Below are 55,007 nucleotides of genomic sequence, written 5' to 3'. Positions count from 1 at the left end.
CGGCGGCCCCTCGAGGGGCCGCCCCGGCACTCCCGGCCGCCGCTGCCACGGACGCGGTCCGGTGGGCGGCCGGTAACCGACGCCCAGGGCGTCCAGCCGCCGGTAGTGGGTGGTCATCCGCCGTTCGAAGCCGGCGAAGTCCCGTTCGGCGGGGGCGGGCAGGCGGCTCCAGGCGACCTCGGCGAACGCGGCCAGCCTGGGGAAGGCCTGGTAGTCCACGCGCGCGGAGTCCTCCAGGACCTCCGTCCACACATTGGCCTGGGTGCCCAGCACATGACGGGCCCCGTCCGCATCGAGTTCGGGAGGAATCGGCTCGAACCGGTAGACATCCTCCAGAGTGCGTACATAGCCGATCGGTACGGGTTCGTCCTCGCCGGGAGCCTGGCGGTGGTCCAAGTACACCTGTTCCTGCGGGCACATGACGACGTCGTGGCCGGCCCGCGCGGCGGCGATCCCGCCGGCGTATCCGCGCCAGGACGACACCGCGGCGCCCGGTGCCAGCCCGCCCTCCAGGATCTCGTCCCAGCCGATCAGCCTGCGTCCGCGCGCGGAGAGCCAGGCGTCGAAGTGGCCGATGAACCACGCCTGCAGCTCGTCCTCGTCCGCCAGCCCGAGCTCCTTGATGCGCGCCTGCGCGGTGGGCGAGGCCCGCCACTGCTCCTTGGGGCACTCGTCGCCGCCGATGTGGACGAACTCCGAGAATCCGGAGAACCCGGAGAACCCGGGGGATCGGACCGCGTCCGCGGGGAACAGCTCGAGCACTTCCTCGAGGACGCCCTCGTAGAACCGCAGGGTGGTGTCGGTGGGAGCGAGTACGTTCGGGTTGACTCCCCAGGTGTCCCAGACGGTGAGGGCGGAGGTGTCGACGACATCGGTGTTGCCGAGTTCGGGGTAGGCGGCGATGGCGGCCTGCGAGTGCCCGGGTACGTCGATTTCGGGAATGACGCTGATGTGCCGCTCGGCGGCGTAGGCGACGATCTCCCGGATGTCGTCCTGGGTGTAGTAGCCGCCGTGGGGTTTGTTCTCCCACAGCGGGGACGCGCGATGGCCGATTTTCGTCCGTGCCCGCCAGGAGCCGACCTCCGTCAGCGCCGGGTGGCGCCGGATCTCGATGCGCCAGCCCTGGTCGTCCGTCAAGTGCAGGTGCAGCACGTTGAGTTTGTGCGCGGCCATCAGGTCGAGGTAGCGCAGGACGCCGTCCTTGGGCATGAAGTGCCGGGCCACGTCGAGCAGCAGCCCGCGCCAGCCGAAGCGCGGGGCGTCCTCGATGACCTGGGCCGGGATCGCATGGAGGGCGTCCGGCCGTACGGGGGCACGCCGGAAGGCGTCCGGGCCGAGCAGCTGGCGCAGGGTCTGCGCACCCCAGAAGACCCCGGCCGGAGAGCCGCCGACGATCTCGACGCCCCGGTCGGGGACGGCGCTGAGCCGGTACGCCTCGGGCTCCAGGGCGTCGTCCAGACGCAGCCGTACGGAGTTCCGGGCGTCCTCGGGACCGGCCGGAAAGGGCAGGCCGAAAGCGGCGCCGAGGGTGGCGCGCAGCCAGCGCTCGGTGCCGTCGGTGCCCGGTGCGGCCCACAGGGTGGTCTCCCGGTCGAGCGGGACGGCGCGGCCCGGGATGCCGGCCACGGCGCGCGGCGCCGGAATCACATCGGCCGTGCCCTGGGAACCCTGGGAACTCTGGGAATCCCGGGAGTCCTGGAAAGAGCCATGGGGAGCACCATGGGAAGAAGTCATGTCCCATGGGTAGCGCCGGGGGCAACGCAGCGCAACGAACGTTGCACATGCTGCACGCGGCGCGCACACCACCCGACGGTCCAGACCCCCGGGGCGCGCCTCGGGGGCCTGCGGGTCTCAGCCGAGCGGTGGCCGGTCCAGTGGCCGGTTACTTCTTGTCGTCGCCCTCGCCGCCGCTGCCCATGGAGTCGTAGATCTCCTTGCACAGCGGGCACACGGGGTACTTCTTCGGGTCGCGGCCCGGCACCCACACCTTGCCGCAGAGCGCCACGACGGGCGTGCCGTCGAGGGCGCTCGCCATGATCTTGTCCTTCTGGACGTAGTGGGCGAAGCGCTCGTGGTCACCATCGCCGTGGGACACCTGCGGCGTCGGCTCGACAAGGGTCCCCGTACCGGTGCCGCGCTCGGGCTCGAGAGTGCTCATACAGCACAGGGTACTGAAGCCGCCCCGCATCAGTTGAGCGACGGGTCGTCCGGATATGTGGCGACCATCGCCAGTTCGTTGCGCTGGCGGCGCAGCACCTCGCGCCAGAGCTTCTCGGGGGCCGGGGAGGAGACGTCACCGGGTTCGGACTCGACGACGTACCAGGCCCCTTCCGCCAGCTCGTCCTCCAGCTGGCCGGGTCCCCAGCCGGCGTATCCGGCGAAGATCCGCAGCGAGCCGAGGACGGAGGCCAGCAGCTCGGGGGGCGCCTCCAGGTCGACGAGGCCGATCGCGCCGTGCACCCGGCGCCAGCCCAGCGGGGCGTTCTCGTCGGAGCCGTTGCCGGGGACCACGGCCACGCCGAGTGCGGAGTCCAGCGACACCGGGCCGCCCTGGAACACGACGCCGGGTTCCCCGGCGAGGTCCGCCCAGCCTTCCAGGATGTCGCCCACGTCCACGGGGGTGGGGCGGTTGAGGACGACACCGAGGGAGCCCTCCTCGTCGTGGTCGAGAAGGAGCACCACCGCACGCTCGAAGTTCGGGTCCGCCAGGGCGGGCGTTGCCACGAGCAGCCGCCCTGTGAGCGAGGACACCTCGGTCATGCCAGACATGATCCCGCATCTTCCCTTCGCTTGGGGAGTCAATCCGGCTACGTGAGTGAGAGCAGCCTGAATCACAGGGGGCGGCCTGGTCAGGCCCGGTCCGGGAAGGGTACGGGGGCAGGCGGGCGCACGGGTGCGCGACCGGCGCATCCGCGGTTCCGGTGACCGCGCGTACCCGGCGATCGACGGTTCGTATCGGAGCGGGGCCATGCCCGGGTTGGGGCCGTCGACAGGCTTACGGAAGGGGTACGTACGGCGATTACTCTGTCCTCCGGCCCCCTGACCGAAGTGACCGGCCGGTTCCCTGCCCAACTCACCAGAACGCGAGATACATGACCGTCAACGACGATGTCCTGCTTGTCCATGGCGGAACCCCGCTGGAGGGCGAGATCCGAATCCGCGGTGCGAAGAATCTCGTGCCGAAGGCCATGGTCGCCGCGCTGCTGGGCGATGGACCGAGTCGCCTGCGCAACGTTCCGGACATCCGTGATGTGCGGGTCGTTCGCGGTCTGCTGCAACTGCACGGAGTGACGGTCGGTCCGGGCGACGAGCCGGGTGAGCTGGTGCTCGACCCGACCCGTGTGGAGAGCGCGAACGTGGCCGACATCGATGCCCACGCGGGTTCGTCGCGCATCCCGATCCTGTTCTGCGGTCCGCTGCTGCACCGGCTGGGGCACGCCTTCATCCCGGGGCTGGGCGGCTGCGCCATCGGCGGCCGTCCGATCGACTTCCACTTCGACGTGCTGCGGAAGTTCGGCGCGGTGATCGAGAAGCGGGCCGACGGCCAGTACCTGGAGGCTCCCAAGGGGCTGCGGGGAACGAAGATCCGCCTTCCCTATCCGTCGGTCGGCGCGACCGAGCAGGTGCTGCTGACGGCCGTACTGGCCGAGGGCGTCACGGAGTTGACCAACGCGGCCGTGGAGCCGGAGATCGAGGACCTGATCTGCGTCCTGCAGAAGATGGGCGCGATCATCGCGATGGACACCGACCGCACGATCCGCATCACGGGTGTGGACCGGCTCGGCGGCTACACCCACCGGGCGATCCCGGACCGTCTGGAGGCCGCGTCCTGGGCGTCGGCGGCGCTGGCGACCGAGGGCAACATCTACGTCCGCGGTGCGCAGCAGCGGTCGATGATGACGTTCCTGAACACCTACCGGAAGGTGGGCGGCGCCTTCGAGATCGACGACGAGGGCATCCGCTTCTGGCACCCCGGCGGGCAGTTGAAGTCGATCGCGCTGGAGACGGATGTGCACCCCGGCTTCCAGACCGACTGGCAGCAGCCGCTGGTGGTCGCCCTCACCCAGGCGACCGGCCTGTCGATCATCCACGAGACGGTGTACGAGTCCCGGCTGGGCTTCACCTCCGCGCTGAACCAGATGGGCGCGCACATCCAGCTGTACCGGGAGTGCCTGGGCGGCATGGACTGCCGCTTCGGCCAGCGCAACTTCCTGCACTCCGCGGTGGTCTCCGGCCCGACCCGCCTCCAGGGTGCCGACCTGGTCATCCCGGACCTGCGCGGCGGCTTCTCCTACCTGATCGCCGCCCTGGCCGCCCAGGGCACCTCCCGTGTCCACGGCATCGGCCTGATCAACCGCGGCTACGAGAACTTCATGGAGAAGCTCGTGGACCTCGGCGCCAAGGTCGAGCTGCCCGGCAAGGCGCTCGGCTGACCTCTCGGCCGGGGGAGCGCGGAACTCCCCGGCCGACGCCCCGTACGGGGCGCGGAAGGCCGTTCAAAGGCCGTTCAGCGGCAGTACGACGAAGCCTCCCAGGCCCTCGGGCCCGGGAGGCTTCTCGGCTGTGTGGGGCGACGGCGGAGGCGACGCCGGGACGGCACGGGGCAAGCCGGCACGAGGAAAGCCGGCGCAAGACAGCAAGACAGCAGGACAACGGGCACGAGGACGCCTGACGGCGTCACGACCGGCGCCACGGCAACGGCACAGCGGCGCCAGGACGCCGGTGCGACGACGTCAGGGCCGACGCGGGGCCGACAAGGGCGTGACCGGGCGGGACAGGGCCGACAAGGCCGCAGGACGGCGTGCACGGCGCCTGTACGGCGACGGGGCGGCCCCCTGCGGCAGGCTGCAGCAGGGGGCCGCCCCATTGTCGTTGTTGTGCCCTACGGGGCCTCGTACGCCGTTTCGCGGCGTACGCACGGCAAGGTCACTTGCCCTTGGCGGCTTCCTTGAGCTTGCTGCCCGCGGAGACCTTCACGCTGTAGCCGGCCGGAATCTGGATCGGCTCGCCGGTCTGGGGGTTGCGGGCGGTGCGAGCGGCACGGTGGGTGCGCTCGAAGGTCAGGAAGCCAGGGATGGTGACCTTCTCGTCCCCCTTGGAGACGACATCGCCGACGATGTCGGCGAACGCGGCCAGCACGGCGTCGGCGTCCTTGCGGGTCACCTCGGCGCGGTCGGCCAGCGCGGCCACCAGCTCACTGCGGTTCATGTTGTTACTCCCGTTTTCTTCTTGCCGTTGCGGCGTGCCACGCGGCGAAGCCGCATGATGGGCACAGCGAAGCCGAATGCTGCCAGGGCCCTCGGACATTCCCTGGACCCAGGTCCGTAGCCAGACCCTCGCGCCCAGGGTGGCATCCTGCCTCTACCTGCGGCGTCAATGCCAATCCGGCACCCATAGGAGTCGTGAGAACACCCTGGGGAGTCACACGAAAAGAGGGCCCGATCCCAGGCACGATAAGGCCGCGCCGGTGGCCGGATGTCCCGCGACGCGCCGGTTTCCCGGCACCGTGGCGATCATCACGCCGTCGCCCCGGATCTCTGCGCGGCTTCCCGGACGGCTCCGGCGACCGCGCTCGCGACCCTGTCGTTGAAGACGCTCGGGATGATGTAGTTCGGGTTCAGCTCGTCCTCGGTGACCACATTGGCGAGAGCCTGCGCGGCGGCCAGCATCATCTCCGTGTTGACGCTGTGGGACTGCGCGTCCAGCAGGCCGCGGAAGACACCCGGGAAGACCAGCACGTTGTTGATCTGGTTGGGGAAGTCGGAGCGGCCGGTGGCCACAACTGCCGCCGTCTCACGGGCGATCGCCGGGTCCACCTCGGGGTCGGGGTTCGCAAGCGCGAAGACGATGGCCCCGTCGGCCATGGCGGCCACGTCGTCGCCGTCGATCACGTTGGGCGCCGAGACCCCGATGAAGACGTCCGCACCCCGCACGGCCTGCTTCAGCGTGCCGGTGAAGTTCTCGGGGTTGGTGTTCTCGGCGATCCAGCGCAGCGCCGAGTCCGGAGCGGCGTCGACGAGGTCCTCGCGGTCCGCGTGCACCACGCCGTGGATGTCGGCGACGACGGCGTTCTTCACCCCGGCCGCGAGCAGCAGCCTGAGGATGGCCGTACCGGCCGCACCGGCACCGGACATCACCACGCGCACGCTGTCGATCTCCTTGCCCACCACGCGAAGTGCGTTGGTCAGCGCGGCGAGCACGACGATCGCGGTGCCGTGCTGGTCGTCGTGGAAGACGGGGATGTCCAGGGCCTCGCGCAGCCGGGCCTCGATCTCGAAGCAGCGCGGCGCGGAGATGTCCTCGAGGTTGATGCCGGCGAACCCGGGGGCGATCGCCTTGACGATCCGGACGATCTCGTCGACGTCCTGGGTGTCCAGGCACAGCGGCCAGGCGTCGATGCCGGCGAACCGTTTGAAGAGGGCCGCCTTGCCCTCCATGACCGGCAGCGCGGCCTTGGGGCCGATGTTGCCCAGGCCCAGCACCGCCGAGCCGTCCGTCACCACCGCGACGGAGTTGCGCTTGATGGTCAGGCGGCGGGCGTCCTCGGGGTTCTCCGCGATCGCCATGCAGACACGGGCCACACCCGGGGTGTAGATCATGGACAGGTCGTCGCGGTTGCGGATGGGGTGCTTGGACGCCATCTCGATCTTGCCGCCGAGGTGCATGAGGAACGTACGGTCCGAGACCTTGCCCAGCGTGACGCCCTCGATGCCGCGCAGCTTCTCGATGATCTCCTGGGCGTGCGTCGTCGAGGTGGCCGCGATGGTGACGTCGATGCGCAGCCGCTCATGACCCGACGCGGTGACGTCAAGGCCGGTCACCGAGCCTCCGGAGGACTCCACGGCCGTGGTGAGCTGCGATACGGCGGTCCCGCCCGCCGGCACCTCCAGCCGGATCGTCATCGAGTAGGAGACGCTGGGCGCCGTTGCCATGACCGACTTCCTCTGCTTTCACCTGATGTCGCGTGGTTGTGCTGTCCGATCGTCGCACCTACCCCCGAGTACGTGCCAACCGTCTTCGATTGCGAACTTTTTGTTCGCGGGGGATTGCGTCGTTTTCCGGAAAGTGAGTTTCACCATACGAGGGCCGGTGAGAGCGGGAGAACCGGACGGAGGCGAGGAGCAGGCAAAGACGGAGAAAAACCGGCGGGAACGGAAGAAGGACGCCCCTGCGGCACAAGAGGTCCGCGTCCCCCGCAACAGGTCCGCGTCCAGCACAAGAGGTCCGCGTCACTCCCTGACGCGGACCTCTGGAAGACCTCCGAAGTGATGCTGACGACACCGACCCGCCATGCTCGCCTCGCGGCAAGTGGTCGCTCGAAGCGACAAAGGTTGGGCCCGGGGGCTTGGATCGGGCCGGTGCCACGACCAGGCTAACAAACGCGGACCCCGCGGCCATTCCTGTCGCGCCTGTCGCACCGGCCGGAACAATTGCCTTCCCTCACACCCGCAGCCGACAGCTCGTCCCGCGGCTCACAGCTCACCCCGCGGTTCACTCCCACGGCGGATCACCTCGGTCCCGTCGGTCCCGTCAGTCCCGCAGCAGGTCCGGCACCCCGGCCTCATCCGGTTCGTCCCGCTCGCCCGACACCACCGTCAGCCGCTGGGTGGCCCTGGTCAGGGCGACGTAGAGGACCCGCAGGCCGGCCGGGGACTCATCGGCGATCTCCGCCGGGGACACGACGACCGTCGCGTCGTACTCCAGCCCCTTCGCCTCCATGCTGCCCAGGACCACCACCCTCCCCTGGTTCCGGCTCCGCTCGTCCGGAAAGTCCCCCGTGCCGAGCCCGGTGAGCCAGCGGCGGGCCTCCTCGCGCCGGTTCATGGCGACGATCACACCGATCGTGCCGTCCACCTGGTCCAGCAGCCGCTCGGCCTCCGCCCGTACGGTCTTCTCCATGGAGTCCCGTACGACGGCGAAGCGCGGCTCCACCCCCGTGGCGCGGACCGCCGACGGAGCCGTCGAGCCGGGCATGGCCAGGGTGAGGACCTTCGAGGCCACCTCGGCGATCTCCGCCGGGTTGCGGTAGTTCACCGTGAGCCGGAAACGGCGCCGCGGGCGGGTGCCCAGGGCTTCCTCGCGCGCCTCGGCAGCCTCGTCCGGGTCGGACCAGGAGGACTGGGCGGGGTCACCGACGACCGTCCAGGTGGCGTGCCGGCCGCGGCGGCCGACCATCCGCCACTGCATGGGCGTGAGGTCCTGCGCCTCGTCCACGATGACGTGCGCGTACTCGGTGCGCTCCTGCGCCAGCCGCTCGGCCCGCTCGCGCTGCGACTCCTCCCGTACGGGCATCAGCTCCTCCAGGCCGGTGAGCTGGTCGAGCGGGTCCAGTTCGCGCTTCTTCCTCGGGCGGGCCGGGGTGCCGAGGATCGCCTGGAGCTCGTCGAGCAGGGCGATGTCGTGCACCGAGTACCCGTCCCGCTGCAGCGAGCGGGCGAGCCTGCGCACCTCGCCGGGGTTCAGGATCCGCCGTGCCCAGCGGCCCAGCCGCCGTTCGTCGGCCATGGCGGTGAGCACGTCCCGCGGGGTCAGCTCGGGCCACCAGGCGTCCAGGAAGCCGGTGAAGGAGTCCTCTTCGGTGACGTCCTCGTCGAAGGAGGCACGCAGCTCGGCGGCCGGCTCCGGGTCGGTGTACCGGGCGGCGGCTCCCGACTTCTCCCACAGGGCGTCCAGCAGCAGCCTGCGGGCGCGCGGGCGCAGCAGGTTGACCGGCGCGGTACCGCCCAGGGCGGTGCGCCGGATCCGGTCCAGCTCCTCGCCCTCCAGCTCCAGCCGGCGGCCGAGGACGACGACCCGCAGCCGGTCCGGTGCGCCGCCGCGCTCCAGCGCTCCCCGGGCCGCCTTCCGCAGCACCTTCAGCATCCGGTACGACCCCTTGATCCGCGCCACCGGCGGGGAGTCGTACAGCGTGGCCTCGACGCCCTCGACCAGCGAGCCGATCGCACGGATGGCGACCTGGCCCTCCTCGCCGAGCGAGGGCAGCACGCCCTCGGTGTAGGCGACGAGCAGCGGGGTCGGGGAGACGATCAGGATGCCGCCGGCGTAGCGGCGCCGGTCCTGGTAGAGCAGGTAGGCGGCCCGGTGCAGGGCGACCGCCGTCTTGCCCGTGCCCGGCCCGCCCTCGACGTACGTCACCGAGGCGGCGGGGGCGCGGATGACGCGGTCCTGCTCCGCCTGGATGGAGGCGACGATGTCCCGCATGGTGTGGCCGCGGGCCCGGCCGAGCGCCGCCATCAGCGCGCCGTCGCCGACGGCGGGCAGTTCACGGCCGTCGAGGAAGGCCCGCAGTTCGGGGCGCATCAGATCGTCCTCGACGCCGAGGACGCGCCGTCCCTTGGAGCGGATGACGCGCCGGCGCACGACCCGGCCCGGGTCCAGGGGCGTGGAGCGGTAGAAGGGGGCGGCGGCCGGTGCCCGCCAGTCGATGACCAGCGGGACGTAGTCCTCGTCGAGGACGCCGATACGGCCGATGTGCAGGGTCTCGGCGATGTCGGCCGTGTTGTCCTCGCGCACCGCGCCCTCGGCCGGCTCCACGGCGGTGTAGGCCCCGTCGGGGCCTTTCTTGCCGTCCTTGCCGGCGAGCAGGTCGATGCGGCCGAAGAGGAAGTCCTCGTACTCGTTGTTCAGCCGGCTGAGGTGGAGGCCCGCCTGGAAGACCTGTGCGTCCCGTTCGGCCAGTGCCCCGGGTGTGCCGACCTGGCCGCGCCTGGCCGCGTCCCGCAGCAGGAACTCGGCCTCGTGGATCTTCTCCTCGAGGCGCCGGTACACCCGGTCCAGGTGCTGCTGTTCCCCGCGGATCTCCCGGTCCCGTACGGAGTCGTACGCCTCGCCGTGCACCGAGCCGTGCATCGTGCCGTGATCCGAGCCGTGGACCGATCCGGCCGCGGAATCCTGTTGAACCTGAGCGGCCACCGGGCCCCCTTCTGACGTGCTGGGCAGCCGTCAACCGTACGCGAAAGGGACCCTCTCACGGAAGCCGGGAATGTCCGCCCCCGGGCCCTGACCTCGCCAGAGGCGGCCTCGGCCGCACCGCGCGGCACAGAAAAATAGAGTACGTTCTGTTTTTTGTTGCGGGACGGACGAGACCACGGGGAGGGCCAGTGCCACGGCCCATGCAGGAGCGCGCGGTCCGCACCAGGGAACGGATCCTTCACGCGGCGGCCGAGGTGTTCGACGAGTACGGGTACGCGGGCACGAGCATCACCCGCATCCTCGAACGCGCGGGCTCCACGCACGGCGCCCTGTACTTCCACTTCAAGTCCAAGGAGGACCTGGCGCGGGCCGTCATCGTCGAGCAGGCCCGGGGCCTGGACCTGCCGAAGAAGCCGGCCGGCCTCCAGCAGCTCGTCGACCTCACGCTCCGCCTCGCCTTCGAGCTCCAGCGCAGCGTCCTGCTCCGGGCGGGCGTGCGGCTCGCCGTCGAGCAGGAGGAGTCGGGCCTGCGGGAGTACTCCGTGTACGCGTGCTGGATCGATCGGTTCCGCCGGGAGCTGGACGAGGCCCGGCAGCGCGGGGAGCTGTTGCCGGAGGTCGACGAGACGGAGTTCGCCCGTGTCCTGGTGGCGAGCTTCACCGGCACCCAGGTGATGTCCCAGATCGCCACGCGCCGCGCCGATCTCCCCGAGCGGATCGCCTTGCTGTGGCGCTATCTGCTGCCCGGGGTGGCACCGGCCGAGGTCCGGGAACGGCTGGTCGTGGCCGTGGAGCGGGGACGGACACCGGCATGACGGACCCGGGGGCGCCGACGGGTGCGACCGGTCTCACCGGGCCGGCCGCCCTCGGGGCACCCGCGGCCGTCCGCGGCGCGCCCCTGCTGTGCGCGCACGGGGCCCGCCCGGCCCACTCGGGCACCCCGCACGGCCGGCGGCATGCCGACGGCGGAGCTCGTCCTGCGGGATCCCACCCCGCACGGCGCCCTGTCCGGCCTCGCACCGTCCTGCAGCTCAGCCGCCCGCACACCTTCGAGACGTCAGGGAGAACCATCCGCTCGTTCCTGAGCCGACCGCCACTGAGCTGATCACCACTCCCCCCGCGGTGAGCCGAGAGGGGAGCGGCACGCGCCGCGTACCGAGCGGGGCGGGCCGGCGGACACCGGACCCGCGTCCCAAGCCGACGGCCGCCCCGCCGCCACGAGTGAAGCCCCGTGAGGAAACCGGCGAGGGCGGCCGTGTTCCGTGGCCGAAGCCCCTCAGAGCTTGACCTCGGCGAGTTTCTTGCCCTCGAAGGTCATCACCTCGAAGTGGTCGATCTCGTTCGGGTCCAGGGCGGCGCCGCCGCGGACGTAGAGGGGTTTCTTGCCCTTCTCCGTCGTGGCGTTCGGCAGGCCGTAGCCCCACGTCGGAACCGACCAGGTCGACAGGGTCTGGCGCTCGCCGTTCCTGCCGACGGCGATCAACGAGCACTTCTGCGGACCGGCGACGTTCTTCAGCTCCAGAACGGCGTCCGTGCCCCAGTCCTTCTTCTGCAGGGCGACCGTCGCGGTGACGTGCGACGTCGGGTCCGTCACCGTGACCTTGTCGGGCATCTCCTGGAAGGCCGCCTGTGCGGAGCTCACCGCCACATTGGCCGTGCCGCCGGTGTCCGAACCGCTCACCGCGTACACGCTCAGCGGGCCGCCGATGATCAGCGCTGCCGCCGCCGCGACCAGGTAGAAGGCACGCCGGCGCTTCTGGGCGCGGCGCTCGGCCACCTCGTCGATGAGCTTCTCCACCAGGCGCGGGCTGGGCTTGGCCGACAGGGACTCGCCGATCGCGGGTGTGCCGGAGCCCGGCATGTCCGCGAGCGCGGCCAGGATCGGCTCCATCCCGGCCAGTTCGTCGAGCTGCTGTGCGCACCACTCGCAGCCGGCGAGGTGAGCCTCGAACGCGGTCGCCTCGGCATCGTCGAGAATTCCGAGGGCATAGGCGCCGACGGTTTCGTGCTCGTTCGGAGCCGGATTTCCCTGCATGGAAGCAGAGATACCCGGACCTCCTGATCCGAACCCCCCGTACACGCTCATCACGCCGTCACCCCCCTCTCCTCCAGAGCCAGCTTCAGCGAACGCAGGGCGTAGAACACCCGGGAACGGACGGTGCCGCTGGGTATGCCCAGCGTCTCCGCCGCCTCATTGACGGTACGCCCCTTGAAGTACGTCTCGACGAGCACCTCCCGGTGGGCCGGGGTCAGGTCGGACAGTGCGTCCGACAGCGTCATCAGCCATAGCGCCTTGTCGATCTCGTCCTCCGCGGGGATGACCTCCAGCGGCGACGGGTCGACCTCCTGCGGCCGGGCCTGCCGGCTGCGATGGCCGTCGATGACGATGCGCCGAGCGACCGTCACCAGCCAGGGGCGTACCGAACCGGTCGCTCGATTGAGCTGGCCGGCGTTCTTCCAGGCACGGATGAGCGTCTCCTGCACCACATCCTCAGCACGCTGCCGGTCTCCGGCGACCAGCCGGAGGACATACGCAAGGAGAGGTCCGGCGTGCTCCCGGTACAGGGCACGCATCAACTCCTCATCAGGCTCCGAGGACTGGGACATGCGATGTCGGGCCCTCGCTCCACGTTCTCTGGCCACGGTCGCATCCTTGCGCACGCCAACCTCCGATGTCCGGGGGTCCCCCCAGTGGGTTGCTCGCGGACGGATACGGACGCAGACCGCGTCATGTTCAAGACCGGCCATCAGTTTTCTGCCGGCTGATGTGACTAGAGGGACATGAGCGCACATTCCCACCGCGCGATGTTCACATTTCCGACACACGATCAAGAGCGCGCTCATTGCCCGTCAAGTGCGGGACTCAAACGAAGTGTTGCCGAAATCACTCGGGAAACTACTTCGCACAACCGGCAATTGGGACGCCCGACCGGTCGGCCGCCCTTCCGTCCGACCGGTCGGCCGCCTGCTCGTCCCTCCCGCTCGTCCCTCCCGCTCGCCTCTCCCGCTCGTCCCTCCCGCTCGTCTCCCACGGGTCCCTACGCACGGGCGAGGGCGGCGCGGCGGCGGTGCCGGGCCACCCGCTCGCGGTTCCCGCACACCTCACTGGAGCACCAGCGCCTTCTGCGTCCCCGGGAGGTGTCCAGGTACACGATCGGGCAGTTGTCGCCCTCGCACTGCCGCAGGCGCGCCCGGGCGGCGGGGTCGGTGAGCAGGTCCACGGCGTCCCGGGCCACGACCGCGAGCAGTGCCGCGCATTCGGGCGGACCGGCCACCTCGCGTACGAGGGTGCCGTCCTCGCCCCGTACGGCACGGGGAGCCGGGGGCGCGGCACGGGCGACCTCGTTGACATGGGCGAGCGCGAGGTCGTACGGCCGGGATTCGCCGGCCAGGTATCCGTGCACTAACTGCCGGATGTCCGACCGCAGTTCGTGGAACGCGGCAAGCCAGGAGGCGTGCGCGTGCGTCAGCGCGGTGCCGGCCGGCACCAGGCCCGCCCCCGTGATCCAGGCGCACAACGGCGCCAGGGAGTGCAGCCGTTCGGTGGGATGGCTGGTGGACAGCAGGTCCAGGCAGATCCGCCCGGTGTCGAACCGCAGCCCGTAGGGATCCGTGGCCGTACCCACCGCCATGCGCCTGTCACCACCTGGGCTCACCCCGGCCGGCGGACCTGTCCGGGGTACTCGTCGGAGGCCGGGAAGCAGAAGCCGGAAAACCGTTCCCTCCTACAGTGCCTGCCCCGTACCGCTCCCGGTATCCCTCGCACACCGGGTACGGGCTACACGTCGGCGTATTTCGTCTCGGCCGCCAGGTCCAGGGCCAGGCGGTAGCCGCGTTTGACCACCGTCTGGATCAGCCCGGGGTTGCCCAGGGCGGTGCGCAGGCGGGTCATGGCGGTCTCCACGGCGTGTTCGTCGCGGCCGGCGCCCGGAAGGGCGCGGAGCAGGTCGGCGCGGGTGACCACCCAGCCGGGCCGCCGTGCCAGCGCCCTCAGCAGCGCCATCCCCGCCGGGGGCACGGGTTTGAGGTCCTCGTCCACCAGCACCGTGTGCCCGCGGATCTCCACCCGGTGCCCGGCGACCGGCAACACCCGTGCCCGCCCCGGCAGTTCCCGGCACAGCAGCTGGACCAGCGGCCCCAGCCGGAACCGCTCCGGCTGGACCGTGTCCACCCCGCGTTCCTGCAACGGCAGCGCGGTCACGGGCCCCACGCACGCCGGCAGCACGTCGTGCCGCAGCGTGTCCAGCAGCTCCGGCAGCCGTCCCCGCTCCTCCGCCCGCGCCAGCAGCGACGAGGCGGCGGGCGCGCTGGTGAAGGCGAGCGCGTCGACCCCGCGGGCGACGACCGTGTCCAGCAGCCGGTCCAGCGGCCCCGGGTCCTCCGGCGGCAACCACCGGTACACCGGCACCTGGACGACCTCCGCGCCTCCCGCCCGCAGCGCCTCCACGAACCCGGGCAGCGGCTCCCCGTGCAGCTGCACGGCGACCCGGCGCCCGTCGACCCCCTCCTCCAGCAGCCGGTCCAGCACCTCCGCCATGGACTCGGACGACGGCGACCACTCCTCGGTCAGCCCGGCGGCCCGGATCGCTCCCTTGACCTTCGGCCCGCGCGCCAGCAGCTCCGCCTTCCGCAGCCGGTCGAGCAGCGCCTCGCCGAGCCCCCATCCCTCCGCCGCCTCGACCCAGCCGCGGAAACCGATCGCGGTGGTGGCCACCACGACATCGGGCACCCGGTCGACGATCTCCTCGGTGGCGGCGAGCAGTTCCTTGTCGTCGGCGAGCGGCACGATCCGCAGGGCGGGCGCGTACAGCACACGTGCCCCGCGCCGCTCGAGCAGCGCGCCCAGCTCCTCGGCCCGGCGCGCGGCCGTCACCCCGACGGTGAATCCGGCCAGGGGCCCGTGTTCCGTCCGCTGCTGCACGTCGTCCATCGGCTCTGTCCCGCGTTCGCGTCGTCGTCCCCGTCGCTCGTCTGTCGATCTTGTCAACTGTGCGTGACGGCCCTGGTTCGGCGCGATGTCCCCAGTGTTACGCCGTGGGTCACGTCATGCGTCACGTCACGGCTCGGCACGCCCTCGGCCGGGCGGCGAAGGTACACGGCCCAGGTGACCGCGACGGCCACGCCGTAGAAGGCGAGGAAGGCGACGAACGCGCCGGTCCCGGAGCCGTGGGACAGGAACGACTGCCGGAAGGCCAGGTTGATGCCGACGCCGCCGAGCGTACCGACCGCGCCGATCAGCCCCATGGAGGCCCCGGACAGCCGGCGGCCGTGGGCCGCGGCCTGTGCGCCCCTCAGCCCCCGGGCGAGGGCCTGGGCCTGGAAGATCCCGGGGATCATCCGGTACGTCGACCCGTTCCCGAGCCCGCTGAGCGCGAACAGCACCACGAAGACCGCCACGAACAGCGGCAGCGAGTTTTGCATCCCGGCCACCACGAGCAGGGCGGTCGCGGCGGCCATGGCGACGAAGTTCCACAGAGTGATCCTCGCGCCGCCGTACCGGTCGGCGAGCCAGCCGCCGACCGGCCTGCTCAGGGAGCCCAGCAGCGGCCCGATGAAGGTGAGGCAGGCGGCCTGGAGCGGCGTACGCCCGAACTGGCTGGTGAGCACCTGCCCGAAGGCGAAGCTGTACCCGATGAACGACCCGAAGGTCCCGATGTAGAGGAAGGACATGATCCAGGTGTGGGCGTCCTTCGCGGCCTCCTTCGCGGCGCCGGTGTCGTTCCGCAGGGAGGCGATGTTGTCCATGAACAGCGCGGCGAGCACGGTGGCGACGACGATCAGCGGAATGTAGATCCCCAGCAGGAGCCTCGGCCCGCCGCTCGCCCCGATGACGCCGAGGGCGGCGAGCTGGATGACGGACACGCCGATGTTGCCGCCCCCGGCGTTCAGCCCCAGCGCCCACCCCTTCTTCCGCAGCGGGAAGAAGGCGTTGATGTTGGTCATGGAGGAGGCGAAGTTGCCGCCGCCGATCCCGGCGAGCACCCCGGCCCACAGGAAGGTGGAGAAGGAGGTCCCCGGCTCCATCACGACGAAGGCGGCGACGGTCGGGACGAGCAGCAGCCCCGCGGACAGAACCGTCCAGTTCCGCCCGCCGAAGAGCGCCACGGCGAAGGTGTACGGCACCCGCACGACCGCCCCCACCAGCGTCACCAGGGACGTGAGCAGGAACTTGTCGGCGGGGGTCAGCCCGTACTCGGGCCCCATGAACAGCACGAGCACGGACCACAGCGTCCACACCGAGAACCCGATGTGCTCGCAGAGCACGGAGAGGACGAGGTTCCGGCGGGCGACCCGCTTCCCCGTCCTCTCCCAGAAGTCCTCGTCCTCCGGGTCCCAGTGCTCGATCCAACGACGGCCGCCTGCCATGACGCCTCCATACGTGCGCTGAGTGGCTGGGTCCCGACGTTAGGAACCCCGCGTTTCCGCGCTGTGGCCGCGCGTGACCGGGAGGGAACGTTGCGCTCACCCCGGAGCGGACGGGGGTGAGAGGCCGGCCCGGCCCTACGCCGTCGCGCCTCTCCTCCCCGTCCTCCTCGTCCTCCTCCTCGTCCTCCCAGTCCTCCGCGTCCGCCCCGGCGTGCCGTCCGGCCACAGCCGCGGCCTGCGCTTCGCGGCCAGGTCCTCGATCCAGCCGACGGCGAGCACGGCCAGACCGATCAGGGGCCAGACGAGCACGAACTGCCAGAGGAGCTCCGTCGACGCGAACCACGAGGAGGCGGCGTCGCTCTTCATGAAGGGCAGCTTGTAGACCTGGTCGAGGACCGGCACCGTCGCCATGACGAGCAGGTTGTGCCAGAGGTAGATCGTCACCGCCCGGTTGTTGGAGAGCGTGATCAGCTCGTCCCACCTGGCCAGCCGGCCCGGCAGCTTCCGCCAGGACGGGGAGTACTGCAGCAGGATCGTCACGAAGCCGAACGACCACAGCGCCTGCGCGAGCGGGATCTCGTTCAGGTCCCAGCCCTCCGGGCCGAGGTGCCCGGACGCCCACCACAGGCCGAAGGCCATCAGCAGCAACGCGCCGGACACCACCGCACGGCGCGGGATCCGCTTCAGCATCCCGTCGTGGTGGGCGAAGCCGAGCACCCAGCAGCCGCCGTACACGGCGAAGTCCTCGACCGCGTTGCCCGTCTCACCGGGGAGCGTCACCAGCCCGGTGCCGACCACGGCGGTCAGCGCCAGGGGGAACAGCAGGGTCGGCCACGGCGCCCTGCGGAAGGCCCGCAGCAGCAGCGGGGACGCCAGCACGAACCACAGGTACGCCCGCAGGTACCACAGCGGGCCCGCCGCCTGCTCCGCCCATGTGCTCTCCAGCCAGCCGGACTCGGAACCGATGCTCAGCGGATACGGCGGGGCGCCGACCGGCACCAGGTAGGTGAACACCTTGGCCACGCCCCAGAAGGGGCCGCCGAGGTCCGGGTCCCTGGCCGGGTTCCAGCCCTGGAGGAACAGCAGGGGCAGGACGACGGCGGCGAACGCCCACAGCGGGGGCAGCAGGCGGCGCACCCTGCTCCTGATCACCGAGAGGGCGGGGCGGGTGAGCGAGCGCGCCGTCAGGGAGCCCGCCAGGGCGAACATCACGCCCATGGACGGGAACAGCACCGTCAGCCACGCCCAGCCGAAGAGGTGGTACGCCACCACGCGCACCAGGGCGAGAGAGCGCAGGAGGTCCAGGTAGCGGTCGCGGCCGGGACGGGCCGGTCTCTCCGCCGTACCGGCCGCGTCCGCCGCACCTGTCGCGCGGGCCGTCCCGTCCGTCGTCCCGCCGGCTGTCCCGTCGGCCGTTTCGTCCGTCGCCGTCCGCTGGGCGGGAATCCTCGCCCCGCCCGGCTCCCGGTCCCCGTACGGCCGGGGCGCCGCCCCCGCCGCTTCCGGGCGGGGGCCCGGGGCACCCGCCGGTGCCCCGGGTGTGCCCGGCGACGGTGTGCCGTCCGCCGCCTCGTATGCGCGCCCCGTCATCCGACGGGCCTCCGTTCGCGCTCGCTGTCACTGCTCTCCGTGCTCTGGGTGCGCTGGCGCGGGATCGAGCCCGGCGCCTCCACCGCGCCCGTGCGCCGCAGCTTCTGCCAGCGCAGCCGGCCGCCGGTGAGTGCCGTCATCCAGGAGCGGAGCAGGACGACGTACATCAGCTGCCGGTAGAAGATCTGCTGGAGCGGCAGCGAGAGCAGATGCCTCATCTTCTCGCGGTCCAGCCGGAAGGCGTACGCGGCGCAGACCGCCTGCACCGCCAGCACACCGAGCCAGGCGCCGATCGTCTTCTGCGTGGGGCCGAACACCAGGCCGTACAGCAGGAAGATGTCGATCAGCGGGGCCAGCAGCGGGGCCACCACCATGAACAGGGACACGAACGGCAGGCCGATCCGGCCGAAGCGGCCCGACGGACCCCGCTCCATGATGGCCCGGCGGTGCTTCCAGATCGCCTGCATGGTGCCGTACGACCAGCGGTAGCGCTGGGACCACAGCTGCCGCACGGACTCCGGGGCCTCGGTCCAGGCGCGCGCGTTCTCCGCGTACACCACCCGCCAGCCGTCGCGGTGCAGCGCCATGGTGATGTCGGTGTCCTCGGCGAGCGTGTCGTCGCTCATGCCGCCCACCCGCTCCAGCGCGCTGCGCCGGAAGGCGCCGACGGCTCCGGGGATCGTCGGCATGCAGCCGAGGATGTCGTACATCCGGCGGTCGAGGTTGAAGCCCATCACGTACTCGATGTGCTGCCAGGACCCGATGAGCTTGTTCTTGTTGCCGACCTTGGCGTTGCCGGCGACCGCGCCGACGCGCGGGTCGGCGAAGGGCTGCACCAGCTCGCGGACGGTGGACGGCTCGAAGACGGTGTCGCCGTCCATCATCACGATGATGTCGTGACGGGCGTTGGCCACACCCCGGTTGAGGGCGGCCGGCTTGCCCGCGTTGAGCTGCCGGATGACCCGTACGCCCGGCAGGTTCAGGTCCTCGACGATACGGGCGGTGCCGTCGCTGGAGCCGTCGTCGATGACCAGCACCTCGATGGGGTGGTCGCTCGCGACGAGCGAACGCACCGTTTTCTCGATGCACTTGGCCTCGTTGTACGCCGGGACCAGGACCGTGACCGGTTCGGTGACCGGGGCGTTGGGACCCCAGCGGAAGTTCTTCCGGCGCACCCGGCGAGCGTGCGCGCCGGAGAGCAGCAGCATCAGACCGAAGCGGACGAGGACGAGGGTGCCGACGACCGCGAGGCCGGCCACCAGAACGCCGGTGACCTTGTCCGAGGCCTGGACGAGGAAGACCCAGGCCCGGCCCTTCCACAGCTCGGCCCCCGTGACCGGGGTGTGCGCGCTGGGCGCCCCGAGGGCCTCGGTGAGGTTCTGGAACTTGTAGCCCTTGGCCTGGAGTTCGGGCAGGAAGCGGTCGAGGGCCTCGACGGTCTGCCGCCGGTCGCCGCCCGAGTCGTGCATCAGGACGATGGCGCCCTCGCCGTTCTTCGGGGTGGCCCGGCGGATGATCTCGTCGACGCCGGGCTTCTTCCAGTCCTCGCTGTCGGTGTCGTTCAGGACCGTGAGGTAGCCGCGGGAGCCGACGTACTTGATGGACGGCCAGGAGGCGTTGTCGATCGCGTCGGCGAAGGAGGAGTACGGCGGCCGGAACAGCGAGGTGCGGATACCGGCGGCGCCTCCCAGTGCCATCTGGGTCTGGGACAGCTGCCAGTCGATGCCGCCCCACGACTTGTAGGAGAGGTCGGGGTGGTTGAAGGTGTGCAGCCCGATCTCATGGCCCTCGCGCACCATCCGCCTGACCAGGTCCGGGTACTGCGAGGCCATGGTGCCGGTGATGAAGAACACCGCGTGCGCGTCGTGCCGCTTGAGCGTGTCGAGGACCTTCGGGGTCCACGTGGGGTCGGGCCCGTCGTCGAAGGTGAGGACGAGCCGCTGCCGGGGCACGCTCAGACTGCTGACCCCGCCGTTGCGGGTGTCGATGACCGGGCCGCCCGTGCGGATCTCCTCGGGCACCTGGTCGGCGGCCGCCTCGGGCCGGACCCGGTAGTCGGCGAAGATCTCGCTGTGCACATAGCCGCGCAGCATCAGCATCGCGGTGACGGCGGTCAGCAGCAGCACGGGCAGCACCCAGCGCATGGGCAGACGGTGGCGGCGCGCGTTGACAGGGGCCGAGGCACGGCGGGAGCGCCCGTCGGCTCGGCCGGAACGGCGACGGTTGGAGCGCGGGGCCATCAGAGGACGTTCTCCGGGGACTGGGTGGGTGTGGCGTCGGACGACGGGGCCGACGAGGCCGGGGTCGGCCCGTCGGAGGCGAGCGCGGTCGGGGTGGGGGCCGCGCCGGCGTTGTTGGTGGTGTCACCGCCGCCGCTGCCACCGTTGCCGCCGGAGTCACCGCCGGGTCCGTCGCTCGGGTCCGGGTTCGGGCTCGGGTTGGCCGACGGGTCGGCCGGCTGCGGGGTGACGGCCGGGGGCGAGTCGTTGCCCTTGGGGGCGGTCGGCTTGGTGGTGCGGTCCGGAGTGCCCTTCTTCGTGCTGGACGCGGACGGCTGGGGCTGGGCCGAGGCACCGGGCGTCGTGCCGGGCCGGGGCGATGTCCCCGGTGCGGCGGTGCTGCCCGGGGACGGGGTCGCACCGGCGCTCGGAGCACCCGCACCGGCACCGGCGTCCGTGCCGGTACCGGCGTCGGCACCGGTGCCGGGGGCGCCGTTGCCGGGCAGGCCACCGGAGCCGGCGGACGGACCGGTCGTCTCCGACGGGCGCGGGGACTCCTTGACCTTGCTCGCCGGCGGGTCGCCCACCCCCGGGATCGGGATCGGCACCCAGGGGGCGCCCGCGTTGCCGGACAGCAGGGTGACGACGATGACGCCCGCGTAGGCGGCGCAGACGAGACCGACGGCCATGCCGAAGCGGCGGAGGCGGCGGCTGCGGCGGCCGGAGTCGTCGACGAAGACGGGCTTGTCGGCCGCCTTGCCGGCCGCGAAACCCGCCGATGCGGCGGAACCGGGCGGCTTCATGGTGTCGAGCTGGACGGTGACCTCGTTCGGGTCGTGGGACTCCTGGGCCCCGTCCGTCCCCTCGGTCCGCCAGGGGTCGTCGACGCGCACACGCAGAGGGTCGGACCCGGTGGAACCGTCGGAGTCGGCGGAACCGGCGGAACCGGTGGAGTCGACGGGGTCGGTGGAGCCGAACGGATCCGTATGTGCGCGTGCCGGCTCATCCGACAAGGCCTCGCCCGCCTCACGCGCACCGTCCGGACCGACCGAGCCGGCCGGCTTCGCCGAGCGGGCCGAGCCGGCCGCCTGTTCCGACAGCACCCCCGCCTTGGCCGTCGGCCAGGCAGAACGTCCCTTGTCCGCCCGTCCGGCCTCTGAACTCCCGGCCTTCGGCCACGCTATCCGGCCGTTCGCTCCCGGCTCCGCCCCGGAGCCACCCGGGCCGAACGACTCCCTCGGCTGCATGGCTCCGGCCGTCCCACGGAGACCTCCGGACAGGGATCCGGACCCGCTCGGTCGAGCGTGATTCCGCCATTTGTCGACACGCACGTGCTTCCCCCCCTGGGGCATTACCGGCAGGGAGGCGTACGAACCCGGGCCTACGTACCAACTGTCGTGCCAGGCCCCCTACCCGGCACGAACGCCCCCCTTTATCGCAATGCGCCCGGGGCCCCGAATGTAGCGCATGAGGGAATGTCGTGAGATTTGTTTCAGATATGACTTGACATCACATGCGCATCCATGACCGGAATCCAGCTTCCTTCCGGTCACTGGAGTGACTCTTTCTCGCACTCCATTTCGACATTAGAACGCATGAGTGCATCCAATCCGGGGTGCACCAAATACCGGTGACAGCGGCAGCGCTCGCCCTGCTGCTCTCGCGCGTCCAGGCCGTTCCTACGTTCGAATAACCGGGGTGGCCCGGAGCCCGAGGCTCAGACCTCGCGGGCGGCATATGCAAGGAACTCCGCCCAGGCCCCGGCGGGCACCTCGAAGCGGGGGCTCCGCTCCCCGAACTTCGAGTCACGGACGTGGACAGCACGAGGGGAGACAGCAACTTCGAGGCAGGCGCCTCCCTGGGAGTCGCTGTAGCTGGACCTGAACCATGCCAACGGCTCGTTCACGGCTCCTCCGCCACCTTCCTGGGGAACGCGACCGCACGTCGCCGGGGGCTCAGGCCTCGCGGGCGGCGTACGCGAGGAACTCCGCCCAGGCCTCGGCAGGCACCTCGAAACGAGGACTTCGCTCCCCAAGCTTCGAGTCACGAACGTAGACAGCACAGGGGGAGACAGCGACTTCGAGGCACTCACCGCCACCGCTGCTGCTGTAGCTGGACTTGGACCACGCCAACGGCTCGTTCACGGCTCCCCCGCCACCTCCCTGGTGAACGCGACCGCACGTCGCCGGGGACTCAGGCCTCGCGGACGGCGTACGCGAGGAACTCCGCCCAGGCCTCGGCAGGCACCTCGAAGCGGGGGCTCCGCTCCCCGAACTTCGAGTCACGGACATGAACGGAGCGGGGGCAAAGGGCGACTTCGAGGCACTCACCGCCGCCGGTGCTGCTGTAGCTGGACTTGAACCACATCAGCTCAGTGGACATAGTTCCTCCGCCAACTTCTCGATGAAGCGCGCCGACTCGTCAAGACTGAGCGCCTTCCGAAGGATCATCGCATGACGCTGAACAACAGTACTAACCTTATCCGGGTCGGCATACAGCCTCGCTGTCGCTTGTCCCTCCTCGTAAACCAGGGTGTCGTGTTCAGCTGTCTCAAGCAGCACAAAGGGCCCATCGAGCTCAGGTCCAGCCCCCGCGAACGTCAGCACCTGAACCGTCACGTTACGAGCCTTGCCAACCTCCACCAAACGGTGCAGTTGCTTGCGATGCGCCTCCACTCCACCCACCTGGTTACGCAACGCGAGTTCGCCGATGACGAAGTTGAAGGACCTGGAGCGCTGTTCAAGCAACGACTGTCTTTCCAAGCGTCCAGCAACCCGCTCTTCGAGCAGCTCATCATCCAGCGGAGGAAAGTGCGTGCTGAGATAAGCCCTGATCGTCTCCTCAGTCTGCAGCAGTCCCGGGATCAACAACGGCTGGTAGGAACTCAGCACGACTGCCTCAGCTTCGTACTGCACGTAGTCCTCGGCGTATGACAGATAGCGCTCCGGCTTCAGGAACTCGTACCCTGCCAGCAACTTCCCCCGTGCCCCGCACAGTTGGTCCGCGACCTGCAACAGCCTGAGCGTCGGCCGGCGCCGCCCACACTCCATCGACTTCACGTACTCGTAGTCGTACCCGGCCTCGTCGGCGAGCGCCTGGCGGCTGATCTGCGCCTCCTCGCGCCAGAGCTTGATCTGTCCACCGCAGTACCGCCAGCTCTGCTGCACCTGCTGCGACTTCCCCGACGCCACGCGCCCTCACCCGTCTCCCGCGCCAACGCACCACGTGGACAACACGCTGCGTACCCGCTCCGCTACTCCCGAGGTTAAGCACAGGCGAACAGCCTTATGCCGCCAGATGACGGAGAATCACTCGCAAGGAACCCCGCCCACATGCCGATGCCCCACCCCTCCCCCGCCGCACTCCCCCAGGACATCGAGTTCCGTTTCCCTCGTCACGCCCGCAGTGTGGGCCGCGCCCGCGTGCTCCTGCGCGAACAGGCGACCTCCTGGAAGCTCCCCGACGAGGTGACGGAAACGGCCGTGCTCCTGCTCAGCGAGCTGATGACCAATGCCTACCGCCACGCGAAGGTCCCCCGGGGCAGGGAAATCCGGGCACGCTGTGTGCTGAACGACGACGGCCGCCTCCGTGTCTCGGTCACGGACGCGAACGACACGCTCCCCGCACCCCGCGAGGCATCCCTGGAGGACGAAGCCGGCCGGGGCCTCGCTTTGGTGGCGGCCCTGGCGGACGACTGGGGCACCGCGCCCCGTCCCGGCGGCATCGGCAAAACGGTGTGGTTCGAGCTCAAGCTCACCTCAGAAGCGCAAGCGGAGACGTGAGGTCAGGGCCGGTGCTCTTCCTTGTCCTCCGCAGTGCTTGCCTCCGGCGTTTCCAGTCGGATCCCGTAACGCACGCACCAGACCGCCACCAGCGAACCCAGCAGGGCGGGCAGGAACCACACCAGCATCCACGGCCCGCCGAGCACCACGCCCACCACGGCCGCCCCGTGCACCAGCACGGCCAGGGCGTGGACCACGGCCAACTCCGCCCTCGCCCGCCTCGGCGTATTCCGCCGCCCCGCCTTCACAACCGTGCGCTCCCCATCTCCTGCGCACGTCTGCCACGTCACGCTCTGCGGGCAGCGAGCACAGATCCGGTCGTCCTTGATCCCACCACGCGGTGCGAGGACCCGGAAAGTGAGATCTTCACGCCCCTACAGCCAGCCGTGGCGTTCGGCGATGCGGATGGCGTCGACGAGGGTGCGGGCATGGAGCTTGCCGACGGCGGACGAGAGCCGGTTGCGTACCGTTCCCACACTCAGGAAGAGTTCGGCGGCGATCTCACGGGCATGCGCGCCCGAGGACGCCAACCGCAGCACCTCGGTCTCCCGCTCGGTCAACGGGCTGGCCTCACCGGCCGGGTCGTCCCGCATCCGCGGATCGATCACTCGCCCGCCCGCGGCGACCCGGCGAATCGCGTCCGCGGTCTCCGCGGGGGTCGCGCTCTTGAGCAGATAGCCGGAGGCTCCCGCGCTCATCGCACGGGTCAGGTGCCCGGGCCGGTCCAGTGCCGTGAGCATCAAGGTGCGGCAGTCGGGCAGCTTTTCGGCGAGCGCGGCGGCGACGGCGATGCCGTCCATGCCGGGCAGATCGATGTCGAGGAGAACCACGTCGGGCCGCAGCCGCTCGGCTTCGGCCAGTGCGGCCTCGCCGTCGGCGGCTTGGCCGACGACCCGGATCCCCAGCTCGCCGGAGAGCAACGCCACCAACCCGGACCGCACGACGGCGTGGTCCTCGACCACCAGCACTTCGATCACCCACCGATTATTCCCGGCGGGCCGGACCGGGGCCGCAGCCGACCCTGCCTCACTTCTCGAGCCGGGTCCTGCTGAGCATGGCGCCGAGAACCGTGACGGTGAAAATCACAACTCCCTTGTACGGGAAGTCCTCTGCCAGGACGCCAAGGTGGATGAGGGCATAGAGGAGCACCACCCCCAGGGCGCACCACCCCAAGCCGTGCAGCGACAGCCTGAGAAGCGTCTCACGCATGAAAGACCTCGTTTTCCGGTTCACATGAAGTACGCGTGGCGGGCCCCTGCCGGGATTCACCGTCCCTGTCGGAGCTTGCCACTGTCCCCCAGACGATGGCTGTCACGTCACGAAAGCGCCTCGGTGCTTCGGCCGGCCGCGACCACCGTGCGGAAGGGGAACGCGATGAGCAGTGCGATCGCGACCAGCAGCCCGCTTGCCCACAGTGGCCCGAGGATCCCGGCCGCGGTGCCGAGGGCGGTCGCGGCGATGAGAGGACCGACGGCGGCGCCGACGTTGAGTGCCGCGGTCGCGTACGACCCGGCCATGGTGGGGGCTTGCGCGGCCTCGTAAAGGACCCGTGTGATCAGGGTGCTGCCCAGCGCGAACGACAGGGCGCCCTGCACGAACACGAGGGCGAACAGGGCGATCGGCTCGTTGGCCAGCACCGCCAGGGCCGACCAGCCGATGACCAGCAGCGGGCCGCCGACCGCGATGACCAGACCGGGACGCCGGTCGGACAGCCGGCCGGCGACGGTGACCCCGGCGAAGGAACCGGCGCCGAAGAGCACCAGGACGACAGAGATCCACAGCTCGCCCAGCCCGGCGGTGCCGGTCACGACGGGGGCGAGGAAGGTGAAGCTTCCGAACGTCGCCGCGTTCACCAGCGCGCCGAGCAGCATCACCAGGATCAATGGCGGCCTTGTGAGCTGGGCGAGCTCCGCCTGCAAGGCAGGCCTGCCAGTCCCCTCTTCCTCCACACGTCCCGCCGGGACGGCCTTCAGGATGCCGAGAGCCGCAGGCAGGCAGAGAGCGGCGACGGCCCAGAAGGTGGCCCGCCAGCCGAGCAACGTGCCCAGTACCGACCCGCCGGGGACACCGGCGATCGTGGCCACCGTGGTGCCTGACAGCAGCACGGCCAGTGCACGTCCCTTTCTGTCGGGTGGGACCAGCGTGGCGGCAGTCGTCAGGGCGACGGCGAGAAACCCTGCGTTCGCGAGCGCGGCGACGACCCGGGTGGCGAACAGGACCGGGAAACCGGTGGTGACGGCGCCCACGGCGTGAGCTGCCGTGAAAGTGAGGACGAACCCGAGAAGGCTGGAGCGTCTGGACCAGTTGCGGGCAAGCGCGGCCGCAAGGGGAGCACCGACGATCATGCCGATCGCGAAGGCCGAGGTGAGCGTGCCTGCTGTCCCGACTGTGACGTCGAGGTCCGAGGCGATGTCCGGCAGGAGGCCGGCGAGCATGAACTCCGAGGTGCCCATGGCGAAGACCGCCAGGGCAAGCAGATACAGCGGAAGAGGCATCGAGTGGCTCCGAGGTGAGGAGAAGCACGAGAAGGTCATCTCGTCACCGCGGCCAGCCCCAAGGGCACACTCGCCCGGCCGCAGAATGCGGCGCGGCGACGGGGCTACGAGTTCAGTGGTTCAGGGGGCTGACGGCGTGACCGAAAGCCCCCACCCTGTCCGACTCAGGACTCGACATGGTCCGCACGGTACCTGACCGATGCCCGCCGGGGCACTTTGGTTTTACCGGCATTGGCTTGTGTCCCCGACGCCGTGTCCCGCAGCGGTCGACCACTGACAGGTGATCTCCTCCGCCGGCCTGCCGCCCACGACCCGCGCGAGCACCCCGGCGGACCGGCACCGCCGGCCCACACGGCTGAGGGTGCCGTCACGGACCGGCTCCGTACCGCGAAAGGCGGCCCGCCCCCCGTGCGTGCAGGCAGCCGCTCACCCACCGATGACGGTGTGAGGACCACCGCGCGCGGCGGGCACCGGGGCGGGCCGCGGTGTCCTCGTCGCCACGGCCGGCTGGGTGTTCTCCAGGTGCTCGGGCGAGCGGGATGGGCGGCGGGGGAAGGTCCGATGGGTCAGGTGGGGCTCTGCGCACGCTCCGGTGCGTCCTGGACGAAGACTCCGGCGTGGGCCGTGGGCGGCGTGGGCTTCCTCATCCAGCGCAGTGCCAGAACACCGAGTCCCAGGTGCAGCAGGGCGGCGGCGATCGCGGCCGCGTGCAGACCGGTGACGAAGGCCGACTCGGCCGACTCGACGACGGAGGGAGCCAGGTCGGGCAATTGGAGTGTCTCGGGGAGCGTGGGGGCCAGCTCGGGCCCCTGGATCCGGAAGATCAGGGCGGCCAGTGAGCCGAGGAGCGCGATGCCGAGGGCGTTGCCGATCTCGTTGCTGGTCTCGGCGATCGCCCCTGCCGACCCCGCTCGTTCCGGGGGGACGGCGCCGACCGCGGTGTCGGCGACCACGGCGAAGGAGATGCCGTAGCCGACGCCCGCGACCATCGTCGAGGCGATGTACCAGCCGATACCGGCGGTGATCGTGGTCGGCAGCAGGAGCACCAGACCTGCCGCGATGGAGATGTGGCAGATGATCAGCGCGGTCCGCTTGCCGATGCGGTCGACCACCATCGGAGTGACGATGCACGTGGTGGTCAGCACCGCGGCTCCGGGCAGCGCGAGGAACGCGGCCTTGAGCACCGGCAGTCCGAGAACGGACTGAAGGTAGACGCCCGACAGGTAGGCGGTCGCCGACCACGCGGCCAGCGGCAGAAGACCGGTGATGACGGCGACGCTGAAGACGCGGTCCCGGAACAGCGAGAAGTCCATCAGCGGGTGCTCCAGGCCCCGCTGACGCAGGGCGAACCACGTCAGCAGCACCGCGCCCACCAGTACCGCGACAACGGGAACGGCCGAGACACCTTCCGCGGCGGCGTGCTTGAGACCGTAGATCGCGAACAGCAGACCGACCGCGGAGGTCACGACGCTGAGCACGTCGACACGCCCCGGCCGCGTCGCGCGCACCTCATGGAGCAGGACCGGCGCGAAGAGCAGGAACAGGGCGATGACGGGAAGGTTGACCAGGAAGACCGATCCCCACCAGAACTGCTCCAGCAGCACGCCGCCGACGATCGGACCGATGGCGAATCCCGCGGCGAACCCCGCGGCGAAGATGCCGATGGCCTGCGCGCGTCGGCGCGGGTCCTCGAACAGTTCGCTCAGCACGGCCAGGGCCGAGGGCAGAAGGGTCGACCCCGCCACGCCCATGAGCGCACGGGCGGCGATGAGGAGTTCCGGTGTGGGAGCGAACGCGGCCGCCGCGGATCCGATGCCGAAGACCGTGGCGCCGATCATGAGCAGTTTCAGCCGGCCGTACCGGTCGCCGATGCTGCCGAACGCGATGAGCAGGGACCCGACGGCGAACCCGTAGATGTCCAGGATCCACAGGGCCTGATCCGCGGTCGGGGTGAGGGCCTTGCTGATCCGGGGCATCGCCAGGAACAGGATCGATCCGTCCATGGCGACCAGGAGCACGGGCCCGAGGATCACCAGCAGGCCGAGCCAGGCCCGTCGGCCCGGCGGGTTGTTCGCGAGCTGTCCAGACATGCCGCCCACGCTCCGGCACGGCCGGCGGAGCAGCCATCCCCTTGTGATGGGTATACCCAGCAGGTACACCCACCAGGGCGTTCGGTCGGCCTACCTTCGAAGGGTGGAGAGCCTCGGAACGTTCCTGAAGAGCCGCCGTGACCGGGTCAAACCCGCCGAGATCGGACTGCGTACCTACGGAACCCGCAGAGTCCCGGGCTTACGGCGCGAGGAACTCGCACAGCTCGCCGGAGTGAGTGCGGGGTACTACACACGCCTGGAGCAGGGCCAGGTGGAGACCGCCTCCGAGCAGGTCCTCAACGCCCTCGCCCGTGTGCTGCAACTCGACGAGATCGAACGCGTCCACCTGCACAACCTCGCCCGCCAGCCCTCCAGCCCCGGTCTCTCCGAGCCGCCCCGGGAGGAGCCCCACCCACGGGTCCTGATGCTCCTGGAGTCCCTCGACGAGGCGACCCCGGCGATCGTGCTGGGCCGGCGCGGGGACGTGCTCGCCTGGAACCGCACGGGCCACGCCCTCATCGCGGAACACGTCGACTTCCACGCCCCGCAGGACCCGGCACGCCGGCCCTCCGTCCCCCGGATGTTCTTCCTCGACCCGCTCACCCGCGACCTGTACCGCAACTGGGACGAGCTCGCCCGCATCCATGTCGCCTACCTCCGGCTCACCGCGGGCCGCTTCCCCACCGACGCGCGTCTGGCGGAGCTGATCGGAGAACTCACCATGCGCAGCGACGACTTCGCGACGATGTGGGCGGCCAGGGAAGTCGCCGACTGCACCGTCGGAACCATGCACCTCCAGCACCCGACGGTCGGCGCCGCGAGCGTCACCTATCAGGTCTGGCTCCAGCCGGACAGCCCCGACCACCGCCTGGAGATCTACACCCCGAACGACCCCAGCTCCGCCGACGCCCTGCGCATCCTGACCCACCAGAGCCGCCCGACCGCCAAGAAGACACAGCAGCCGAAGAGCTGCCACCCCACCGAACACGTGGGTCCCTGACCCCACAGGGGGAGGAAGACCACCTTCACGCCGAGCACCTCCACCCCGGAGCCGACCCCGAGGTAACCACGAAAAGGCTCACGGCTCATCTACGGGTCCGCAACCAACTCCTCGAGTGCTGGCCACGGACACAGAAAGCAGTCACCGCCGGCCCCACCAAGCTCCTGCACGGTGGAACCATCCCCGCATGCGCGGGGAGCAGCCGATGGCCTCGAGCCGGGCGAGGTTGATCGCGAGGCCATCCCCGCGGGCGCGGGGAGCAGGTGTCGGCGGGCATGTACCGGTTGAGCATGACGGGGCCATCCCCGCGGGCGCGGGGAGCAGGAGATGGCCGCACCCTGCCCCGAGTGCGACGCGGGTCCATCCCCGCGGGCGCGGGGAGCAGCATCCCGCGCGGTCTCACGCCTGCGGAACATCGGGTCCATCCCCGCGGGCGCGGGGAGCAGGCCGACGGCAGGCTGCGCGACCTGCGCGGCAGGGGTCCATCCCCGCGGGCGCGGGGAGCAGGTCGGCACGAGCGTCGCGGTGCGGCTGCTGCCGGGTCCATCCCCGCGGGCGCGGGGAGCAGAAGCCTGCGCTGCAAACGCTGCCGGGCCGCGAGGGTCCATCCCCGCGGGCGCGGGGAGCAGCGCCAGTGCCTCCGGGGTGACACCGGCCGGAAGGGTCCATCCCCGCGGGCGCGGGGAGCAGGTGCTCTTGCGTGCCATCACTCATCCCCCCAGGGGTCCATCCCCGCGGGCGCGGGGAGCAGCGGCCCGTCAAGGCCCGGCACCTGAAGATGGAGGGTCCATCCCCGCGGGCGCGGGGAGCAGGGTCGGACTCGGGCGCCGCGCGGAAGATCAAGTGGTCCATCCCCGCGGGCGCGGGGAGCAGATCACAGGCTGGAACCTCTACGTCCTGAACAGGGGTCCATCCCCGCGGGCGCGGGGAGCAGCGCCCTGAAAGCATGCTCCTCAAGACAAACCCGGGTCCATCCCCGCGGGCGCGGGGAGCAGCCTCTACCTTCGGGAGGCGCTGGCAGTGGGAGGGGTCCATCCCCGCGGGCGCGGGGAGCAGATGCGCTTTCTTGGGCACAAGGTTAACGGCGAGGGTCCATCCCCGCGGGCGCGGGGAGCAGTCGACTGGCAGAGATGCCGCGGGACCGTGCCTGGGTCCATCCCCGCGGGCGCGGGGAGCAGCTGCGTGACCTGCGAGTTTACGGTGCAGGAGCCGTGGTTTTCATGACTTTCACCGAGTCCGGCAAAAGGCGCGAAGGCGACCCACATGCAACAGACGGGCGCGGACGGGACTCCTGCAAGCAATGACTGTCGCGTCAGGCCCCATCGCCGTACACCTCCACGACAGGACAGCTGCGTACTGGCCGTCCCGCCTATGAAGGATGTCCCTCTTCTCGTCACTCGCCCGAGAGCAGCGCCCAGCAGTGCGGTTGTCACATGCATTCCGGCGGCCGGAGCGGCAAGGTCAGCTTCCGCATCAGTCCACATCCGGGATTGTGTGGCAGTGGGGAATCACCCACTCCCACGCGGTCCGGTCAGTGGAATCACGCACTCATTTTGCGCTCCTCGAGGTACCCGTCATATGCGGACCTGAGTTCTCGAACGTAACCGCGCAGGTCATCGAGGTCCCTGTCTCCATGAAACCCTTCCAGCTCCCGTTCCACTGCCGTGAACTGGTCGCCCACCAGAGCCCTGGCGGGGGCCAATCTGCGGTTGTCGAGCCCCAGGTTTCCGGTGAGATCCGCCTCCAGTTGATCAACTTCGATCAGAAGGTCACCAAGCTCAGGGCGCAGTGCCAGATCCGGATGCTCGTCAATCCACGGCCTTTTCGGAAGAACCCGCCCGAGCGCGCATTTTTCTTTCTTACGTCACATCTCTCTCCTTGGAGGTCGCACTGGCCGAACGCACCGCAGGTGCGGTGGGTGGTGGTGCCTTCCGAGGAGATGCGGACCTTGCCAACCGTGTCGGCGGCACCGGTCGGCTAGTTCTCTCGCTTCGACTTCGACGCACGCTCGCATACCCACGCACCGGCGAACAGCACCGCCGCGCATGCGAACAGCACCATGGCATCGGCCCTGCCCCACACGGCCCAGAACAGGGTGCCTGTCACAAAGGCCACGACGCCCAGGGCGAAGAACGCGACCGAGTTCCTTCTGGCTTCCTTCATCCCCGCTCCGTGCCTCCGCAGCCTGCTGCCCACGACCGACGTGAGCACCCCGACGGACCGGCTCACCAGCCGGTCACCGCGTGAATCCGCGCCTTCTCGTCGGCCGTGGCCGGACGGAAGGTCAAGTCCTCGCCATACAGGAGACACGGCCCCCGATCAGCTCCCGGACCACGTCGTCCAGTTCATCGGTCTCGAACATGTCCGACACCTCGGCCTCCGCTCCCGCGGCGGCCGTCTGGTACCGGTATATCTGGATGTACTTCTCACGCTCCTCGTTGTCCTCATAGGTGACCTCACCGGTCTCCACTTTCAGGTAGAACTCCAGACCTGCCGCGTTCCTTCCGATCCCCATCAGACCGTCGGCCTGCTGAAACCGCCTCATTTCCCTCTTTCTCACAGCGGTGGTACGGCACAGGGGTGCCGGAGACACCGGCACCCCGTTCCGTCGGAATGTCCGGGGTCGGCGAGCGGCCGGTGGGCAGCTGGTGGCGGATCTGCTGCGGACGACGGCTATCGCGTCAGGTCCCATCGCCACACGCCTCCGTGGACGGACAGCCGCGTGCCGCCGTCCTCCACATGAAGGATGTCCTTCTCCTCGTCCCACAGCATCAAGAGGGGCTCGTCCCGTTCATCACGGTGCAGAACCCTCTTCCACAGCGGATCGAAGCTCACCCCGGGAGTCGACAGTTCCACCGAACGCACCTGCTCCATGCGGAGAGTCGCCGGGCCGAGAGGGGTGTACTTGACGGTCTCGGACTCCGCCACCACTTTGTCGAATCCCAGCCTGACCTCCACGCCCTGCTCCCCCGCGGGGAGGACGGACAGCTGGAAACCCTCGGACTCGATGCCCACTTCACCGGCCACACCGGGGATCTCCCAGTCCAGGACCCTCCGGACAAGAGGCACGCAGAAGTCGTCCAGGATCGGGGTGCATCCACTCCACATGAGAAACCCTTCAGTCTGTTTGCTGATGGGGCGGTGTGCGGAGGGGCAGTTCCCCTCCGCACACCGCGGAAACGGTCACCACTCAGTGCGGCGGAACCGTTCTGGAGATCTCGTCATCTCAGGCTGCGCCACGCCCGGTAAATGTGCCGCACTCCGGGACGGTAAGCCCACTTCCCGTAGTTCTTACCACCTTGGTAGTACTGGACGTGCGGGAATCCCATGTGCCGGTTCTTGTACCGAACGCGCCGGTATCGTGCCCTGATTCCTTTCCCCTTGGGACGAGCTCCCCACTTGTTGTAGTGCGGTTTCTTTCCGCGTACGTCGAGCCGGTAGCCGCGTCTCGTCTGGATGCTGTTCTTGACGGACTTCTTGGCCAGATACTTGGCTCCGCCGCGGATGACCATGCTGCGGACGAACCCGCCCCCGGCCACCATCGAGACCCCTGCGGAGACTCTCCGCACATTCTTGTTGGGGCACCACTTCGAGCAGGCCCACGCCGCTGCTCCGACGGCCAGCCATGCCCAGCGGCCGTCCAGGTCATAGCAGTTGTTCGGGTCGCCGTAGCAGTACTCGTAGGAGTTCGCACTGCCGCCGTACACCGGGTCGACGGAGAGGAACCGGCCCGTGCCCGGGTTGTAGAGCCGGACGCCCATCAAGGTGAGACCGGTGAGGGTCTCGGTGGACCGCTGTTTGGCGCCGAGCCAGGCGTAGCGGGCGGCCGGCTGGTCCTGGCGGGGGATGCCGTACTCGTCGTAGTCCAGGGCGACGGGGGCCTCACCGGCGTCCAGCGGAAGCCGCAGTGCCACATCGCCGTGAACGGTGGCGAGCTGCAGGACGGTGTCGCCGGTCCTGCCGGTGGTGGCGGCAAGGTCGCCGGACGCCGACTCGACGTTGCGGGTCACCGCACCCGTGGCCGTGTCCTCCACGATCCAGCGCGGGTTGTCGCCGTCGCCGTCGTAGTGGTTGAGCTTCGACTCGGTCTGCGTCCAGGTGCCGTCCGCGTTCGTCTCCACCGTCCAGGAGCGGAAGCGCATCTCGGCGTCGAGCTCCCAGGTCTGGCGCTTGCCGTTCGCGGTCTGCCGGTGGACCAGGTCGTTGGCGTAGTAACCGATGGTGCCCTGGCCCGGCAGCGCGGTGGTGCGGCCGAACGCGTCGTAGGTGTGGCCGGCGTCGACGAGGCGGTCGGCGCTGTCGTAGGTGTGGTGGGTGGTGGTGCCTCCCGAGGAGGTGCAGGCGTCGCCGGGGTCGGCGGTGCTCGTGGTCAGGGACGTGCGGTTGGTGCGCTTGTCGAAGGTGTAGGCGCGCCGGGTGCAGGTCTCGCCGACCGTGTCGTCGACGCCGGTCAGCCGGCCCGCGCGGTCGTAGCGGTAGGTCTGGCTGGACCAGCCCTGGTGGCTGGTCACCTGTCCGTGCACCGACCGGCTGACCCGGTCGCTGTAGACGTTCGTGCCGTCGCTGTCGCGGGTGTAGATCCGCGAGGTGGTGGAGCCGCTGGGGTCCTCGGTGACGGTCAGGGTGTAGCCGCCGGGCAGCTTCTCGGTGGCCACCGACCCGTCGGCGTCGTACGTGGCCGAGAAGGCGCCCGCGACGGAGTCGGTGATCCTCGTGGCCAGGCCGCGCGGTTCGGCCGCGTGATCATAGGTGTAGGTGAGGGTGGACGGGACGGAGTCGGTGACCTTGACCGGGCGGTCGAGCAGGTCGTACTCCGTCTTTGTGACCCCGCCGTCGGCGTCCGTGTACGAGATCAGGCGGCCGAGCTTGTCGTACGCCTTGGTGATCGTCCCGCCGGTCGGCGAGCTGACCTTGGTCACCTCACCGGTGGCCGGGTCGTACTCGGTGGTGACCTCCGGGACCGCCTGACCGAGGCCGCCGGTCACCGTTTCCTTGATCTCACGGCCGGCCGCGTCGTAGATCCTCGTGGTCGTCCGGTACACCCCGTCGACCTCGTCCGTGACGGTGGCCTGGTTGCCCCAGCGGTCGTACTCGATCGTGGTGTTCACCAGCTTCTTCGGCTGCGAGCCGCCGCCGGTGATGTCACCGGCGGGACCGGTCCAGCACACCTGGTCCGCCCACTCGGGGCGGCCCTTGCACCAGCCGGTGCCGGTCGCCGACCAGTACGCGGTGATGCGGGTCGCGGCGTCGTCGCCCGTTCCGCCCGGCAGCGCCTGGGAGACGATCCGGCCCTGGTCGTCGTAGTCCGTCGCGGTGGTGAGGTTCAGACCGCCCGCGTCCTTGGTGGTGAGCGTGGGCAGGCCCTTGACCCAGTCGTACTGGGTGGTCTCGACCCGCTTCTCGCCCATGACGGAGTAGTAGTCGCGGACCCGGGCGCCGGTGACGGTCAGCGTCACCTGGTCCTTGACCGTCGCCGTGCCGTCGGTCGGGCGGCCCTCGTCGTACTCCTTGACCGTCCAGGAACGGGCCGGGACCGAGGTTCCGGCCTCGACCAGGACGGTGCTGCCGTCCTTGAGGTCCTCGGTCAGGTCGATCCGGTGCAGGGGACCGAACTCCTCCAGCTCCCGCAGTCCGCGCTCGTCGTAGAGCGAGACGGTGGACAGCAGGTGGGCGCGCTCGGCCGCCGAACGGCCGATGATGCCCAGGTCGGTGAGCTGCTCCTTGTCCTCGGCGGTGGTTCCGAGCGCCAGCGCGCGGTTGCCCGCGCTCAGTTCGCGGACGGTGTTGCCGAAGCGGTCGTACTCGGTCACCGAGATGTGTCCGCCGGGAGTGGCGGTGTTGACCGTGCGGCCGGAGGCGTTCAGATAGGTCACCGTGGCACGCCGGTAGGCGTCAAAGGTGAGGTCGGCGCCGTCGTGGGAGGCCGGTACCGCGTCGGCGGGGAACACCGCGGTGGCGTCCGTGGGAGCGTCCAGCTGGCCCCACTCGGCGACGCCGGCGGCGCCCATGGCGTACGGCGCCTTGGGGCCGGTGAGCGGCACACCGTAGACGATGCCGGTGACCGCGGTGCCCTCCACCGTGTCCACGGTGCCCTGCTTCAGGGCGGGCCGGGACACCTTCAGCAGCATGCCGTCACCCGGTGCCGTGCCGGCACCGGCGTTGCCGTAGGTGAAGGTGTAGGGCAGTTGGCTCTGCTGCTGCATCCAGGTCACCCGGCCCTCCCAGTAGGCGTACTGGGTCTGCGAGGCCTGGCTGAGCCGCGGGTCCCACTGCTGGCGCAGCCTGCCGAGGGAGTCGTAGCGGTACTTGGCCACGGCGGTGGGGGTCGAGGAGGACGCACCGGGGCTGGTGAGCCAGATGCGGATCTCGCTGACCTGGCCGGCGTAGTCGCCGAACTGGTCGTTGTGCTCGGTGCCGGTGGCGGTGGTCGTGGACGCGTAGACGAACTCCAGGACCTTGCAGCCCTTGGTCGCCGGGGACGTCTCGCAGGCCGCGGTGGTGGCCGCCGAGGTGGGGGCGATGATCCGCTTGGGGCGGGCCAGCTTCTTGCCGTCGACGGTCACGGTCTCGGAGACGACCTTGGTGGTGGAGTTGGCCAGGCCGTCGTAGAGGGTGCTGCTGACCTGCCAGGTGGTGGCCGCCGGGTCGGGCTTGGTGAAGGTGGTGACCGTGCCCTCGGTGTCGGTGAGGGTCAGGGTCCCGTTCAGGCTGCCCGTGAGGGTCAGGTCCTCGGCGCCGGGCTCGGGTATCCAGCCGTTCCTCGCCGCGTTCGCGGTGAAGTGGAGGGCGTCGCCCTCCTCCAGCACCACGTCGACGGCGGTGTCGGAGATCCGGCGGATGTGGCTGTAGTCCGACTCGGTGGTCTCCGCGACGACACCGGCGACCCACTCCTTGCCGAAGATCGCCGCCTGGCCCTCCTGCGCGGCGCCCCGGTTGGGGGTGCGGGAGGCGGCCGTGCGGGACACCGACAGGTCGAACATCGACACATCGGTCTCGGAGAGCGTGAAGTTGCCGGTCAGCAGGTTGAGCGAGCCGGGGCCCACCTCGGTGGTGGCCGCTCCGTCGGCGTTGCGGTCGACGACCACGGTCAGCGGAGCGGTGCTCCTGGCGGCGGAGGACGGTCCGGTGAAGTCGGCCTTGATCTGGACGGTGCCGTCCGGGTCGACGGTGTCGGTGGCGTTCCACACCAGCGGGGCGTTCTTGCCGCCGGTCAGCGGGACCGGCCACGCGGTCAGCGGGGTGCCGCCCGAGGTGACGTCACCGGGCGGGATCCTCACCCAGGGGTCCGCCTCGGAGCGCCGCCAGGAGAAGGACACGGCGTCGTACGTGCCCGCCTCGGCCTCGGCGATCAGCGGCAGCCGGCGGGCGGTGCGCTCGCCCTCCGACGGCTGGACGAAACCGCCCGAGCCCACGTGGAAGAGGTACTCCAGCGCCTCGGACTTGTTGTCCGCCTTGTCGACGGCCCGCACCTGGAGGGTGTGGCTGCCGTTCCTCGGCGGGGTGACGGTGATCGTCTTGTTCGCGCTGGATCCGTTGGTGGTGACCTTGGTCCAGGTCACGCCGTCGAGGGACCACTCGAGCCAGTGGTGGTCGGTGCCGGGGGGCGGGGTCACGGTGAACGTGCCCGGCTGGCCCTCGCCCTTGACCCACTGACCGGTGGGGTAGTCGGCCGAGGTGATCCTCGTCGGGGCGGACGGGGCCTTGGTGTCGACCGTGAACGTCTTCCACGCCGACCAGCCGGTGTTGTAGTGCGTGCCGTCGTAGGGGCTGGTGCGGAACTTGTACGTCCTGCCGTCCTGGAGCAGTCCGGCCGGGACGGTCACCGAGGCGGGCTGGCCCGATGCCACGTACTTCGACACCAGGGGGCTGCCGACCTGGGTGTTGGTCGCGTTGTCGTAGATCTGGAAGGTGGCGTTGACCTTGTCGCCGTCGGGATCGACGAAAGTGTCCCGCAGGGTCGGGGTGGTGGTGTTCACCACGTAGGTGCCGCCGTGGGAGAAGTACGGCGGGCCGGCCTCCTGCTGGGTGCCGGTGCGCGGCCGGTAGTTGTAGGTGACCGTCAGCTTCGGCACGTTCGACGCCGCGTTGGCGGAGTTGACCCGCTTCCACTGGGCCACCACCGACTCGTCGGCGGCGCGGATGCCCATGTGGCCGCGGGTGGCCTTGGCCGAGGCCCAGTCCTGCACCAGCGTGGTCACGTTGGCGTTGATCCAGCCCTTGGGCTGGGTGCCGGTGCACGACGGGTTGCCGCGGGTCTCGGTGGAGGTGGCCTTCTTCGCCGTCCAGGTGGGCTGTGAGGTCCAGCGGGACGAGGTCGAGGCGGCGCCGGCCGACCACACCTCCCACGGGTACGCCTTGCAGTCGGTGTTGCCCGAGTGGAAGTTGTACAGCGACAGCTTCGCGTCCAGCACCAGCGCGTCCCGGATCGGTGTCGTGTTCCAGGAGATGAAGGACCGGGCCGTGCGCGGGGTGCCGTCGGCGTTCTTGGTGCCGGGGTTGCCGAAGTCCAGTTCGGTGTCGGTCGACTGGTCGGCCGTCACGCCCTGCTGCACATAGGTGTCGAAGACGTTGGACAGCGCGGAGGTGGACGGGTCGATGGTGACCGGGTACCTGGTGTCCGGGTCGGCGAGGAAGGCGGGATCCGGAGTGATCACCAGGTCGATGGAGGAGCCCTTCTGGACCACCTTCATGCCGACCCTGGCCGTGCGGGTGTGCTCACCGGAGCGCTGGTCGACGGTGGCGTCCCACATCACCGGTGCGGGCATGACGGCCCGCTTCTTGTTCTTCCTGTCGGTGAACAGCACGCTGCCGTCGGCCAGTTGCTTCGCCTTCAGGCCCTTGGCCTTCAGCGGCAGCGTGTAGGAGTAGTCACCGGTTCCGGGGCGCTGCTTGAGCTCGACGTACTGCTCGAAGCCGGTCCGGGTGGCCTCCACGATCACGTCCGCGCCGGGGACGGCGTTGACGTACTCCGCACGGGTGCCGTCCAGCTTCGGCTCGGGCAGGCCGCCCTTCCACTGGAGGGTGATCCGCTGATCGCCCTCGCCCAGGGTCACCAGGTCGGTGGCCCGTGCCCGCTGGGCGGCTTTCAGGGAGGTCGCCGGGGTCCCGGACCTGCCGGACAGGCGCAGTCCGCCCGGGTGGGCCTTGGGCTCGACGGTCCCGTCGGCCTCCCGGACGAGATCCAGGTCGATCTCGCGCCACTTCCCGGTGGTCTCGTCCGTGAACCGGACGGGACCGGCGGTGAGTTCCGTGGTGAGGGAGCCGTCCTTGTTCACCCAGGTCGTGGAGGTCTCGGTGCGCTCGGACAGCGCTTCGACCCGCTTGCCGTACAGCCGGGCCGCGACCTTCGCGGAGGGGATGTCCGCGGCGGTGTCCGGCCCCTTGGGTGCCCTCTTGCCGACGGCCGTCTGCCGGGGCTGCTCGTGGGTGAGGGCCACCACCTGGCCGGTGGTGGCGACCACGAGCGCCGTCTCCGCCGCGAGCACCATCGCGGTCAGGGCCGCGATCCGGGGCAGCAGCCGTCTGTGCTTCTGCAGGACGACGGCCGACCCCTCCCATGCGTCGGTGGGGCGTGTTCGCTCTGACACGTTTTACTAACCCTTTGTTGTTGTGGGCATGAAGCGTTCGTGATCAAAGCAGGGACACCGACGCCGCAGAAGTGAAGAGTTCACGTTTTGCGAAGATCTTGTGATGCGATCGAAGGTGCAGGTCAGAGCCCCACAGGACGCTCCGGCGGCTCCGGTCGGCACCTCGGGCGGGCTCATGACCGACCAAAGATGATCAAGGTAGGGGGGACAAGGATGCGGAGCGGAACCGGGGAGGGCGTGACGGCTCCGCCGGGGGCGCGGGTCGCGCTCGGCGCACTGATCGTGCTGGTGGTCGGCTCCCTGGGACTGGTGGCGCTGGACGTCGCCTCCTCGCCGTTCCGCAGACGCACGGTGACCGCCGGTCTGACCGTGCTGCTGCTGATGCCCGCCGTCCTCCTCGGCCAGTACGCGCCTCCGCCCTACCGGCTGCCGTACCGCTGGAGGTGGGGGCTGCTGCTGGTGCAGGCGGTGCTCACCTATGTGCCCCTGGTGGTCTTCTGCCACCGGTGGTTCTCCCTGCTCGGCTTCCTCGCCGGCGCCGTGCTGCTCACCCTGCCTCCCCTCAACTCCGTTCCCGTCGCCCTGGCCGTCGTCGCCAGCGGGCCGCTGCTCGTCCACACGGGCGTGGTCGACAGCAATCGCGGTTCCCTGACCGTGCTGCTCAGTACGGCGATCACGGCGAGCACCGTCTTCGCGGTCGCCCATCTCGCCCTGCTCGCCTCCCGTCTGCACAGCAGCAAGGAGCAGACGGCCCGGCTCACCGAACAGCGGGTCCGGGCACGGATCCGCCAGGACCTGCACGACCTGGTGGGCTCGTCCCTGGTGGCCGTCGTGGTACGGGCGGAGAGCGCCCTGCGGACGGAGGCGCTTCCCGCGTCCGCCCGGGCGGCACTCACCGAGATCGTCGAGCTGACCCGACGGGCGCAGGAGGAGGTGCGGCGCATCAGCGTCCCGGCGACGCCCCGCTCACTGACCGATGAATTCGCCCATGTGCAGCGGCTGCTGACCACGTCCGGAACAGCGGTGCGCGCCTCGCTGCCCCCGCATCTCGACCTGCCCGACGCGGTGGCGGAGTGTCTGCGGTCGCTGCTCCACGAGGCGGTGGCCAATGTGCTCGAGCACAGCCGCGCCACGTTCTGCGAGATCGCCCTGCACACCGGACCGGACCAGGTCCGGCTGACCGTCCGCAACGACGGCGTCGCCGCCGGCACCGCGCCGCCCTCCGCACCGGCGGCCGGGCGCCGCGGCACGGGCCTCGTCGGGCTCAAGGGCCGGGTCGTCGCACTCGGCGGAACCCTGCACGCCGGGCCGGAGGACGGCGGCTTCCTGGTGACGGCGGTTCTGCCGCTGCGGTGACACCGCCGTCGTCCTTCCGTTTCAGAGGCAGGTCTTCAGGGTCAGGGGTCAGTCCTCGGGGGAGACGGACACGGCTGCTCCGGCTCCCTCCATGAGCTGGTCGCCGAGGGTGCTGCGCCGGTACAGGACCTGGCGCCCGGCACGGGCCCGGTTGACCAGGCCCGTGGCGTGCAGCACGCGCAGATGCTGGGAGACGGCGCTCGGGGTCACGCGAAGACGACGGGCCAGTTCCACCGTGGACAGCGGTTCTTCGAGAAGGCCGAGCAGGCGTGCCCGAGGCGCACCGAGCAGCGACACGAGGGCGCGTGGGGCGGCCGGGGGCGTGGATTCCCACAGCGTGGCCACCCCACGGCTCGGGTAGACGAGCTCCGGGGGCACCTCGGGACTGACCGGCGGCGCGGGCTTGTGCGCGAACACGGACGGCAGCAGGAGCAGCCCCCGGCCGGAGGCCGCCACACGGTATCTGCTGATCATCTTGTCGATGTGCAGCTCCCCGCTGTGCCAGCGCAGATCCGGGTGCATGTCGGCGAACAGCAGCCGGGCACCGCCCAGGGCGAGTTGGCGGGCGCGGTAGGTCATGTCGGCCTCCAGGACCCGCCGCATCCGCGGCCACACCGGCTCGATGGCCACCTCCCAGTACTGCCGCAGGAGTTCGCAGAGCGCGTCGCGGAGCCTGACGACGGCGGCGTCGTCACCGGTGACGGCGTCCCGCAGGGCCTCGGGCAGCGGGTCCGGTGCGTGCGTGAGCCGCAGGTCGTGGCGGACCCGGGCGGGCGGCACCCGGCGGACGGCGGCGAGTTGCTCCTCGAAGGCCGGTGCGAAGCAGGTGGGCGTGGGGGTGAGGAAGTCGGGGAGGGTGCGTCTGCGCGCCACCAGGGACATCAGCAGCTCGGTGTCCAGCGGGGCGAGTCCGCCGAGAACGGACCTGCGCCAGGGAAGGTGCAGCACGGACAGGCCGGGATCCTGCAACACCCGCAGGCTGAGCAGGGTTTCGTGCAGGGGCGAGAGGGCGAACCGCGTGTTCGCGAGATCCTCGACGCCCAGCACAAATGTGATCATTAAGCCATACGCTACATCGATGGGCGGCACAGCGCCGGTGCGCTGCACTTCAGCGCATGACCTCCATCACTTCTGCGCGGTGCCCGGCGAGGGGTACCGAAGCCGCACACGGCATCGGCGCCGCCGGTGCGCCGGGACGCGCCGCCGGTGCCCCGCACCGGGCCTCGGCCCGGCGGTCCGGGTCCGGCTCCTCCGGTGCACCGGTGGAGCGGCCGTGAGCCGGCGGCTGCTCCTGCTGCTGTCCCTCGTCTGCGCGGCGGCGGTGGGCAACCTCTACTTCCCGCAGGCCATCACCCCGCTCCTCGCCGCCGGGCTGCGGGTCTCCCCCGACGCGGCCGCTCTGGCGGTGACCGCCACTCAGGTCGGCTACACGGCGGGGATCGTGCTGCTGGTGCCGCTCGGTGACCGGCTCCCCCGCCGGAGGTTCCTCGTCGTCCTGCTCGTCTGCACCGGGCTGGCTCTGCTCGCCGCGGGCTGTGCGCCGGCCCTGACGCCTCTCGTCGCCGCCAGTGCCCTCGTCGGACTCACCACCGTGGCCGCACAGGTCGTCGGCCCCCTGGCGGTCGGGCTCGTGGCCGCCGACCGCCGGGGCGCGGTCGTCGGCGCCCTGCTGAGCGGATCGACCGGCGGCATGCTGCTCGCCCGTACCTTCAGCGGCACCCTCGGCACCTGGCTGGGCTGGCGGGCACCCTATCTGGTCGCCGCCGCCCTGGCCCTGCTGCTCGCCGTCGCCCTGGCATCCGCCCTCCCGGCCGTGCGCCCGGACGCCCCCGGGCAGTCCTTCCCCGCGCTCCTGGCCGAACCGCTGCGGCTGCTGTGCACCGAGCCGGAGCTGCGCCGCTCCTGCTTCTACCAGGCGACCGTCTTCGCCGGGTTCTCGGCCGTGTGGACCTGTCTGGCGCTCCTTCTGGCCGGTCCGGCCTACCGGCTGGGCGGCCAGGCCGTCGGCATGATCGCCCTGGTCGGTGGAGCGACCATGCTCTGTACGCCGCTCGCCGGCCGGCTCGTGGACCGCAGGGGCCCGGATCCGGTGAACCTCGTCTGTATGCTCGGCGTCCTGCTGTCGGCCGCGGTCCTCGTCCTCGGCTCCCGGGGCGGGGTGGCGGGGCTGGCCGCCCTGGTTCTCGGCACGCTGCTCCTGGACGTCTCGATGCAGTCCGGCATGGTCGCCAACCAGGCCCGGGTCTACGCCCTGCGTCCCGATGCGCGCAGCAGGCTCAACACCGCCTACATGACCTGCGCCTACCTGGGCGGCAGCGCGGGTTCCTGGCTCGGCGTCCGGGTCTGGAACCGGGCCGGCTGGGGCGGGGTGTGCGCGCTCGTCGCGTTCCTGGCCGCCCTCGCCCTGGCCCGCCATCTGCCGGTTCTGCTCAGGTCCTCCGCCGGGCCGACGGCGCCGTCCTCCGGGGAGAGGGCACGTTCTCGTCATCCCGGGGAAGAAGAGCGAGGCCCGGCGCGGTAGGCGGGGCCCGCCTCCTCCGTGACGGCTCATGGCGGCGCCCTGGCAGCCTTCCCGAGGGGTCCGGCCGGGCCAGGGCACGACGGCAAAGGCCCCGCCGCTCGGAGGCGACGGGGCCTTGCCCACATGGGATGAGTGGAGATGGCGGGAATCGAACCCGCGTCCAACGGTGCAGAACCAGGGCTTCTCCGTGTGCAGTCCGCTTCGCTTTTCTCGGCCCCGGAGATCACGCGGACAAGTCTCCGACGGGCTCAGTCACTGTGTGGTTTCCCTCTTCACCCCGTGACCGGGCTGGAGGTTGAGTCCTCTAGCTGATGCCAGACTCCGGGCCGAGGACACTCCCGGGCTGACACTCCCTTTGAGTAGGAGGCTCGCTCGCGCTGCTTATCAGGCAGCGAGGGCGAAGGCCTGCTGGGAGGAATCGCGCTTGATGTTGGCGATTATTTTTTTCGGCCTGTGGTTTACGAGATCATGGCCGCTTCCTCGACACGCTTCCCCTGTTTCAACAGCCGCTGTCGAAACCGATCATCCCCATGTTGACTTTTCAACCCCCTCCAGGAGGGGTCGCATGCACCGTCCGTGCGGTGCTGGCGCCATCGTACGTGACCAACGCCGGTCGATGCCACCGTATTCCCGCCGGTCACCCGGCTGTGGCACCGGGTTCACCCCTGCCGGGTGCCCCCTGCGCCATCGGCGACACCCGCGGGTGCCGGAGCCTTCCCGGCTGCCGCCCGCACCCTACGCCCGCTGCCGGCGCCGTGCCGCCGCCATCGCGCGCTGCGCCTCGCGGCGGTCCTGCTTCTCGCGGAGGGCCTGCCGCTTGTCGTACTCCTTCTTGCCCTTCGCCAGCGCGATCTCGACCTTGGCCAGGCCGTCCTTGAAGTACAGGGAGAGCGGCACGATCGTGTGACCCGTCTCCTGGGACTTCGCCTCCAGCTTGTTGATCTCCGAGCGGTGCAGCAGCAGCTTCCGCTTGCGGCGGGCGCTGTGGTTGGTCCAGGTGCCCTGGCTGTACTCGGGCACGTGCACGTTGTACAGCCACGCCTCGCCGCCGTCCATCTGCACGAAGCCGTCGGTCAGCGTGGCCCGTCCCTGGCGCAGCGACTTCACCTCGGTCCCCATGAGCACCAGACCGGCCTCGTAGGTGTCGAGGATGTGGTAGTCGTGCCGCGCCTTCTTGTTCTGCGCGATCAGCTTGCGCCCTTTTTCCTTAGCCATAGTGCCGCCCATTTTCGCACTGCACAGGGGTGGGCGTGAGCGGATGAGGGGCGTGCCCGCCGTGCCCGCAGGGCGTGCCCGCCGTGCCTACGGCGGGGTGCCCAGGCCCGTCAGGACCGTCTCGGCCCGCTTCATCGCGTCGCTGCCCGCCTCCAGGTCGGGGGTGATGCCCCGGCCGTCCACGGCGTGGCCGCCGGGGGTGCGGTAGTGCCCGACCGTGAGTTCGGCGACGGAGCCGTCGGGCAGCCGGCTCGGCATCTGCACCGAGCCCTTGCCGAAGGTGCGTGAGCCCATGACGACCGCGCGGCCGCGGTCCTGCAGGGCCCCGGTGAGCAGCTCGGCGGCGCTCATCGTGCCGCCGTCGACGAGGGCGACCAGGGGGCGGGTGGTGTCGCCGCCGGGGTCGGCGTGCAGGGCGCGCTGCTCGCCGTCGACGTCGTAGGTGGCGACCAGGCCGCCGTCGAGGAAGGCGGAGGCGGTGGCGACGGCCTCGGTGACCAGGCCGCCGGAGTTGCCGCGCAGATCCAGGATGATCCCGGAGGCGGGCGGGGCGTGCCGTACGGCCGAACGGACCTCGTCGCCCACGCCCTTGGTGAAGGCGGAGATCGCGATGACGGTCACATCGGAGGCCGGATGCCGTACCGTGACCGACTCGGTGGACAGACGGGCCCGGCGCAGGGTCGCGCTCCACGCGCGCGTGCCGCGTTGCAGGCCCAGGGTGACGGCGGTGCCGACGGACGCGTGGTCGGCGTCGCCGCGCAGCAGGGAGACGACCTCGGTGACCGGCAGGCCGTCCACCGTCCTGCCGTCGATGCTGCGCAGCCGGTCGCCCACGCGGATGCCGGCGAAGGCCGCGGGCGAGCCCGCCCGTACCCTCGTCACCTCGATACGGCCGTCCCGCTCGCGGCGGGTCCGCAGACCGACGCCGGTGTACCGGCCGTCCAGGGACTCCTGGAACTCCTCGTACTCGCCGCGGGAGTAGACGGCACCCCAGCGGTCGCCGCTGCGGCTGACCGCGCGTTCGGCGGCCTGTAAGGGGGACTTGCCGTCGGCCATGGCCTCGGCCGCCGCACGTCTCACGTCCTCCTGCCGGCCGCCCGCGGCGGCAGTCGGACCGGCCTGCCCCGACTCGGTCCTCCGCTCCTGGTGGCCGGGCAGGGACCCCGTCACCGCACCGGCCGCGAGCACACCGACGAAAACCGCTGTCAGGGCGACCCCGGTGCGGCCGCGTCGGGGCTGACAGAACAGGTCACGACCTGACATGGCGGTGAGTCTAGAGCAAGCCCTCGGGACCGCACGGCCGGTCGGGTGTACGGCCCCCTTGGCATGCGTCACACCTTCAGGTACTTGCGCAACGCAAAGAACGCTGCCACCGCGGGCATCAGCACACTTGTCGCGAGGATGAGCGGCAGCTTGGTCAGGACCGCGTCCCAGCCGATGAAGTTGATCAGATTCAGCTTCTCCGACAGCGCCAGACCGTTGTCGATGATGAAGTACCGCCCGATGACCAGGAATCCGCAGGCGAGCACACCGCCGATCAGTCCGGCGACCGCCGCCTCCATGATGAACGGCGCCTGGATGTAGAAGCCGGAGGCACCCACCAGGCGCATGATCCCGGTCTCACGCCGGCGGCTGAACGCCGAGACACGCACAGTGTTGACGATCAGCATCAGTGCCACGACGAGCATCAGCGACATCACCGCGCGCGCGGCCCAGTTCATGCCGTTCAGCAGCCCGAAGAGGTTGTCCAGGATGCCCTTCTGGTCCTGCACGGACTGCACGCCGTCACGGCCGTTGAAGGCGCTCGCGATGACCTTGTACTGCTCCGGGTTCTTCAGCTTGATCCGGTACGACTCCTGCATCTGGTCCGGCGTGATGGTGTTGGCCAGCGGAGAGTCGCCGAACTGCTCCTTGTAGTGCTTGTAGGCCTCGTCCTGGGACTCGTAGGTGACCTTCTCGACCACCGACATCTTCTTCAGGTCGGTGAGGATCGCCTTCTTCTGGTCCTCGGTGACCGCGCCCTTGGCACAGTTGGGGTCGTTCTGGGCGTTGCTCTTGTTGCAGAGGAAGATCGAGACGTTGATCTTGTCGTACCAGTAGCCCTTCATCTGGTTGACCTGGTCGCTCATCAGGAGCGACCCGCCGAACAGGGCCAGCGACAGGGCGACGGAGACGATGACCGCGAAGGTCATCGTCAGATTGCGGCGGAGACCCACACTGATCTCCGACAGGACGAACTGGGCGCGCATGGCGTCTGGTCAAGCCTTTCCGTCGTGGACTTCGCTCAGTGCTGGTAGCCGTAGACGCCGCGTGCCTGGTCGCGGACGAGACGGCCCTTGTCCAGCTCGATGACGCGTTTGCGCATCTGGTCCACGATGTTCTGGTCGTGGGTCGCCATCACCACGGTGGTACCCGTCCGGTTGATGCGGTCGAGCAGCTTCATGATGCCGACGGAGGTCTGCGGGTCGAGGTTACCGGTGGGCTCGTCGCAGATGAGCAGCTTGGGCCGGTTGACGAAGGCCCGCGCGATGGCGACGCGCTGCTGCTCACCACCGGACAGCTCGCCCGGCATCCGGTCCTCCTTGCCGCCGAGCCCGACGAGCTCGAGCACCTGCGGCACGGACTTGCGGATCTCGCCGCGCGACTTGCCGATGACCTCCTGGGCGAAGGCGACGTTCTCGGCCACCGTCTTGTTCGGCAGAAGACGGAAGTCCTGGAACACCGTCCCCAGCTGGCGCCGGATCTGCGGCACCTTCCAGTTGGAGATACGGCCGAGGTCCTTGCCCAGGACGTGCACCTGCCCATGGGTGGCCCGCTCCTCGCGGAGGATCAGCCGCAGGAAGGTGGACTTTCCGGAGCCGGAGGACCCCACGAGGAACACGAACTCGCCCTTCTCCACCTCCAGGGACACATCCCGGAGGGCTGGACGGCTCTGCTTGGGGTAGACCTTGGAGACGTTGTCGAATCGGATCACGGATGCACCACGGGTCGCCGGGGGTAGATGAGCGTGACCTTACGCGAATCGGGTGGGGGTGCGCAGTCGCCGGTCGGCGTTGAGTGCGGGTTGTACATTTTTGTGCCGTGCTTGTACCGGGCTCACTCTCGGCTCAGCCACCCGCGCGCCGTTCGAGGGAACCTGGCATGGTGGACGGGGGAACATTCGTGTGTCTGTGAGCGTTTCCATGAGTAGAACCGGTGCAAGGAGGGCGAGCGCATGACGTACGACCGGCTGGTGTGCGCGAACTGTGCGGCGCCCGTGAGCGAAGGCCGGTGCCCCGTGTGCCGTGCGAGCCGCGAACGGCTGCAGCAGGAGAACTTCTTCGCGGGGCTGAACCCGATGGCGCTGATCGCGCTGCTGGCGGTGTTGATCGCCGCGGTGGCGCTGCTCGCACACCAGACGGCGTAGAGCTCGCGTACGAATGCACACGAAAGGGCCCGAAGTCTGCCGCTCCGGGCCCTTTCGGCGTCCAGGACGTCCGCAGGTTCTCCAGTCCACAGGCTCATCCAGTCCACGCGGACCGTACGGACCGTACGGACACCACTACCGCTGGTGCCGCTGTCAGGCGGCAGCACCGCCGCGGCCCGCCACCAGACGCGGCAGGACACGGAAGCCGATGCCGCCGGCGATCATCGTCGCGGCACCGATCAGCAGGAACGTGGTCTGAGCGGCACCGGTCTCGGCGAGCTCCTGGCCGTTGCTCTGCGGCGAGGTGTTCGAGACGGAGCCGGTGTCGGTGAGGGCCGAGGTGCCCTGCTCCTGCGGGACGGCGTTGTTGCCGCCGCCGTTGGGAACGGTGCCGCCGGCACCGCCCTGACCGCCCTTGCCGTCGGAGCCGCCCGGCTGGCCCGGCTTGTCACCCGGCTGGCCCGGCTGGCTCGGGTCACCGCCCGGCTGGCTCGGGTCGCCACCCGGCTGGCTCGGGTCACCGCCCGGCTGGCTCGGGTCACCGCCCGGCTGGCTCGGGTCACCGCCCGGCTGGCTCGGGTCGCCGCCCGGCTGGCTCGGGTTACCGGAAGGCGTGTCCGACGGAAGCTCGGAGGGCTCGGTGGAGGGCTCCTCCGAGCCGTCGCCCGAGTCATCGCCCGAGCCGTCACCCGGGTTGTCCTTGGTCTGCACGTCCGCCGTGACGGTGAGGCTGCTCTTGCCGGCATCGGCGCTGACGCCCAGCTCGAAGGCCGAGGCAGCGCCCGCGGCGGTCAGCGAGGCGCCGGCCGCGATCACGGCGCCGGCGGCAATGCGCGCGACACGAATCCGCGTCTTCTTCGTCATGTGGTTGCTACCCCCAGTAGCTGTTCATCCATGAGGCCGCGCTCGGGGCGGTGATCAACGGAGGTAGCCGAACGAGAGAGCCCCCCGGTTCACATGCGCCCCGAAGAACGCATGCCTGCGCCTTACCCTTCCACATTTCAAAACAGCGTCAAGCTCGTTGCGTGCGCGATGTCCTGGTACGCGCTCTTTGCCGAAGGGTGCCGCCGCAAGTGTGACGCAAAACGCAGGGAGCCGGGCAGAGAAAAGGCAACTACCGCATCCGGGGCGGCAGTTGCCTTGTCGACAAAACGCCTGTTTTCTCTTGCCGTTGTTCCTACTGCTTCTGCTGTTCCTGCTGCTTCTGCTGTTCCTGCTGCTTGCGCCAGCGAATACCGGCCTCGAGGAAGCCGTCGATCTCACCGTTGAACACGGCCTCGGGATTGCCGACTTCGTACTCGGTGCGCAGGTCCTTGACCATCTGGTACGGGTGCAGGACGTACGAACGCATCTGGTTGCCCCAGGAGTTGCCGCCGTCGCCCTTGAGCGCGTCCATCTTGGCCTGCTCCTCCTGCCGGCGCAGCTCGAGCAGCTTGGCCTGGAGGACGTTCATCGCCGTGGCCTTGTTCTGGATCTGCGAGCGCTCGTTCTGGCAGGAGACGACGATGCCGGTGGGGATGTGGGTGATCCGCACGGCGGAGTCGGTGGTGTTGACGCCCTGGCCGCCGGGCCCGGAGGACCGGTAGACGTCGATGCGCAGATCGGACTCGTCGATCTCGACGTGGTCGGACTGCTCCACGACGGGCAGGACCTCGACACCGGCGAAGGAGGTCTGCCGGCGTCCCTGGTTGTCGAAGGGCGAGATCCGGACGAGCCGGTGGGTGCCCTGCTCGACGGAGAGAGTGCCATAGGCGTACGGCGCCTGCACGACGAAGGTGGTCGACTTGATGCCGGCCTCCTCGGCGTACGAGGTCTCGTAGACCTCGGTCTTGTAGCCGTGCCGCTCGGCCCAGCGCAGATACATGCGCTGCAGCCGCTCGGCGAAGTCGGCGGCGTCGACGCCACCCGCCTCGGCGCGGATGTTGACGAGCGCCTCGCGGGCGTCGTACTCACCGCTCAGAAGGGTCCGGACCTCCATCTCGTCCAGCGCCTTCTTGACCGCCGCGAGCTCCGCCTCGGCCTCGGCACGGGTGTCGGCGTCGTCCTCGGCCTCCGCCAGTTCGAAGAGCACACCGAGATCGTCGATCCTGCTGCGCAGGGCCTCGACCTTCCTGACCTCGTTCTGGAGGTGGGAGAGCCTGCTGGTGATCTTCTGCGCCTCGTCCGGGTTGTCCCACAGGCTCGGCGCTGCCGCCTGCTCCTCGAGCACGGCGATGTCTGCCCTCATCTTGTCGAGGTCCAGAACGGCCTCGATCGACTCCATGGTCGTGGAGAGGGATTTGAGCTCTTCGGATACATCGACGACTGCCACGCCCTCCAGCGTAACGGTTTCACCGACCGCGGAACGCCGGGCGGGCGTCCGTCAGGGGCCGGTCGCGCCCCTCCCGCCCGCCGGACCCGGCATTCCCCAAAGGCGGGGGGCGGGGCGCACCAGGTGAGCCGCACAGACCAAATCCCTGATCGGGGACGGAACCCCGTGAGATGCGGGGCGGGGTTCCGTGGGGCGGCGGAGACGGAATTCCGCGAGGCGGAGGAGGCGGAAAGAAGAGACGGAAGAGACAGAAGAGACGGAGGAGACGAGGAGACGGAAGGACGGAAAGGAGGGGGCGGAAAGGGAGCGGCCTCCTGCCGGAGTGCGGGGCGCAGTCCCGCCGGTTTCCGGGGTGCCGCCCCGGAAACCGGCCCCCTCGGTCCGCCGGAGCGTCAGGGTGTCGGCGGGGCCGAGTCCGCCGGAGGACTCGACGGCGCCCCGTCGTCCGAGGACGCCCACCACATCCCCGCTCCCACCATCGCCGCGAGGAGCACCCCCGCGGCCCCCAGCGTCAGCCGGCGGCGCCGCGCCGCGGCCCGGTGGCGGGCCGAGCCCGGCCGCGGTGCGCCCGCCACCCGCGGCACCCGCGCCGTCCCCCGTGCGCCTCCCGCCAGCTCGTCCGGCGTCGGCACCCGCATCGACGTGTGCGTGTCCCGGTTGGAGTCCGGCTTCGCCCCCGGCACCAGGGGAACCGCTCCCCGGCGCCGTGCCCGCGGCCCGGCCGTCTCCGGAAGGGGCTGCGCGGGGGCCTCGTCGTCCGGCTCCCGCACCGGGTCCACGTCCGGCTCGTCCACGTCCAGCGGCGGCATTCCCGCGAGCATCGGCAGCAGCTCCCGCAGCCGTGCCGCCAGCTCCGACGCCCGCAGCCGCGAGGCCGGCGCCTTCGCCAGACACTGCACCAGCAGCTGCCACAGCTCGTCCGGGATGCCCGGCAGCGGCGCCACCGCCTCCGTGACGTGCCGGCGCAGCACCGCGCCCGGATGCCCTCCGCCGAACGGGGTGAAGCCCGCCAGCAGTTCGTACAGCACCGTGGCCAGCGCGTAGATGTCCACGGCGGCCCGCGGCGGCAGCCCCTCCACGATCTCCGGCGCGAGATAGTCCGGTGTACCAATGATCTTCGTCGCGCGTGTCCGCTTCGGGGTGTCGATGAGCTTGGCCACCCCGAAGTCCGTCAGCAGCGCCCGGTGCGAGCCGCCGGGGCCCAGCGGCCCCCGCATGTCCAGCAGGATGTTCTCCGGCTTGACGTCCCGGTGCACGACCCCCGCCGCGTGTGCCGCGGCCAGCCCGTCCGCCACATCGGCCACGATCGCCACCGCCGCCTCGGGCGCGAGCCGCCGCTCCCGCTCCAGGCGGGTGCGCAGATCCGTGCCGCGGACCAGGTCCATGACGAGGGCGAGGCTGCTGCCGTCGACCACCAGGTCCCGCACGGAGACCACATTCGGGTGCTCCAGGCCCAGCAGTGCCGTCCGCTCCCGCACAAAGCGGCTCACAAGCTCCTGGTCGGACGCGAGGTCCTCACGCAGCAGCTTGATCGCGACAGGCCCGTCGGGTCCCTCGCCGAGCCACACCGTGCCGGCGCTGCCCCGTCCCAGGATCTGGTGAGCGGTGTACCGGCTGCCGATCTTCCGTGCCAAGACTGCTCCTACCGACGCGTGTTGCCGACAAAACTACGCGTCCTGCGAGCCGGCCCTCACCGCGGAGAGCGAAATCACCCGTCGGCTGCCGGCACCTGTCCGAACCCGTGCGGGCGGGCGGGGCACTCCTCGTCGCCCCGGCCGCCCGCACGCCGTCGGTCCGCCGTCGGCTCGTCAGCCGCTGCCGGAGCCTCCGCCGCTGCCGGTGCTTCCGCTCAGCTCCTCGATCCACTCGGTCGCTTGCTTGAACCACTCGGTCAGCTGGGCCCAGTAGCTCCTGCCGGTCCCGATCCACTCCTGCAACGGGGTCAGCTCCCAGATCAGCCACCCCGCCACGAACAGGATGAGGAGCGTGAACAGACACCCCTTGAGGCAGCCGAGCCCGGGGATCCGCATCGGGTTCGCGCTGCGCTGCCGCGGCGGCCGGGGCTCGCGGGCCGGCCGGCGCGGCTCCGGCCGGGGGGCGGGCGGCGGCGTGTACCGCTGGGGCTGAGGGGCGTACTGCTGGGGCTGGGGGGCGTACTGCTGGGGCTGCGGCTGGGGAGGCTGAGGCCGCGGCTGCGGGCGCTGCACCGGCCGGGCCTGGGGCCGGGGCTGCGGCCGGGGCTGCTGCTGCGGCCGGGCCACCTGCCGCTGGGGGCGCCGGCGCAGCGGGTCCTCGCTCGGGTCCAGGTACTGGATCTGCGTCTGCTCGTTGCGGTCGCGGGCCGCGCGCAGCTGGGTCTGCCAGGGGTGCGGCTGCTCGGGCTGCCCGCCCTGCGGACCGGCGTCCGGCTGTCCCCCGGGCACCGGCGGCATCACCCGGGTGGGGTCGGCGGCGCCGTGCTGGGGCAGCACGGCGGTCGGGTCGGCCGCGCCGGGTACCCCGCCCGGTGCGCCGCTGTGCGGCAGGACGCTGGTCTCGGCGTTCGGGTCGTACGCCGCCGAACCCTGCGGCAGCACCTGGGTGGCGTCGGCGGCACCGGGCACGTCCGGCGCGGGCACGGGCGCGGGTGCCGGGTCGGGCGCCAGCAGCGCCGCGACGTTCTCCGCGGCGGCGATCTGCGCGGCGTTCGCGTGCACCCCGATGCCCTCGGCGACCACCCGCAGGGCGCGCGCGAGGTTCTCGGCGCTGGGCCGCAGGTCCGGGTTCTTGCTCAGGCAGCGCTCGATGACCGTCCACAGCGGGCCGGGCAGCGTGGACGGGCGGCGCGGCTCGGCGCTCAGGTGCTGGTGCAGCACCTCCAGCGTCGTCTCGCCCGAGAACGGCGGGCGGCCGGTGACCAGCTCGTACAGCATGATGCCGGCGCCGTAGATGTCGACGGCGGAGGTCTGCGGGCGGCCCTCGGCCGACTCGGGCGCGACGTACGCGGGCGTGCCGACGAACTCGTGGGCGCGGGTCAGACCGGGCGAGTCGGCCAGCCGGGCGATGCCGAAGTCGGTCAGCATCGGGTGCAGCTCGTCGCCGTCCTGCTTGAGCAGGACGTTGGCCGGCTTCAGATCGCGGTGGACCACCCCGTCGGCGTGGCTGGCGGCGAGCGCGTCGGCGATCTGGGCGGTGAGCAGCGCGGCGGCCACCGGGGTGAAGGGGCCGTTCTCGCGCAGGTAGCGGTGCAGGTCGGGGCCGTCGATGAGATCCATGACGAGCGCCAGCAGATCGCCCTCGACCACCAGGTCGCGCACCCGCACGATGTTCGGATGGGTCAGCCGGAGCAGCACGGACCGCTCCCGCAGGAACCGCATCACGACATCGGGGTCGCCGGCCAGCTCTTCCTTGAGAACCTTGATCGCGACGGTCTCGCCGGGCTGGCCGGGCACGGCCGCCTCGGCGCCCGCCGTCTCACGCTGGCGGGCCCGCCAGACAGTCCCGGTGGCGCCGCGCCCGAGCGGCTCCTCCAGGAGGTACTTGCTGCCTACCGGCCGCACGTCATGCGCTCCCTGTTGCTTGCTTGCCTGATTCCCACGCCCTCCAGGGCGTCCTGCGGGTGTTTCCGCCCCACTCTAGGGGGTGGCGCGTGATTCGTGCCGGGGGCTGCGGGGTTCGGCACGCACTCCCCCACTGCCCTGGACGGGCGTGGGGGCACCCCCGGCCGCGTTGTCGTCACTCCGCGCGACACCCCCAGTGCCCCTCTCGTGCCCCCACTGACCCTCTCGTGCCGCCCCGCGCGATGCCGGGCGGGTCGTACCGCCGGGGCCAGGGGCACCACCCGCCGCTCCACCGGCTCCCTCCGCAGCGGCCCGCGCCCACGGCGCCGCTCCCCGTCCGGCGGAGTCCGGCGGCGTGCGGCAGCGCCCCGGGCTCCGAACGGAGTCCGCACGGAGTGCGAACGAAGTCCGCACCCAGTCCGCATCGAGTCCGCATCGAGCCCGCACCCAGTCCGATGGAGTCCGGTGAAAAGACGCTCGGCTCGATCGGTTGGTTGCCACATGCGGGCGTGAGCAGTCCCGAGCGGACGTCGAGCGGGCATCCGCCGGACATGGCTCGGGCATTTTTGGGGACAGAGCCGACCAATCAAGATCACTTGTTGGTGGGCAGCGGACAGAGTGTCGGCAGCAGGTGCGAGGATGCCTTCCAGAACTGACAGACGTGCTCGTGCGGTGGTGGGGGAGGTCCGCGGTGGGGGACCGCGGGGCGGCTTCGTCCCCCGCCGGTCGCGGGCGTCCGTGCAGAAGGGACCGCTGACGGCGATGCAGATCCGGCTGACCGTCGTAGATCCGCTGGGCCCGCCAACGGCCCGGGGCCGCGTCGCGAGCCGTGACGTGCTGGTCACGGCTCCGACGGGTACGGCCCTGGCCGCGGTGGCGTCGGCGCTGGCCACGGCGGTCGCCGGTGAGGGAGGCATGGGGTCCGAGCGGGGCGGCCGGGGACGGGGCGCGCCGGGCGGCCGGGAGTCCGGGGCGGGCTCCGTGGTGCTGTACGCCGGGGCGGAGCGGCTGGACGTCCAGCGCTGCACGCTCGGCGAGCCCCCGCTGCTCGACGGCGCGGTGCTGTCCCTGGGCGCCCCCGCCGACCCCGAGCCGTCCCCCGAGCCGGACGACGCCCCGGCCCAGCTGCAGGTGATCGCGGGTCCCGACGCCGGCGGGGTCCATCTGCTGCACGGCGGGCAGATCACCGTGGGCCGCTCCGCCGACGCCGACGTCCCGCTGGACGACCCCGACGTCTCCCGTGTGCACTGCGCGGTGACGGTCGGCCCCGACGGCCGTGTCTCGGTCGCCGATCTGGGCTCCACCAACGGCACGACGCTGGACGGCACACGCGTCGGCCCCCACCCGGTCCGCTTCGCCCCGGGCGCGCTGCTGCGCATCGGCGAGTCCGTCCTGCGCCTGGCCTCCCCCGGCGACTCGGGCACCCGGGTACGGACCACGCCCGACGGCGAGGGCCATGTGCGGCTCTCCTCCGAGAGCCTCCCGTCCCCGGACGGCATCCCCCACGCGCGCACGGGGGACGGCACCGGCGAGGCGGGCCCGGCACACGCGCGCGTGCCGGGCCGGGCGGCCGGCGCGGCCACGACCCGTGGGACGGGCACGATGGCGGCGCCCGGAG

Annotated in this window: 45 protein-coding genes, 1 other RNA gene and 1 CRISPR repeat array; of the genes, 9 read left to right on the top strand and 37 right to left on the bottom strand. The window is 70.7% G+C overall.

Features of this window, described 5'->3' with window-relative positions; genetic code table 11:
- From ABD224_RS22015 to ABD224_RS22005, 3 genes are all read right to left on the bottom strand, one after another.
- Positions 1–1,734 (bottom strand): beta-N-acetylhexosaminidase (locus ABD224_RS22015; RefSeq protein ID WP_344052534.1); only part of this gene is annotated, 1,734 nt, incomplete at its 3' end.
- Between the two features lie 148 nt (positions 1,735–1,882).
- Positions 1,883–2,158 carry a DUF3039 domain-containing protein gene (locus tag ABD224_RS22010; RefSeq protein WP_067388079.1) on the bottom strand — a complete coding sequence of 92 codons (276 nt, stop codon included), beginning with the start codon at positions 2,156–2,158 and terminating at the stop codon, positions 1,883–1,885.
- Between the two features lie 29 nt (positions 2,159–2,187).
- Positions 2,188–2,760, bottom strand: coding sequence for a YqgE/AlgH family protein (locus tag ABD224_RS22005; protein ID WP_067388073.1), 573 nt, complete (start codon positions 2,758–2,760; stop codon positions 2,188–2,190).
- Between the two features lie 332 nt (positions 2,761–3,092).
- On the opposite strand from ABD224_RS22005, the gene murA reads away from it, so the two are divergent.
- The gene (murA, locus tag ABD224_RS22000) at positions 3,093–4,433 is read left to right on the top strand and encodes a UDP-N-acetylglucosamine 1-carboxyvinyltransferase (RefSeq protein WP_344052529.1); all 1,341 of its coding nucleotides are present in this window, start codon (positions 3,093–3,095) and stop codon (positions 4,431–4,433) included.
- Positions 4,434–4,926: 493 nt separating this feature from the next.
- Here murA and ABD224_RS21995 read toward each other — a convergent pair whose 3' ends face one another.
- From ABD224_RS21995 to ABD224_RS21985, 3 genes are all read right to left on the bottom strand, one after another.
- On the bottom strand, positions 4,927–5,208 hold the full coding sequence (locus tag ABD224_RS21995) for an HU family DNA-binding protein (protein WP_067388069.1): 282 nt from the start codon (positions 5,206–5,208) through the stop codon (positions 4,927–4,929).
- 308 nt (positions 5,209–5,516) lie between these two features.
- Positions 5,517–6,932 carry an NAD-dependent malic enzyme gene (locus ABD224_RS21990; protein WP_344052525.1) on the bottom strand — a complete coding sequence of 472 codons (1,416 nt, stop codon included), beginning with the start codon at positions 6,930–6,932 and terminating at the stop codon, positions 5,517–5,519.
- A 598-nt stretch (positions 6,933–7,530) separates the two neighbouring features.
- Positions 7,531–9,912: a HelD family protein gene (locus tag ABD224_RS21985; protein WP_425581032.1), complete on the bottom strand. Its 2,382-nt coding sequence runs from the start codon at positions 9,910–9,912 to the stop codon at positions 7,531–7,533.
- Positions 9,913–10,100: 188 nt separating this feature from the next.
- On the opposite strand from ABD224_RS21985, the gene ABD224_RS21980 reads away from it, so the two are divergent.
- Complete coding sequence (locus tag ABD224_RS21980; protein WP_344052523.1) at positions 10,101–10,727, top strand: ScbR family autoregulator-binding transcription factor; 627 nt, start codon at positions 10,101–10,103, stop codon at positions 10,725–10,727.
- Positions 10,728–11,188: 461 nt separating this feature from the next.
- Here ABD224_RS21980 and ABD224_RS21975 read toward each other — a convergent pair whose 3' ends face one another.
- From ABD224_RS21975 to ABD224_RS21920, 12 genes are all read right to left on the bottom strand, one after another.
- Entirely contained in the window at positions 11,189–11,947 is a 759-nt protein-coding gene (locus ABD224_RS21975; RefSeq protein WP_344052521.1) for an anti-sigma factor family protein, read from the bottom strand.
- A 50-nt stretch (positions 11,948–11,997) separates the two neighbouring features.
- Positions 11,998–12,519, bottom strand: a complete 522-nt coding sequence (locus tag ABD224_RS21970; protein WP_067388039.1) for a sigma-70 family RNA polymerase sigma factor — start codon at positions 12,517–12,519, stop codon at positions 11,998–12,000.
- A gap of 431 nt (positions 12,520–12,950) precedes the next feature.
- The gene (locus ABD224_RS21965; protein ID WP_344052517.1) at positions 12,951–13,544 is read right to left on the bottom strand and encodes a CGNR zinc finger domain-containing protein; all 594 of its coding nucleotides are present in this window, start codon (positions 13,542–13,544) and stop codon (positions 12,951–12,953) included.
- Between the two features lie 146 nt (positions 13,545–13,690).
- Positions 13,691–14,842 carry a uroporphyrinogen-III synthase gene (locus ABD224_RS21960; RefSeq protein WP_344052515.1) on the bottom strand — a complete coding sequence of 384 codons (1,152 nt, stop codon included), beginning with the start codon at positions 14,840–14,842 and terminating at the stop codon, positions 13,691–13,693.
- Between the two features lie 53 nt (positions 14,843–14,895).
- Positions 14,896–16,278, bottom strand: coding sequence for a nitrate/nitrite transporter (locus tag ABD224_RS21955; protein ID WP_344052513.1), 1,383 nt, complete (start codon positions 16,276–16,278; stop codon positions 14,896–14,898).
- A 135-nt stretch (positions 16,279–16,413) separates the two neighbouring features.
- Positions 16,414–17,868 carry an acyltransferase family protein gene (locus ABD224_RS21950; RefSeq protein ID WP_344052511.1) on the bottom strand — a complete coding sequence of 485 codons (1,455 nt, stop codon included), beginning with the start codon at positions 17,866–17,868 and terminating at the stop codon, positions 16,414–16,416.
- Positions 17,865–20,108: a bifunctional polysaccharide deacetylase/glycosyltransferase family 2 protein gene (locus ABD224_RS21945; RefSeq protein ID WP_344052509.1), complete on the bottom strand. Its 2,244-nt coding sequence runs from the start codon at positions 20,106–20,108 to the stop codon at positions 17,865–17,867. Before ABD224_RS21945 ends, ABD224_RS21950 begins: the two co-directional genes overlap by 4 nt.
- Complete coding sequence (locus ABD224_RS21940; protein ID WP_344052507.1) at positions 20,108–21,190, bottom strand: hypothetical protein; 1,083 nt, start codon at positions 21,188–21,190, stop codon at positions 20,108–20,110. Before ABD224_RS21940 ends, ABD224_RS21945 begins: the two co-directional genes overlap by 1 nt.
- A 614-nt stretch (positions 21,191–21,804) precedes the next feature.
- Positions 21,805–21,993 (bottom strand): DUF397 domain-containing protein, encoded by a 189-nt coding sequence (locus ABD224_RS21935; RefSeq protein ID WP_344052505.1) that lies wholly within the window; start codon positions 21,991–21,993, stop codon positions 21,805–21,807.
- Between the two features lie 49 nt (positions 21,994–22,042).
- Positions 22,043–22,231, bottom strand: coding sequence for a DUF397 domain-containing protein (locus tag ABD224_RS21930; RefSeq protein WP_344052503.1), 189 nt, complete (start codon positions 22,229–22,231; stop codon positions 22,043–22,045).
- A 49-nt stretch (positions 22,232–22,280) separates the two neighbouring features.
- Positions 22,281–22,469 carry a DUF397 domain-containing protein gene (locus tag ABD224_RS21925; RefSeq protein WP_344052501.1) on the bottom strand — a complete coding sequence of 63 codons (189 nt, stop codon included), beginning with the start codon at positions 22,467–22,469 and terminating at the stop codon, positions 22,281–22,283.
- Entirely contained in the window at positions 22,454–23,254 is an 801-nt protein-coding gene (locus tag ABD224_RS21920) for a helix-turn-helix domain-containing protein (RefSeq protein ID WP_344052499.1), read from the bottom strand. Before ABD224_RS21920 ends, ABD224_RS21925 begins: the two co-directional genes overlap by 16 nt.
- 165 nt (positions 23,255–23,419) lie before the next feature.
- Here ABD224_RS21920 and ABD224_RS21915 point away from each other — a divergent pair, with 165 nt between their 5' ends.
- Complete coding sequence (locus tag ABD224_RS21915) at positions 23,420–23,869, top strand: ATP-binding protein (RefSeq protein ID WP_425581031.1); 450 nt, start codon at positions 23,420–23,422, stop codon at positions 23,867–23,869.
- A 2-nt stretch (positions 23,870–23,871) separates the two neighbouring features.
- Here ABD224_RS21915 and ABD224_RS21910 read toward each other — a convergent pair whose 3' ends face one another.
- From ABD224_RS21910 to ABD224_RS21890, 5 genes are all read right to left on the bottom strand, one after another.
- Positions 23,872–24,066 carry a hypothetical protein gene (locus tag ABD224_RS21910; RefSeq protein WP_344052496.1) on the bottom strand — a complete coding sequence of 65 codons (195 nt, stop codon included), beginning with the start codon at positions 24,064–24,066 and terminating at the stop codon, positions 23,872–23,874.
- Between the two features lie 177 nt (positions 24,067–24,243).
- A complete protein-coding gene (locus ABD224_RS21905) occupies positions 24,244–24,846 on the bottom strand; it encodes a response regulator transcription factor (RefSeq protein WP_344052494.1) in 603 nt (200 codons plus the stop codon).
- Positions 24,847–24,895: 49 nt separating this feature from the next.
- The gene (locus ABD224_RS21900; RefSeq protein ID WP_344052492.1) at positions 24,896–25,078 is read right to left on the bottom strand and encodes a hypothetical protein; all 183 of its coding nucleotides are present in this window, start codon (positions 25,076–25,078) and stop codon (positions 24,896–24,898) included.
- A gap of 107 nt (positions 25,079–25,185) precedes the next feature.
- Complete coding sequence (locus tag ABD224_RS21895) at positions 25,186–26,364, bottom strand: Cmx/CmrA family chloramphenicol efflux MFS transporter (protein WP_344052490.1); 1,179 nt, start codon at positions 26,362–26,364, stop codon at positions 25,186–25,188.
- A 566-nt stretch (positions 26,365–26,930) separates the two neighbouring features.
- Entirely contained in the window at positions 26,931–28,454 is a 1,524-nt protein-coding gene (locus ABD224_RS21890; protein WP_344052488.1) for an MFS transporter, read from the bottom strand.
- Between the two features lie 46 nt (positions 28,455–28,500).
- On the opposite strand from ABD224_RS21890, the gene ABD224_RS21885 reads away from it, so the two are divergent.
- Together ABD224_RS21885 and ABD224_RS21880 are read left to right on the top strand one after the other, a co-directional pair.
- Positions 28,501–29,454 carry a helix-turn-helix transcriptional regulator gene (locus ABD224_RS21885; RefSeq protein ID WP_344052486.1) on the top strand — a complete coding sequence of 318 codons (954 nt, stop codon included), beginning with the start codon at positions 28,501–28,503 and terminating at the stop codon, positions 29,452–29,454.
- A 173-nt stretch (positions 29,455–29,627) separates the two neighbouring features.
- Positions 29,628–30,632: a CRISPR direct-repeat array (repeat unit 29 nt; unit sequence GGGTCCATCCCCGCGGGCGCGGGGAGCAG).
- A gap of 455 nt (positions 30,633–31,087) precedes the next feature.
- Complete coding sequence (locus tag ABD224_RS21880; RefSeq protein ID WP_344052484.1) at positions 31,088–31,435, top strand: hypothetical protein; 348 nt, start codon at positions 31,088–31,090, stop codon at positions 31,433–31,435.
- Here the strand turns inward: ABD224_RS21880 and ABD224_RS21875 are convergent.
- The 4 genes from ABD224_RS21875 to ABD224_RS21860 form a co-directional block, all read right to left on the bottom strand.
- Positions 31,432–31,617, bottom strand: coding sequence for a hypothetical protein (locus ABD224_RS21875; RefSeq protein ID WP_344052481.1), 186 nt, complete (start codon positions 31,615–31,617; stop codon positions 31,432–31,434). The two genes, ABD224_RS21880 and ABD224_RS21875, sit on opposite strands and share 4 nt — an antisense overlap.
- Positions 31,618–31,738: 121 nt before the next feature.
- On the bottom strand, positions 31,739–31,999 hold the full coding sequence (locus ABD224_RS21870) for a hypothetical protein (RefSeq protein WP_344052479.1): 261 nt from the start codon (positions 31,997–31,999) through the stop codon (positions 31,739–31,741).
- A gap of 128 nt (positions 32,000–32,127) precedes the next feature.
- Positions 32,128–32,562 (bottom strand): hypothetical protein, encoded by a 435-nt coding sequence (locus ABD224_RS21865; protein ID WP_344052476.1) that lies wholly within the window; start codon positions 32,560–32,562, stop codon positions 32,128–32,130.
- A 113-nt stretch (positions 32,563–32,675) separates the two neighbouring features.
- The gene (locus ABD224_RS21860) at positions 32,676–38,942 is read right to left on the bottom strand and encodes a DNRLRE domain-containing protein (protein ID WP_344052539.1); all 6,267 of its coding nucleotides are present in this window, start codon (positions 38,940–38,942) and stop codon (positions 32,676–32,678) included.
- Between the two features lie 336 nt (positions 38,943–39,278).
- Here ABD224_RS21860 and ABD224_RS21855 point away from each other — a divergent pair, with 336 nt between their 5' ends.
- Complete coding sequence (locus tag ABD224_RS21855) at positions 39,279–40,397, top strand: sensor histidine kinase (RefSeq protein WP_344052474.1); 1,119 nt, start codon at positions 39,279–39,281, stop codon at positions 40,395–40,397.
- Between the two features lie 48 nt (positions 40,398–40,445).
- Here the strand turns inward: ABD224_RS21855 and ABD224_RS21850 are convergent, their stop codons facing one another.
- Positions 40,446–41,456, bottom strand: a complete 1,011-nt coding sequence (locus tag ABD224_RS21850) for an ArsR/SmtB family transcription factor (RefSeq protein WP_344052472.1) — start codon at positions 41,454–41,456, stop codon at positions 40,446–40,448.
- Positions 41,457–41,670: 214 nt separating this feature from the next.
- Between ABD224_RS21850 and ABD224_RS21845 the strand changes: the two genes are divergently transcribed.
- Entirely contained in the window at positions 41,671–42,918 is a 1,248-nt protein-coding gene (locus ABD224_RS21845; RefSeq protein WP_344052469.1) for an MFS transporter, read from the top strand.
- 130 nt (positions 42,919–43,048) lie between these two features.
- Here ABD224_RS21845 and ssrA read toward each other — a convergent pair.
- The 5 genes from ssrA to ftsE all read right to left on the bottom strand — a co-directional run bounded on the left by ssrA (position 43,049) and on the right by ftsE (position 47,107).
- Positions 43,049–43,448: a transfer-messenger RNA gene (gene ssrA / locus ABD224_RS21840) on the bottom strand.
- Positions 43,449–43,653: 205 nt separating this feature from the next.
- Entirely contained in the window at positions 43,654–44,133 is a 480-nt protein-coding gene (gene smpB, locus ABD224_RS21835) for an SsrA-binding protein SmpB (RefSeq protein WP_344052467.1), read from the bottom strand.
- 87 nt (positions 44,134–44,220) lie between these two features.
- Positions 44,221–45,396: a S41 family peptidase gene (locus tag ABD224_RS21830; protein WP_344052465.1), complete on the bottom strand. Its 1,176-nt coding sequence runs from the start codon at positions 45,394–45,396 to the stop codon at positions 44,221–44,223.
- 68 nt (positions 45,397–45,464) lie between these two features.
- A complete protein-coding gene (gene ftsX, locus ABD224_RS21825; RefSeq protein ID WP_344052462.1) occupies positions 45,465–46,382 on the bottom strand; it encodes a permease-like cell division protein FtsX in 918 nt (305 codons plus the stop codon).
- Positions 46,383–46,417: 35 nt separating this feature from the next.
- The gene (ftsE, locus tag ABD224_RS21820) at positions 46,418–47,107 is read right to left on the bottom strand and encodes a cell division ATP-binding protein FtsE (protein ID WP_067388014.1); all 690 of its coding nucleotides are present in this window, start codon (positions 47,105–47,107) and stop codon (positions 46,418–46,420) included.
- A 240-nt stretch (positions 47,108–47,347) separates the two neighbouring features.
- Between ftsE and ABD224_RS21815 the strand changes: the two genes are divergently transcribed.
- Positions 47,348–47,539: a hypothetical protein gene (locus ABD224_RS21815; RefSeq protein WP_067388012.1), complete on the top strand. Its 192-nt coding sequence runs from the start codon at positions 47,348–47,350 to the stop codon at positions 47,537–47,539.
- Positions 47,540–47,692: 153 nt separating this feature from the next.
- On the opposite strand, the gene ABD224_RS21810 is transcribed toward ABD224_RS21815, so the two are convergent.
- The 4 genes from ABD224_RS21810 to ABD224_RS21795 form a co-directional block, all read right to left on the bottom strand.
- Positions 47,693–48,403 (bottom strand): hypothetical protein, encoded by a 711-nt coding sequence (locus ABD224_RS21810; protein ID WP_344052457.1) that lies wholly within the window; start codon positions 48,401–48,403, stop codon positions 47,693–47,695.
- A gap of 313 nt (positions 48,404–48,716) precedes the next feature.
- Positions 48,717–49,850, bottom strand: coding sequence for a peptide chain release factor 2 (gene prfB / locus ABD224_RS21805; RefSeq protein WP_344052455.1), 1,134 nt, complete (start codon positions 49,848–49,850; stop codon positions 48,717–48,719).
- Between the two features lie 392 nt (positions 49,851–50,242).
- Complete coding sequence (locus ABD224_RS21800; RefSeq protein ID WP_344052453.1) at positions 50,243–51,484, bottom strand: serine/threonine-protein kinase; 1,242 nt, start codon at positions 51,482–51,484, stop codon at positions 50,243–50,245.
- Between the two features lie 174 nt (positions 51,485–51,658).
- On the bottom strand, positions 51,659–53,389 hold the full coding sequence (locus ABD224_RS21795; RefSeq protein ID WP_344052450.1) for a serine/threonine-protein kinase: 1,731 nt from the start codon (positions 53,387–53,389) through the stop codon (positions 51,659–51,661).
- Positions 53,390–54,151: 762 nt separating this feature from the next.
- Between ABD224_RS21795 and ABD224_RS21790 the strand changes: the two genes are divergently transcribed.
- Positions 54,152–55,007: FHA domain-containing protein (locus ABD224_RS21790; RefSeq protein WP_344052536.1), on the top strand; the 856-nt coding region annotated here is incomplete at its 3' end.

The organism is Streptomyces thermoalcalitolerans, assembly GCF_039525155.1.
Taxonomy (GTDB): Bacteria; Actinomycetota; Actinomycetes; order Streptomycetales; family Streptomycetaceae; genus Streptomyces; species Streptomyces thermovulgaris.
Note: the sequence above shows the minus strand (reverse complement) of the source record. Positions and strands in the feature narration are given on the sequence as shown.

Coding starts and splice junctions, on each gene's coding strand:
- ABD224_RS22010 (WP_067388079.1), bottom strand. CDS start 2,158: ATGAGCACTCTCGAGCCCGAGCGCGGCACCGGTACGGGGACCCTTGTC.
- ABD224_RS21995 (WP_067388069.1), bottom strand. CDS start 5,208: ATGAACCGCAGTGAGCTGGTGGCCGCGCTGGCCGACCGCGCCGAGGTG.
- smpB (WP_344052467.1), bottom strand. CDS start 44,133: ATGGCTAAGGAAAAAGGGCGCAAGCTGATCGCGCAGAACAAGAAGGCG.
- ABD224_RS21865 (WP_344052476.1), bottom strand. CDS start 32,562: ATGTGGAGTGGATGCACCCCGATCCTGGACGACTTCTGCGTGCCTCTT.
- ABD224_RS21925 (WP_344052501.1), bottom strand. CDS start 22,469: ATGTCCACTGAGCTGATGTGGTTCAAGTCCAGCTACAGCAGCACCGGC.
- ABD224_RS21815 (WP_067388012.1), top strand. CDS start 47,348: ATGACGTACGACCGGCTGGTGTGCGCGAACTGTGCGGCGCCCGTGAGC.
- ABD224_RS21990 (WP_344052525.1), bottom strand. CDS start 6,932: ATGGCAACGGCGCCCAGCGTCTCCTACTCGATGACGATCCGGCTGGAG.
- ABD224_RS21885 (WP_344052486.1), top strand. CDS start 28,501: ATGGGTATACCCAGCAGGTACACCCACCAGGGCGTTCGGTCGGCCTAC.
- ABD224_RS21895 (WP_344052490.1), bottom strand. CDS start 26,364: ATGCCTCTTCCGCTGTATCTGCTTGCCCTGGCGGTCTTCGCCATGGGC.
- ABD224_RS22005 (WP_067388073.1), bottom strand. CDS start 2,760: ATGACCGAGGTGTCCTCGCTCACAGGGCGGCTGCTCGTGGCAACGCCC.
- ABD224_RS21955 (WP_344052513.1), bottom strand. CDS start 16,278: ATGGCAGGCGGCCGTCGTTGGATCGAGCACTGGGACCCGGAGGACGAG.
- ABD224_RS21975 (WP_344052521.1), bottom strand. CDS start 11,947: ATGCAGGGAAATCCGGCTCCGAACGAGCACGAAACCGTCGGCGCCTAT.
- ABD224_RS21965 (WP_344052517.1), bottom strand. CDS start 13,544: ATGGCGGTGGGTACGGCCACGGATCCCTACGGGCTGCGGTTCGACACC.
- ABD224_RS21830 (WP_344052465.1), bottom strand. CDS start 45,396: ATGTCAGGTCGTGACCTGTTCTGTCAGCCCCGACGCGGCCGCACCGGG.
- ABD224_RS21880 (WP_344052484.1), top strand. CDS start 31,088: ATGAAACCCTTCCAGCTCCCGTTCCACTGCCGTGAACTGGTCGCCCAC.
- ABD224_RS21850 (WP_344052472.1), bottom strand. CDS start 41,456: ATGATCACATTTGTGCTGGGCGTCGAGGATCTCGCGAACACGCGGTTC.
- ABD224_RS21915 (WP_425581031.1), top strand. CDS start 23,420: ATGCCGATGCCCCACCCCTCCCCCGCCGCACTCCCCCAGGACATCGAG.
- ABD224_RS21860 (WP_344052539.1), bottom strand. CDS start 38,942: ATGGTGCTCGCGGCGGAGACGGCGCTCGTGGTCGCCACCACCGGCCAG.
- ABD224_RS21950 (WP_344052511.1), bottom strand. CDS start 17,868: ATGACGGGGCGCGCATACGAGGCGGCGGACGGCACACCGTCGCCGGGC.
- ABD224_RS21810 (WP_344052457.1), bottom strand. CDS start 48,403: ATGACGAAGAAGACGCGGATTCGTGTCGCGCGCATTGCCGCCGGCGCC.
- ABD224_RS21900 (WP_344052492.1), bottom strand. CDS start 25,078: ATGCGTGAGACGCTTCTCAGGCTGTCGCTGCACGGCTTGGGGTGGTGC.
- ABD224_RS21870 (WP_344052479.1), bottom strand. CDS start 31,999: ATGAGGCGGTTTCAGCAGGCCGACGGTCTGATGGGGATCGGAAGGAAC.
- ABD224_RS21890 (WP_344052488.1), bottom strand. CDS start 28,454: ATGTCTGGACAGCTCGCGAACAACCCGCCGGGCCGACGGGCCTGGCTC.
- ABD224_RS21875 (WP_344052481.1), bottom strand. CDS start 31,617: ATGAAGGAAGCCAGAAGGAACTCGGTCGCGTTCTTCGCCCTGGGCGTC.
- ABD224_RS21960 (WP_344052515.1), bottom strand. CDS start 14,842: ATGGACGACGTGCAGCAGCGGACGGAACACGGGCCCCTGGCCGGATTC.
- ABD224_RS21945 (WP_344052509.1), bottom strand. CDS start 20,108: ATGGCCCCGCGCTCCAACCGTCGCCGTTCCGGCCGAGCCGACGGGCGC.
- ftsX (WP_344052462.1), bottom strand. CDS start 46,382: ATGCGCGCCCAGTTCGTCCTGTCGGAGATCAGTGTGGGTCTCCGCCGC.
- ABD224_RS21970 (WP_067388039.1), bottom strand. CDS start 12,519: ATGTCCCAGTCCTCGGAGCCTGATGAGGAGTTGATGCGTGCCCTGTAC.
- murA (WP_344052529.1), top strand. CDS start 3,093: ATGACCGTCAACGACGATGTCCTGCTTGTCCATGGCGGAACCCCGCTG.